The 57,671-nt window shown below is 44.7% G+C and carries 56 protein-coding genes (1 of these 56 running past the window's edge); 33 read left to right on the forward strand and 23 right to left on the reverse strand.

What is annotated here, in order from left to right; genetic code table 11:
- Positions 1-198: 198 nt before the first annotated feature.
- Positions 199-1,395, reverse strand: coding sequence for a pyridoxal-phosphate-dependent aminotransferase family protein (locus GCHA_RS00010; protein ID WP_008306690.1), 1,197 nt, complete (start codon positions 1,393-1,395; stop codon positions 199-201).
- Positions 1,396-1,739: 344 nt separating this feature from the next.
- On the opposite strand from GCHA_RS00010, the gene GCHA_RS00015 reads away from it, so the two are divergent.
- On the forward strand, positions 1,740-2,522 hold the full coding sequence (locus GCHA_RS00015) for a YitT family protein (protein WP_007983771.1): 783 nt from the start codon (positions 1,740-1,742) through the stop codon (positions 2,520-2,522).
- Here the strand turns inward: GCHA_RS00015 and GCHA_RS22825 are convergent.
- The 8 genes from GCHA_RS22825 to GCHA_RS00050 all read right to left on the reverse strand — a co-directional run bounded on the left by GCHA_RS22825 (position 2,405) and on the right by GCHA_RS00050 (position 9,376).
- Positions 2,405-2,824: a VOC family protein gene (locus GCHA_RS22825; RefSeq protein WP_013752543.1), complete on the reverse strand. Its 420-nt coding sequence runs from the start codon at positions 2,822-2,824 to the stop codon at positions 2,405-2,407. The two genes, GCHA_RS00015 and GCHA_RS22825, sit on opposite strands and share 118 nt — an antisense overlap.
- 82 nt (positions 2,825-2,906) lie before the next feature.
- Positions 2,907-4,205: an adenylosuccinate synthase gene (locus tag GCHA_RS00020; protein ID WP_007983776.1), complete on the reverse strand. Its 1,299-nt coding sequence runs from the start codon at positions 4,203-4,205 to the stop codon at positions 2,907-2,909.
- A gap of 81 nt (positions 4,206-4,286) precedes the next feature.
- Complete coding sequence (locus GCHA_RS00025; RefSeq protein ID WP_007983778.1) at positions 4,287-4,472, reverse strand: DUF2065 domain-containing protein; 186 nt, start codon at positions 4,470-4,472, stop codon at positions 4,287-4,289.
- Positions 4,473-4,527: 55 nt separating this feature from the next.
- Positions 4,528-6,027 carry a sensor histidine kinase gene (locus tag GCHA_RS00030; RefSeq protein ID WP_007983780.1) on the reverse strand — a complete coding sequence of 500 codons (1,500 nt, stop codon included), beginning with the start codon at positions 6,025-6,027 and terminating at the stop codon, positions 4,528-4,530.
- A complete protein-coding gene (locus GCHA_RS00035) occupies positions 6,027-6,746 on the reverse strand; it encodes a winged helix-turn-helix domain-containing protein (RefSeq protein WP_007983782.1) in 720 nt (239 codons plus the stop codon). The genes GCHA_RS00030 and GCHA_RS00035 overlap by 1 nt, the downstream gene beginning before the upstream one ends.
- Positions 6,747-6,850: 104 nt before the next feature.
- On the reverse strand, positions 6,851-7,573 hold the full coding sequence (locus GCHA_RS00040) for a spondin domain-containing protein (protein ID WP_007983785.1): 723 nt from the start codon (positions 7,571-7,573) through the stop codon (positions 6,851-6,853).
- A 10-nt stretch (positions 7,574-7,583) separates the two neighbouring features.
- Positions 7,584-8,288 carry a spondin domain-containing protein gene (locus GCHA_RS00045; RefSeq protein ID WP_007983788.1) on the reverse strand — a complete coding sequence of 235 codons (705 nt, stop codon included), beginning with the start codon at positions 8,286-8,288 and terminating at the stop codon, positions 7,584-7,586.
- Between the two features lie 131 nt (positions 8,289-8,419).
- Positions 8,420-9,376: a hypothetical protein gene (locus tag GCHA_RS00050; protein ID WP_007983790.1), complete on the reverse strand. Its 957-nt coding sequence runs from the start codon at positions 9,374-9,376 to the stop codon at positions 8,420-8,422.
- Positions 9,377-9,763: 387 nt separating this feature from the next.
- Between GCHA_RS00050 and GCHA_RS00055 the strand changes: the two genes are divergently transcribed.
- A complete protein-coding gene (locus GCHA_RS00055) occupies positions 9,764-9,982 on the forward strand; it encodes a hypothetical protein (protein ID WP_007983792.1) in 219 nt (72 codons plus the stop codon).
- A gap of 76 nt (positions 9,983-10,058) precedes the next feature.
- Here GCHA_RS00055 and GCHA_RS00060 read toward each other — a convergent pair whose 3' ends face one another.
- Positions 10,059-11,126, reverse strand: a complete 1,068-nt coding sequence (locus GCHA_RS00060) for a hypothetical protein (RefSeq protein WP_007983795.1) — start codon at positions 11,124-11,126, stop codon at positions 10,059-10,061.
- Between the two features lie 83 nt (positions 11,127-11,209).
- Entirely contained in the window at positions 11,210-12,112 is a 903-nt protein-coding gene (locus GCHA_RS00065; RefSeq protein WP_049797709.1) for a phosphoribulokinase, read from the reverse strand.
- Between the two features lie 380 nt (positions 12,113-12,492).
- On the opposite strand from GCHA_RS00065, the gene ompR reads away from it, so the two are divergent.
- Positions 12,493-13,215 (forward strand): osmolarity response regulator transcription factor OmpR, encoded by a 723-nt coding sequence (gene ompR, locus GCHA_RS00070; RefSeq protein WP_007983803.1) that lies wholly within the window; start codon positions 12,493-12,495, stop codon positions 13,213-13,215.
- 24 nt (positions 13,216-13,239) lie between these two features.
- Entirely contained in the window at positions 13,240-14,538 is a 1,299-nt protein-coding gene (gene envZ, locus GCHA_RS00075; protein WP_013752548.1) for a two-component system sensor histidine kinase EnvZ, read from the forward strand.
- A 23-nt stretch (positions 14,539-14,561) separates the two neighbouring features.
- On the opposite strand, the gene hslO is transcribed toward envZ, so the two are convergent.
- Both hslO and hslR read right to left on the reverse strand, forming a co-directional pair.
- Positions 14,562-15,455: an Hsp33 family molecular chaperone HslO gene (gene hslO / locus GCHA_RS00080; RefSeq protein WP_007983806.1), complete on the reverse strand. Its 894-nt coding sequence runs from the start codon at positions 15,453-15,455 to the stop codon at positions 14,562-14,564.
- 32 nt (positions 15,456-15,487) lie between these two features.
- Positions 15,488-15,904 (reverse strand): ribosome-associated heat shock protein Hsp15, encoded by a 417-nt coding sequence (gene hslR, locus GCHA_RS00085; RefSeq protein ID WP_007983808.1) that lies wholly within the window; start codon positions 15,902-15,904, stop codon positions 15,488-15,490.
- Between the two features lie 148 nt (positions 15,905-16,052).
- Between hslR and GCHA_RS00090 the strand changes: the two genes are divergently transcribed.
- The 13 genes from GCHA_RS00090 to GCHA_RS00150 all read left to right on the forward strand — a co-directional run bounded on the left by GCHA_RS00090 (position 16,053) and on the right by GCHA_RS00150 (position 28,276).
- Positions 16,053-16,748 (forward strand): SDR family oxidoreductase, encoded by a 696-nt coding sequence (locus tag GCHA_RS00090; protein ID WP_007983810.1) that lies wholly within the window; start codon positions 16,053-16,055, stop codon positions 16,746-16,748.
- A 105-nt stretch (positions 16,749-16,853) separates the two neighbouring features.
- Complete coding sequence (gene gspC, locus GCHA_RS00095) at positions 16,854-17,747, forward strand: type II secretion system protein GspC (RefSeq protein ID WP_007983812.1); 894 nt, start codon at positions 16,854-16,856, stop codon at positions 17,745-17,747.
- 5 nt (positions 17,748-17,752) lie between these two features.
- Entirely contained in the window at positions 17,753-19,825 is a 2,073-nt protein-coding gene (gspD, locus tag GCHA_RS00100) for a type II secretion system secretin GspD (protein ID WP_007983814.1), read from the forward strand.
- Between the two features lie 2 nt (positions 19,826-19,827).
- On the forward strand, positions 19,828-21,390 hold the full coding sequence (gene gspE, locus GCHA_RS00105) for a type II secretion system ATPase GspE (RefSeq protein WP_007983816.1): 1,563 nt from the start codon (positions 19,828-19,830) through the stop codon (positions 21,388-21,390).
- A 1-nt stretch (position 21,391) separates the two neighbouring features.
- Entirely contained in the window at positions 21,392-22,612 is a 1,221-nt protein-coding gene (gspF, locus tag GCHA_RS00110; RefSeq protein ID WP_007983818.1) for a type II secretion system inner membrane protein GspF, read from the forward strand.
- Complete coding sequence (gene gspG, locus GCHA_RS00115) at positions 22,612-23,052, forward strand: type II secretion system major pseudopilin GspG (protein ID WP_007983820.1); 441 nt, start codon at positions 22,612-22,614, stop codon at positions 23,050-23,052. Before gspF ends, gspG begins: the two co-directional genes overlap by 1 nt.
- Positions 23,053-23,092: 40 nt before the next feature.
- Positions 23,093-23,704, forward strand: coding sequence for a type II secretion system minor pseudopilin GspH (gspH, locus tag GCHA_RS00120; protein WP_039991879.1), 612 nt, complete (start codon positions 23,093-23,095; stop codon positions 23,702-23,704).
- Positions 23,701-24,096 carry a type II secretion system minor pseudopilin GspI gene (gspI, locus tag GCHA_RS00125; protein ID WP_007983825.1) on the forward strand — a complete coding sequence of 132 codons (396 nt, stop codon included), beginning with the start codon at positions 23,701-23,703 and terminating at the stop codon, positions 24,094-24,096. Before gspH ends, gspI begins: the two co-directional genes overlap by 4 nt.
- Positions 24,097-24,157: 61 nt before the next feature.
- Entirely contained in the window at positions 24,158-24,781 is a 624-nt protein-coding gene (gene gspJ / locus GCHA_RS00130; RefSeq protein WP_007983826.1) for a type II secretion system minor pseudopilin GspJ, read from the forward strand.
- Positions 24,778-25,782, forward strand: coding sequence for a type II secretion system minor pseudopilin GspK (gspK, locus tag GCHA_RS00135; protein WP_007983828.1), 1,005 nt, complete (start codon positions 24,778-24,780; stop codon positions 25,780-25,782). The genes gspJ and gspK overlap by 4 nt, the downstream gene beginning before the upstream one ends.
- A gap of 79 nt (positions 25,783-25,861) precedes the next feature.
- Entirely contained in the window at positions 25,862-27,055 is a 1,194-nt protein-coding gene (gene gspL / locus GCHA_RS00140; protein ID WP_007983830.1) for a type II secretion system protein GspL, read from the forward strand.
- A gap of 1 nt (position 27,056) precedes the next feature.
- Positions 27,057-27,536, forward strand: a complete 480-nt coding sequence (locus tag GCHA_RS00145) for a type II secretion system protein M (protein WP_007983832.1) — start codon at positions 27,057-27,059, stop codon at positions 27,534-27,536.
- Positions 27,533-28,276 carry a type II secretion system protein N gene (locus tag GCHA_RS00150; protein WP_007983834.1) on the forward strand — a complete coding sequence of 248 codons (744 nt, stop codon included), beginning with the start codon at positions 27,533-27,535 and terminating at the stop codon, positions 28,274-28,276. The genes GCHA_RS00145 and GCHA_RS00150 overlap by 4 nt, the downstream gene beginning before the upstream one ends.
- A gap of 76 nt (positions 28,277-28,352) precedes the next feature.
- On the opposite strand, the gene GCHA_RS00155 is transcribed toward GCHA_RS00150, so the two are convergent.
- Positions 28,353-29,324, reverse strand: coding sequence for a class 1 fructose-bisphosphatase (locus GCHA_RS00155; RefSeq protein WP_007983835.1), 972 nt, complete (start codon positions 29,322-29,324; stop codon positions 28,353-28,355).
- A gap of 226 nt (positions 29,325-29,550) precedes the next feature.
- Between GCHA_RS00155 and mpl the strand changes: the two genes are divergently transcribed.
- Complete coding sequence (gene mpl, locus GCHA_RS00160; RefSeq protein WP_007983836.1) at positions 29,551-30,897, forward strand: UDP-N-acetylmuramate:L-alanyl-gamma-D-glutamyl-meso-diaminopimelate ligase; 1,347 nt, start codon at positions 29,551-29,553, stop codon at positions 30,895-30,897.
- Positions 30,898-30,961: 64 nt separating this feature from the next.
- Positions 30,962-31,732 carry a S1/P1 nuclease gene (locus GCHA_RS00165; protein ID WP_007983837.1) on the forward strand — a complete coding sequence of 257 codons (771 nt, stop codon included), beginning with the start codon at positions 30,962-30,964 and terminating at the stop codon, positions 31,730-31,732.
- 67 nt (positions 31,733-31,799) lie between these two features.
- On the opposite strand, the gene hemE is transcribed toward GCHA_RS00165, so the two are convergent.
- Both hemE and nudC read right to left on the reverse strand, forming a co-directional pair.
- Complete coding sequence (gene hemE, locus GCHA_RS00170; RefSeq protein WP_007983838.1) at positions 31,800-32,867, reverse strand: uroporphyrinogen decarboxylase; 1,068 nt, start codon at positions 32,865-32,867, stop codon at positions 31,800-31,802.
- A gap of 253 nt (positions 32,868-33,120) precedes the next feature.
- Positions 33,121-33,936: an NAD(+) diphosphatase gene (gene nudC / locus GCHA_RS00175; protein WP_007983839.1), complete on the reverse strand. Its 816-nt coding sequence runs from the start codon at positions 33,934-33,936 to the stop codon at positions 33,121-33,123.
- Positions 33,937-34,267: 331 nt separating this feature from the next.
- Between nudC and GCHA_RS00180 the strand changes: the two genes are divergently transcribed.
- From GCHA_RS00180 to GCHA_RS00195, 4 genes are all read left to right on the forward strand, one after another.
- On the forward strand, positions 34,268-34,699 hold the full coding sequence (locus tag GCHA_RS00180) for a transcriptional repressor (protein ID WP_007983840.1): 432 nt from the start codon (positions 34,268-34,270) through the stop codon (positions 34,697-34,699).
- A 49-nt stretch (positions 34,700-34,748) separates the two neighbouring features.
- Entirely contained in the window at positions 34,749-35,213 is a 465-nt protein-coding gene (locus GCHA_RS00185) for a chemotaxis protein CheX (RefSeq protein ID WP_007983841.1), read from the forward strand.
- Positions 35,203-35,640 carry a secondary thiamine-phosphate synthase enzyme YjbQ gene (locus GCHA_RS00190; RefSeq protein WP_007983842.1) on the forward strand — a complete coding sequence of 146 codons (438 nt, stop codon included), beginning with the start codon at positions 35,203-35,205 and terminating at the stop codon, positions 35,638-35,640. Before GCHA_RS00185 ends, GCHA_RS00190 begins: the two co-directional genes overlap by 11 nt.
- Before the next feature lie 88 nt (positions 35,641-35,728).
- Positions 35,729-36,835, forward strand: a complete 1,107-nt coding sequence (locus GCHA_RS00195) for an OmpA family protein (protein ID WP_007983843.1) — start codon at positions 35,729-35,731, stop codon at positions 36,833-36,835.
- Positions 36,836-36,911: 76 nt separating this feature from the next.
- Here the strand turns inward: GCHA_RS00195 and dnaB are convergent, their stop codons facing one another.
- A complete protein-coding gene (gene dnaB, locus GCHA_RS00200) occupies positions 36,912-38,303 on the reverse strand; it encodes a replicative DNA helicase (protein WP_007983844.1) in 1,392 nt (463 codons plus the stop codon).
- Between the two features lie 147 nt (positions 38,304-38,450).
- Positions 38,451-40,265, reverse strand: coding sequence for a DNA helicase RecQ (gene recQ / locus GCHA_RS00205; RefSeq protein WP_007983845.1), 1,815 nt, complete (start codon positions 40,263-40,265; stop codon positions 38,451-38,453).
- Between the two features lie 119 nt (positions 40,266-40,384).
- Between recQ and GCHA_RS00210 the strand changes: the two genes are divergently transcribed.
- Positions 40,385-40,858: a thioesterase family protein gene (locus GCHA_RS00210; protein ID WP_007983846.1), complete on the forward strand. Its 474-nt coding sequence runs from the start codon at positions 40,385-40,387 to the stop codon at positions 40,856-40,858.
- A gap of 120 nt (positions 40,859-40,978) precedes the next feature.
- On the opposite strand, the gene GCHA_RS00215 is transcribed toward GCHA_RS00210, so the two are convergent.
- From GCHA_RS00215 to GCHA_RS00230, 4 genes are read right to left on the reverse strand one after another with little or no spacing between them, the layout of a single operon-like run.
- Positions 40,979-41,404, reverse strand: coding sequence for a group I truncated hemoglobin (locus GCHA_RS00215; protein ID WP_039991869.1), 426 nt, complete (start codon positions 41,402-41,404; stop codon positions 40,979-40,981).
- Positions 41,405-41,409: 5 nt separating this feature from the next.
- Positions 41,410-42,261: a DUF3034 family protein gene (locus GCHA_RS00220; protein ID WP_007983848.1), complete on the reverse strand. Its 852-nt coding sequence runs from the start codon at positions 42,259-42,261 to the stop codon at positions 41,410-41,412.
- The gene (locus GCHA_RS00225; RefSeq protein ID WP_039991871.1) at positions 42,261-44,588 is read right to left on the reverse strand and encodes an EAL domain-containing protein; all 2,328 of its coding nucleotides are present in this window, start codon (positions 44,586-44,588) and stop codon (positions 42,261-42,263) included. Before GCHA_RS00225 ends, GCHA_RS00220 begins: the two co-directional genes overlap by 1 nt.
- Positions 44,589-45,269, reverse strand: coding sequence for a methylamine utilization protein (locus GCHA_RS00230; RefSeq protein ID WP_007983850.1), 681 nt, complete (start codon positions 45,267-45,269; stop codon positions 44,589-44,591).
- A gap of 310 nt (positions 45,270-45,579) precedes the next feature.
- Between GCHA_RS00230 and GCHA_RS00235 the strand changes: the two genes are divergently transcribed.
- From GCHA_RS00235 to GCHA_RS00270, 9 genes are all read left to right on the forward strand, one after another.
- Complete coding sequence (locus tag GCHA_RS00235) at positions 45,580-46,182, forward strand: mechanosensitive ion channel family protein (protein WP_007983851.1); 603 nt, start codon at positions 45,580-45,582, stop codon at positions 46,180-46,182.
- 165 nt (positions 46,183-46,347) lie between these two features.
- On the forward strand, positions 46,348-47,262 hold the full coding sequence (locus GCHA_RS00240) for a mechanosensitive ion channel family protein (protein WP_007983853.1): 915 nt from the start codon (positions 46,348-46,350) through the stop codon (positions 47,260-47,262).
- 193 nt (positions 47,263-47,455) lie between these two features.
- Entirely contained in the window at positions 47,456-49,114 is a 1,659-nt protein-coding gene (locus tag GCHA_RS00245) for an autotransporter assembly complex protein TamA (RefSeq protein ID WP_318248898.1), read from the forward strand.
- Positions 49,111-52,866 (forward strand): autotransporter assembly complex protein TamB, encoded by a 3,756-nt coding sequence (tamB, locus tag GCHA_RS00250; protein ID WP_193362810.1) that lies wholly within the window; start codon positions 49,111-49,113, stop codon positions 52,864-52,866. The genes GCHA_RS00245 and tamB overlap by 4 nt, the downstream gene beginning before the upstream one ends.
- A 240-nt stretch (positions 52,867-53,106) precedes the next feature.
- Positions 53,107-54,444: a magnesium transporter gene (locus GCHA_RS00255; protein WP_007983859.1), complete on the forward strand. Its 1,338-nt coding sequence runs from the start codon at positions 53,107-53,109 to the stop codon at positions 54,442-54,444.
- Between the two features lie 235 nt (positions 54,445-54,679).
- The gene (locus tag GCHA_RS22335; protein WP_007983861.1) at positions 54,680-54,856 is read left to right on the forward strand and encodes a DUF1328 family protein; all 177 of its coding nucleotides are present in this window, start codon (positions 54,680-54,682) and stop codon (positions 54,854-54,856) included.
- Between the two features lie 176 nt (positions 54,857-55,032).
- The gene (locus GCHA_RS00265) at positions 55,033-55,581 is read left to right on the forward strand and encodes a BON domain-containing protein (protein WP_007983864.1); all 549 of its coding nucleotides are present in this window, start codon (positions 55,033-55,035) and stop codon (positions 55,579-55,581) included.
- An 80-nt stretch (positions 55,582-55,661) separates the two neighbouring features.
- A complete protein-coding gene (locus GCHA_RS22965; protein ID WP_007983866.1) occupies positions 55,662-55,823 on the forward strand; it encodes a hypothetical protein in 162 nt (53 codons plus the stop codon).
- Between the two features lie 89 nt (positions 55,824-55,912).
- Positions 55,913-56,845 (forward strand): GGDEF domain-containing protein, encoded by a 933-nt coding sequence (locus tag GCHA_RS00270; protein ID WP_007983868.1) that lies wholly within the window; start codon positions 55,913-55,915, stop codon positions 56,843-56,845.
- Positions 56,846-56,915: 70 nt separating this feature from the next.
- Here the strand turns inward: GCHA_RS00270 and purD are convergent, their stop codons facing one another.
- Positions 56,916-57,671, reverse strand: the 3' portion of a protein-coding gene (gene purD, locus GCHA_RS00275; protein ID WP_007983870.1) for a phosphoribosylamine--glycine ligase. Its footprint extends 534 nt past the window's final position; 756 of the gene's 1,290 nt are visible here — the last part of the coding sequence; its start codon lies off the right edge, out of view — the gene reads right to left on this strand; the stop codon is at positions 56,916-56,918.

Genomic DNA, 57,671 nt, shown 5'->3' on the forward strand with positions numbered 1-57,671 from the left:
AGACGGTCACTTATTAATGCGGATTGGTATAACACAAGGGAAATACAGCAAAATGACAGCGTGAGTAAGCTATCCCTCTGGCTATTTAAGCATAGAATAATTCGTATAACATGGGTAACAGTAAGAGGATTTTTAAAAGCGTAGGGCAGAAGCAAAGCAATAGAGCATTGCTTTGCATTAATAAGTAAGAATCGGCGCCTAGCGCATATTATCTAAAGTGCTCTCAAGGGCCGCCATACCAGTAGGTAAATCGAGCTTGTGGCCTAAATCGATAAAGGCTGAGCCCAATGCGTGAATAGTGCGAAACAGGTTATGGGTGCGGCACTGCTCTCCCATTTGTCCGATACGTATTATATTGGGGCCGAATGAACCGGATATTTCCACGCGATAGCGGTTCGACATGGTGCGTAGCACCTCTTTACCGATAATATCTTGAGGTAAGCGAATACCGACGACAGAGTTTAGCCGCGCTGGCTGCTCAACGTACAACTCTAACCCCATACCTTCTATCGCTGCTTGCAGCGCTTTTGAGCAGCGTTGATGACGAGCAAAGCGCACAGGTAGTGTTTCTGTACATACCAAGCGTAAGGCTTCGTGAATGGCTAAAATACCAGAGACTGGCGCGGTATAGTGGTAAGATTTTTTATACCAAAATTGATGGCCTAACTTGGCATCAAGACACCAGTGGCGTAGCTGATCTGTGCGTGACTCAATAAAATTCCACGCTTTTTCTGAAAAACCCACCAAAGACACCCCTGGAATACACGACAACCCTTTTTGGCCGCCAGTGATCACGGCATCAATACCCCAGTCGTCCATGGCTAATTCCATCGTGCTTAAGGTGCATACGGCATCTACTATCACCATACAGTTATGTTTTTTGGCGACACGGCAAATTTGTTCGAGCTCAGCATTGTGCACTGTATTAGAGGTTTCCCCTTGCACTATGGTCAGAACGTTAGGTTTAGTACGTATAATATGTTGTTCGACGGCTTCGGCACTGGCAGCCTGACGCTCTTCAATGACCACCTTAGATACGTTGGCTTGTAGACGCTCAGCCATTTCTGCTAGGCGGCTACTAAAAAAGCCGTTACAAATACTCAATACGTTGTCACCCGGGCGCACTAAGTTAGCAACCGCCATTTCCATGGCGGCAGAGCCTGGGCCTGCCACTCCTAAAATCAAGCCATTTTCAGTTTGAAACACATAGCGCGACATCACCTTAACTTGTTCGATAATTTGCGCCATGGTGTCGCCGAGATGATTGATCACTATGCCATTCGCTGCCGCAACTTTAGCCGGAATTGGCACCGGGCCTGCCCCCATCATCAATAAGGGTTCGTCGGGTAAAATGTTATCTAGCGAAATAATTCCTTGTGGCACACAAATCGACACTGGGTCTCCTGAGTCATTAGACGGCTTTAAAAAAGGGTAACTAGCATATCGCCAAGCAGCGGGTAGGCATAGAGCAAAATTGAAACAAATATATTTATTCTGTTGTTTGTTGTGGCTACCAATACCGGGCGCTAAATTGGCAAATTGATTTTTGTAAAACAAACGAAAGTTAAATTAATATTTACATTTAATATCAGTAGTTTACATGGCATTAACCTAGAGGCGAATAAGGCTGGTAAGGGCGCTTTATTACTGTACAATGCCGCCCCTCGAAAGCATAGACTTGCTCAAAATATATCCAGAAACGTACTTACGTGCTGGAAAGTTCTAGGAGAAATTAAGGTATGCATTCCTCTACTCATCGATTTTACGAAGATGTGCTGGCGATATTAAGCGGCACTGTTTTTGTTAGTTTAGGTTTAGCCATCTTTAAAACATTAGGTTTATTAATCGGTGGCACGGCGGGTATCGCACTGTTACTGAGTCACTTTGTACCGGTTAAATTTGGTTTACTGTTCTTTTTAGTGAACTTACCGTTTTATTATATTGCCCTTAAACAGCTGGGTTGGCGTTTTACCCTCAATACGTTTGTGACCATTTCATTGGTCTCTGTGCTGGTGGAAAATATGCATTTGTTTATTTCCCTCAGCGACATTCAACCCGTTTTTGGTGCGGTGGTAGGCGGTATGCTGATTGGCATGGGTATGCTGATTTTATTCAGGCATAAATCCAGTTTAGGCGGGTTGGGGATCCTTGCGTTTTACTTGCAGGGTAGCCGAGGCATTCGTGCTGGTACCTTTCAGCTGGTCGTTGACAGCCTTATCGTGGTTGGCGCGCTATTTATCATGAACCCGATTTTACTGGCTATTTCCCTCGCCGGTATGGTGACTACCAATGTCATACTAGCGGTGAATCATAAACCAGGGCGTTACCATAGTAACTATGCTGAAACCATGGCAGAGCTGACGTGTGAAACTGCACAAGAAGTTAAAGCGGCAAACGACACCGATCAGTCAGCAAACAATTGGCCGATATCGTTAAACGCTTTGAATTCTAGTGCGTTACCGCAAGGGTCGAGTAAGAATAAAGTAGCTTGCTCTCCCGGTTCATTTTTAAAACGCACGTAAGGCTCTATAACAAAATTGACGTTGGCGGCTTGCAACCGAGCCGCTAGATCATGCCAATCCTGCATTGTTAGTACCACTCCAAAGTGAGGCACAGGTACGGCTTTATCATCTACCTTATTTGCAGCGGGCCGGTTCGGCATTTCTGCTACCAAATGGGTAACCAACTGATGGCCGAAAAAGTTCCAGTCTATCCAATGTTCTGAAGACCGTCCTTGGGCGCAGCCCAATAACTCGCCATAAAATGCTCTGCTTACGACTAAATCTGTCACCGGAATGGCTAGATGAAAGGGCATAATGGTCATGATGATTCCTTTAATATGGGTATAAATAGCGGGCATAAAAAAAGCCGCTTAAAAGCGGCTTTTAGAATACAGCAATTGGCTATTACACCTCAAATGGGTGACGCAAAACGATGGTTTCGTTACGGTCAGGGCCTGTCGAGATAATATCAATTGGAACGCCAGTTAATTCTTCTAGGCGTTTGATGTAGTTTTTAGCCGCTTGAGGCAAGTTATCATACTCGGTCACACCGAATGAGTTTTCGCTCCAACCTGGCATTTCTTCATACACGGGGGTGATAAGTTCATAATCATCAGCAGCCATAGGGGGCACATCTTTTACTGTGCCATCAGCATGCTTATAACCCGTACAAATGCTTAAGGTTTCTAGGCCATCCAATACATCTAGCTTGGTTAAGCAAAAACCAGTAATTGAGTTAATTTGCACAGCACGCTTCATGGCAACTGCATCAAACCAACCTGTACGGCGTTTACGCCCCGTGGTTGCGCCAAACTCATGTCCTTTAACACCTAAATGCTGGCCTACATCACAACCTAATTCAGTAGGAAAGGGGCCAGAACCAACGCGAGTTGTGTATGCTTTAACAATACCCAACACGTAATCTAAGTGAAGTGGACCAAAACCAGCGCCTGTTGCCACGCCACCTACAGTGGTGTTGCTTGAGGTTACATACGGATATGTACCGTGGTCGATATCAAGCAAGGTGCCTTGAGCGCCTTCAAACATGATCTCATCGCCACGTTTACGGGCACGATCTAAAACGTCAGTTACATCAACAACCATCGCTTTTAAGGTATCAGCTACAGCTAATGCATCTGCCAATGTTTTCTCATAGCTTACTGGTTCAACGTTATAGTAGTTGGTCAGCATAAAGTTATGGTACTCGAGTACTTCTTTAAGCTTGACGGCGAAATCTTCAGGGTTGAACAAATCACCAACGCGTAAACCACGACGAGAAACTTTGTCTTCGTATGCTGGCCCAATACCACGACCAGTCGTACCGATTGGCTTATCGCCACGGGCTTTTTCGCGTGCTAAATCAAGTTCAACATGAAACGGAAGAATAAGTGGACAAGCCTCACTGATGCGTAAGCGCTCTTTCACCGGCACGCCGCGCTCTTCTAGCATTGCGCTTTCTTTAAGCAATGCTTCAGGGCTTAGTACAACACCGTTGCCAATAACGCAGGTGACGTTTTCACGTAAAATACCAGAAGGGATGAGGTGCAAAACGGTTTTTTCACCGTCAATAACCAGTGTGTGCCCTGCGTTGTGTCCACCTTGATAACGAACAACATAAGTTGCTTTATCAGTTAAAAGATCTACAACCTTACCTTTACCCTCGTCACCCCATTGGGTTCCGAGTACCACTACATTTTTAGCCATGGATTAGAGAAGTGTCAGAAAATTAGGCGGGGATCCTATCAAATTTCCGGCAGCATCTGAATACAAAAATGTGCTTAATTTTTATATCAGGAAAAACAGGCTCACTAACCCGATGGTGACAAGTGTGCCGCCAATGCTACGTAATTGATTTACAGGCTGTTCTACCATTTGTTGCAGGTAATTACGCCATTTGTTTGGGAATAACATGGGACCGATGCCTTCGATTATTAACACTAAGGCAAAGGCGATAAGCAGTGTATTTAGCATAAAACGCTCTAAAATGAACCAAGCGCTATATGATATAGCAAATTGATCCCACGCCCTAGTGGGCTAAAGGACCGCCATTAACCAAGGTTAGTTCGAAACTAAAACAGGTGCCCTTACCTAATTTGCTTTCTACTTTTAGGTCAGAATTGAGCAGCGCCATCAATTTCTGACAGATAGCTAATCCTAAACCTGCATGACTACATGTGTCTTTTTCTGTGTTACTTGCTTGATAGCGGGCATCAAAAATAAAGGCGATTTCTTTATCACTGATACCAACGCCTGTATCGCGAATATCTACCCTTAGCTTGTCATTGTGAATCGCCACGACTAAGTCGACCTTGCCATTTGCTGGGGTATGGCGAATCGCGTTGGCGATAAGGTTCGTCAGTACCCGCTCTAGCTTACCGATGTCAGCGAATACGTGATATTCAAAATGGTTCGGAATAACCCGAATCTCAATGCCTTTATTTTGAGCATCTAACGCGAATTTTGCCGCTACATCGTGAAGTAGTTCACCTAAGGGGAAGGGCTCTTGATGCAGGGTAACTTGCCCGCCTTCTAAGTAGGCCAATTCGAAAATTTGGTCGATAAGATGCTTGAGGTTTTTAGCGTTCTTCAGAGAAACATCAACAAAATGTTTGCGGTCTTTTGCCGACAAGGTATCTTCGTTTAGTGCCAACGTTTCAATATAGCCCTGTAAACTGGCAAGCGGCGTGCGCAGATCATGTGATAAATCTGCCAGTAACACTCTGCGCTGGGTGTCGATTTTACTCAGCTTCTCAAATTGGTGGTCAATGTGACTCAACATGTCAGTAAAGGCGCAGCCAAGACGGTCAACTTCATTGTGACTGTTTCTATTCCAAACGGCTAAATCTCGAGGAACGTGCTCTCGATGAAAGTCCGCCTCACGGACTTTTTCCATGTCGTCGCTTAAGCGTCTAAGCGGGGTCGTGAAGTACTTAAACATCACAAGTAAGGCAATTAACAACAGCGTTAAACCGACCACCATAAACAGGGCGATTTCACGCATACTTTGGCTATTTTGTAAGTTGGCAAGTATGGAGTCATAACGCTCACCTCCGATAATGACGTACAGGTAACCTTGCAGCTTGTTGTCATTGTATACGGGGGCAGCGGAAAATATTTTGTGCCTGCCAAGCTGTCTTGGGTCGTCGCCTTCGATCGGAAAGCTTTTACCATCACCTATTAAGTGTTTAATCGGTGCGATATCGACTTTTTTCGCTTTGACCTTGCCCGGCTCTGCAGAGTAAGTGAGAATTTTGCCTTGCGGGTCGAGGTAATAAAATTCAAAGTTTGGGCCTAAAATCATTAAGGTATGGAATAGGTTTCCTAGCGCGTCGTAGTCGTAAACGCCCTCTTTTAATAGTGGGTTGTCCTGCACTAGGTGTTCAGCTAAACCGAGATGTAATTTTTGTTCTGCTTCTTGTTGCGTTAGTTTTTGTAGCTCATTAGTGGAATAAAAACAGGCGATCATGACCAGCATAAAGACCGCAACCAGCGAAATGGCTAAACGTTGATAGAAGCAGATTTTCATTAGTCGGATACCCCTTGAGGATTAAATTTGTAGCCCACACCCCAGACTGTTTGAACAATTTTGGGAGACGTGGCGTTTTTTTCGAGCTTGGCTCGTAAACGGTTAATATGCGAATTGACCGTATGCTCGTAGCCGCTGTGGTGATAGCCCCACACGGATTCCAGTAGTTGGCTGCGGCTAAAGACTTGTCCAGGGTGGTTAGCAAGGTGATGTAGCAGCTCAAACTCTGTGGCCGTTAGTACCAGCTCCTGTTCGGCTAAAAACACCTGATGATTTTTTTGTTCGATACGTAAAGTACCTATACACAACGCTTCGCTTTCTTGAGGGGAGGGCACATGGGATTGTTGTAGTACATGCACTTTGCGTAATTGAGAGCGTACTCTTGCTTGCAATTCGCGAACGCTGAAAGGCTTGGTCATATAATCATCTGCGCCTAGTTCTAGCCCCAGAACACGGTCGGTCTCTGAGTTTTTCGACGTCAGCATAATAATAATTTGCATTGGACGCTTATCACGAATTTGCCGACAAATATCTAGCCCGTTCATATTCGGTAGCATCACATCCAGTAAGATCACCGAATAGTCGTTTTCGAGTGCTTGAGTGAGCGCGAGTTGACCGTCTGTTTGATGGTCTATTTCAACGCCAAGCTCAAGTAAGTTGACTCGCATTAGATTGGCGATATCAAGGTCGTCTTCAACGATGAGAATTCTGTCAGTCATAGGAAACACCACAAATGTAAAAACATATAGAGCGATAAAAAAGCGCTAATCTTTCACAAGAAAAGCGCTTTTTGCTTATATGTGCGTTTGTTTTGTGCTTTTTATTATTCGGTACGAGTGATCTGTATTCGAATAACAGGGTTGTCGAACTTATGTTCTACGGTTAAAGCTGACGTGCTCAGGCCATCATCAAAGCTCACTACACCTGGGTGCATTGAGATAAACCCGCTATCGTCACGGGTAGGGTTGAACCCTTCTCCGCTTGCAGCAGGCCCTGGCACTGTGGCTGCGCTTTCGGTGTTTTTCTCTGTACCTGCATCATACGCAGGGCGCGTTGTTGTCCAGCTGTCTCCAACGGCTAATTGAGATAAATCCCACGCATTAATCCCAGTAAAAGCATCATTGGTATTGCCTAACATAGCGGCAATGGTGAGCTTAGCATCGGTAATGTCTTCAATGGTGACGCTGATAGTTTGCTGGTCGCCCGGTGTAATGGGGCCGTCACCACCGGCACTGGCCAAACCTAAGGTTAGAAACGATTCTGAGCTGCCCTCTTCAGCAATCCGCTCTAGTTCAACAGAAGGTACTTGGCCAACCGCCCACAAGTTCCCATCAGCATGTAAGACAATGGCGGGCGGGGATACAGGTTGTCCGTTGGTTAAGTTAACAACGGTCACCTCGTAACTTACGTCCACGGGAGTAGGTTCTGGCGCAGGTACTTCAACTTCAACGATCACTTCTCTGGTGTCATCGTCATCACAGGCGCTTAATGCGAGAGGCAGTGCCAGTAAAAGCACTTTTTTATAATGTTTGATTAAATTTGGCATAACAGTCTCCTTATCTGACGGTTACTGTTACTTTCGCGACTGGGTTCAACCAGCGATGAACGGCGTTGTTTACATCGCTTGTGCCATCAGTCATTGAATCATCTCCAATGTTGCCGCGGTGAATGTGCACTGTCGCATTGGTGTCAGCACCGGCTACGCCGCTACCGCCAGTGCCTAGCAAAGGGTCTAGTGGTGGTGGAACAGGCATACCTGGCATACCCGGTTCGCCGCTACCACGTAACTCATCATTGGCTTCGGTGCCGGCATCGTAAGCATTGAGCAATACGGTATAGGTACCCGCCTCAGTTGGAATTTCCCAATTGTCTAAACCGACAAAACCATCGTTTGACGGTAAAATCATCGCTACCACTGATAGCATTAGGTTACCGTCGGTGGTCATGACGTCACCTGATGCGCTCATGGTCGGGGCAAGTAATCCACCTGCTGGGTTGGCGATCATATCTGCACCGGCCGCAGTGGCAAGGGTAGTGATGCCATCGATACTGCCACCCTCGGCCATCATTTGTAGTTCTGTGCTTGCCGCTTCTCCTACTTCAAACAAGCTTGCATCTGGGGTATGTACTACCGCAGCAATAGGCGTGAAATAAAGGCCGTGGGTTAAATTTTGAATTTCTACGCTGATATCAGCAGCTAAACTTTGTTGACTTGATAATGCCAGCATGGCTGCTGCAGATAAGATATTAATGCGCTTCATGATCGTTCCTCAGTAGTGAATTAGTGTTAATGCACTATCCATACTGAGAGGAAACTATCCCGAAAGTATCACAGAAAAAAAACGAATTTGTTCTCGTGCCATCACAAGTCTAAACAAGCGTAGTTGACGCCCTATTCTGATGTTGTTTTCGCTTTGCTGAGCCTTTTGATCTGCTTTCTGACTGGAATTTTCTTCGCTTTGTCCAACTGAATGCTGTAACCATTTCCACCTATGCCATTAAACACTTCGTCGGTAAATATAATGGTGTTGTTGTCAGCAGCGAAGGTAACCGCTTCTTTTTGCGTGACGATCCCTAAGTCAATTTGATAAGCGTCGCCTGAAAAGAAGTCGTCACCTTTCCAGTTTTCAAACAACCAAAGTCGCTCTGAATCAAGTAATACTAGCTTGGTGCGATCCGGGCTCAGTGCCGCAGAGGTAACCCAACATAGTTCTTTAATAATGGTACAGGTCGAGAACTCGTTGATGTATTCAGCATCAAAATTTGCAGCGTGATCGCCTATTTTATACAGGCGTGTTTTGCCATCAAACGGGCTAGAACGGTTTTTGGTAAACAGATAGAGTTTGCGCTTAAAATAAATAAAGGCTTCAACGTCATAATGAACATTCTTACGTGGCTTCTCACCCTTGATGGCTTTAAATTTGGGGTAGGTGAACTTTATGATTTCAGCTGTGGTAGTTTCGCCTTTAATGTCGATAGGGTTTTCAATTTTATAGATAGTTAACCATTCACGATCGTTGTCATTATTGCCAAAATCACCAATAAAAAAATGACCAAAGTAGTCTTGGGTCATGTCTTCCCAATCTGAGTTTTTGGCATTCGTGATCTTGATGCTGCGCACAATGTCGCCCGTATCATCCAACTGATATAAGCGTGGCTCGTCGCCACCGTCATTTATTGCCCACAGACGCTGTCTTTTATCATACTCGATACCTGATATTTCTTTCAGGCGACTATCAAAGCTGATGAATTTAACGCTGTTGAGCAACCACACGCGGTAGCCTTGCACCGCAACGAACACGACTGCTGTTGCTAGAACGAGATATGTGATGGATTTTTTGGTCAGCATGGAAAGTCATAGATTTGCTACGTTGAGGTAAGTATACCGTTATCGGATAATAAAATGTGCCAATATTGCTAGGCAAAATACAAAAAAGTGCAAAAAAGTGTAACGGTAAACGCTTGGTGTGAAATCGGGCTGAATTTGGCGTTCATATGTCGCCAAATAGAGACTGATTTTACATCGTTAATAGTATGAATTTATAAATTCAACTGATTGATATTGCTGAATAAAATTTCATTCTTAGCGGGGCGTAAATAAATATTTAAAATGACGTTAAATTTATCTTGACCAGATGTGAAATTGGGCGTAAAAATCTGCCGATTGCAGGCATTTGTCGCTGCAAGAATATGCTCTAATATCGCCGCAAGGCATCCTTATTTTGGTGAGGAATATATGAAATTTTTACTAGGATTGATGTTTTCACTAACATTGTTCGCTGCGGTTGCTGAAGAAGACGTTGCTGATGCAGCACTTATTGCCGAGTTAAAGCAGTATTGTAATGATATTGCTGAAGAAGACGGAACTGATGGTCAAGACCTGAATACGTTTTTACTTGAGTGCGTAAACAACGAGCTAACCAACGAAGGTTATCAAAAAGTAGAAAAAATCTAAGCCAGTTCTTGGCATAAAACGCTAAGCCACGCCAATGTGCGTGGCTTTTTTAATTATATCCACCTTTTTGGGTCGACTAAGACTTCGCTAAACGACTCAGCATATGCAAAAACGCCACAACAGAAGACACAGGCGCCGACTCTTGCATGGTGTGATACCCCGATGAAGGAACTTGCAGCGTGGTGCCATCTACCAAGCCATTTGAGGCTGAGATAATTCGCCCTAATTCTGTCGCTCCCAGTGAATGGGGAGCATCACCGTTAGCTATTAGCTTGGCATTTATCGCTTCAACATAGGTATCTTTAAATTGGTAGCTCAGGCCAAGGGCTTGACACTCAGCCACTAAACGCTCGGTTAGGCGAGGGTTAAATACAGCGTTGGCGTCTTTATGCCGTAAAATGAGGTTATTTTGGGCTGCGCTTGGTAGGTCTGGGTAGGGGCTTGTATCTACCACGATCAACTGATTGGTAGAGCCACCGAAGCGCCTAAACCATTCCAACAAATAGCGCCAACTCTTGCCAGCTTCTTCTTGGGCGGTGAAAAACGCAGTACCTTGAAAACCTTCTTCAAATAGATGGACTAACGCGGCGGTGGTTAAGATATTATCAAGTTGGCCAACTAATGCGTGCTCGGTGATATTTAGCTTATCGGTGAATGCCACCGGTGTACCTGCTACCACATGTTCTAAGCCGTCAACCTCGAAAATTAAATTGTTTCTGTTTTCGCAAATATAGGCGCCTTTTATTTCGCCTCGTCCTCGATACGCACCAGACCAAGGCTCATAGGCGTATACTGATTCACCGTCGAAGCGATCAACGATTTTGCGCATTAAGCTTTCACTGACTGAGTTGCCCAATAAATCTGAGCGCGCACCCGCGACAAAAGCGGCATATTGAAATTCGTTTGGCCCCGTACAGACCAAACCGTGTCGGTCTATGTGAGCAGAAAACATTAGGCTGTCAGGTTCACTCCCTTGGGCGACCAATAAGCCTTCATACCAAGTGACTCTTGCTCCGCGCTCTTCTAGTTCACGTTGCAGCACACGAAAAAATGAATGTTCAGCACCAACAACGCTTGGACTGCGCATTAGGCTGCTAAGCAACTCTATAAAACTGGATGGCAAATCGGCATGAGAATGGGGCATGGCATAATACCTAAATTTATTTGGCCCGTTGGGCAACTTAAATGATTAAGGCAGGGTTATACCATGTTGTTTGTTAATTGAAATTATTTATCTGAGACCCAGTCCATTTGAAACCCAGCACGGCGCTTTTTATCAAGAATCTCTTCTAACAAAGGCGTAAGAATAAGTTCCATTGCTAATCCCATTTTGCCGCCAGGCACCACCAAGGTATTGATGCGAGACATAAATGCGCCGTCGATCATTTGTAGCAGGTACGGGTAATTAACCGTTTTCATTTCACGGCGAAAACGCACCACAACAAAGCTTTCGTCTTGGCTGGGGATTTCCCTCGCGCTAAATGGATTTGAGGTATCTACTGTGGGAACACGCTGAAAATTGACGTGGGTACGAGAAAATTGCGGTGTAATGTACTGAAAGTAATCATCTAGACTACGCACAATGCTGCTCATAACGGCTTCGCGTGAATGTCCACGCTCTGCGGTATCACGGACTATTTTCTGGATCCACTCTAAGTTTACAATGGGCACCATGCCTACGAGTAGGTCTACATGGGTAGCAACATCGGCTTCTTCGGTTACCACGCCGCCGTGTAGCCCTTCATAAAAAAGCACATCTGTATTGGTTGGCAATTCTTGCCAAGGCGTGAAGGTACCTGGCATTTGATTAAAAGGAACCGCTTCATCGAAAGAGTGCAGATAGTGGCGATGTTTACCACGGCCTGTTTCTGCGTATTCACTGAACAGCTGTTCTAACATCACAAAGTCGTTGGCTTTTGGCCCGAAATAACTGATATGCCGCCCTTGTTCTTGGGCTTTACGGATTTCTACTTCCATCTCTGGGCGGGTAAAACGGTGAAAACTATCGCCTGCGACTACCGCGGCATTAACCGACAAATTGCGAAAAATATGACGGATCGCATTTGTGGTTGATGTAGTGCCGGCCCCAGAAGAACCAGTGATTGCAATAATCGGGTGTTTTACTGACATGTAAGTTTCTTGATGGAAAAATTGAATACCATTTAAATGCAAGGCGCTGCTTTGGGTCAAGTGCTATTCGTATTTAGTTGGGTCGCCAAGTGAAAAGCTAAGCCGGCTAATGCGCCAACAATAGCCTTGTTAGAGGCGGCAGGGCAGGTTTACATGATAGTGGGTACCTGACATAGATTGTTTTGCTTGGACATGCAGTCGAAATCGACTAACGGTTTGTATTTGGGCTTCAAATGTAACAACTCATCTTCTGCAGCTTTGATGTGGCGTGTCCTAGGGACAAACTTTGTAACAAACCAAAGAAGGCTAAACACAGAGGATGCTTTGGAATTTCAGCGGTTTACCTTATAGTGGCGTTACTGTGATAAAGGGATCCGATAATGGGACAAGAAACCACAAAAATTTTAGTCGTAGATGATGATATGCGTTTACGTAGCTTGCTTGAGCGTTATTTGGTCGAGCAAGGTTATCAAGTACGTGCTGCTGCGAATGCAGAACAAATGGATCGCATGCTTGAGCGTGAAAACTTCCATTTAATGGTACTTGATTTGATGCTACCAGGAGAAGACGGCTTGTCTATTTGTCGTCGCCTGCGTCAGAAAGAGAATGAAATCCCCATCGTGATGCTAACCGCTAAAGGCGACGAAGTTGACCGTATCATTGGCCTTGAAATGGGCGCTGATGATTATTTACCTAAGCCGTTTAACCCAAGAGAGTTATTGGCGCGAGTAAAAGCGGTATTGCGACGCAAGGTTGTTGAAGCGCCGGGAGCACCGTCGCATGCAGAACAAATAGTTGAGTTTGGCAAGTTTAAGTTGAATTTGGGCACCCGGGAAATGTCTAGCGAAGGTACGCCAATGACACTAACCAGTGGTGAGTTCGCCGTGCTTAAATCGCTGGTAACGCATCCGCGTGAGCCGCTTTCACGGGACAAGTTGATGAACTTAGCACGTGGCCGTGACTACAGTGCGCTTGAACGTAGTATCGATGTGCAAGTATCACGTTTGCGCCGTATGCTAGAAGAAGACCCGGCAAATCCGCGATACATTCAAACGGTGTGGGGCTTGGGTTATGTGTTCGTACCTGATGGTGGCGGAGCCTAGTTAACCCTAGCGTATTTATTGAACGTGAGATTCCTTCCTAAAAGTGCGTTTGGACAAACGGTACTGCTGATTGGCATGTTGTTACTGATCAATCAAGTGGTATCGTATTTGTCAGTGACCTATTATTTTATTCGCCCCAGTTACCAGCAAATCAATAACTTGTTGGCCACGCAAATCAATTTAGTGTTTATTGAAGAGATTGATCACAAAGATCCTGAGCTGCATAAACGCTTTTTTGCCGCAACTGGTATGCGATTACTAAGCAATGAGCAAGCACAAGCAGAAGGCGTCGAACAAGCGATTTACTACCCATATTTGTCTCGTCAAATGAGCTTAAAACTGGGGGGAGAATCAGAAGTACGCATCACTCAAGGTAATCCTTATTTAGTCTGGGTTAAACCGCCTCAAGACCCCAGTGTATGGGTGACCATTCCCATGTTAAGCCATGGCGAATCTGATATTTCCCCGTTAACCATCTATTTGCTAGTGATTGGTATTTTAAGTGTGGCAGGTGGTTGGATATTCGTGCGCAGATTAAATAAACCACTACAAGCGTTGCAGCACGCTGCGATTGACGTTGGCCGCGGAAATATTCCGCCTCCGTTAGAAGCCCAAGGTTCAACAGAGCTTATGGCAGTGACACAAGCATTTAACCAGATGGCCAAAGGCATCAAACAACTGGAAGATGACAGAGCGCTGTTAACCGCAGGTATATCTCACGATTTACGTACGCCATTAACGCGTATTCGCTTGGCGACTGAAATGCTACCTGAAGCACAGGATTGGTTGAAAGAAGGCATAGTGAACGATATTGAAGATATGAATGAGATTATCGATCAGTTCATTAACTATGTGCGCCAAGATCAGCAAGAAAGTATGGTCAGTGTGGATGTGAATGAGCTTATCCGCGATGCAGTGCAAGTACGTAACATTGAAGAACACCATAATATTCACCTGCACCTAAAGCCTATTCCAACAGCGTGCATGCGCCGAGTAGCGCTAAAACGGGTACTGGATAATCTGATTGAAAATGCTTTTCGCTATGGTAGCGAAGATATCGAAATTCATTCCGGTTATGACAAGGCGCGTAACTTACTGTTTTTCTCGATCCGTGACTTTGGTCCTGGCATCCCCGATACGCAAATTGAAGGCTTATTTAAACCCTTCACCCAAGGCGACAAAGCTCGGGGTAGTTTGGGATCTGGCTTAGGGTTGGCGATCATTAAGCGGATTGTCGATATGCACAGTGGCGAAGTGACATTAAAAAACCACCCTGAAGGTGGTTTGATAGCGAGTATCTTTATTCCTCATACTTGCCCTTAACGCATAAGAGCAAGTAGGAAATACTACTGGTCGCTTTGTGTGTCCATGGCGAAAGTGCCTGCATGGATCGCATGCACATCGATTTCATCAAAGCGGTATTCTGTATGACAGTACTGACAGTTCATTTTAATTGCCCCTTCCGTGGCAACGATATTCAATAGCTCGCTCTTCTCCACCGCTGCCAATGCATTTGCACTGCGTTCTCGGCTACAACTGCACTTAAATATAATCTCTGCAGGGGCATACACTTCAACATCTTCTTGATGGTATAGGCGATACAAAATATCTTCTGCAGGCAAGGTGAATAGCTCTTCGTCTTTAATCGTTTCGGTCAATTTAGACAAATGGTCAAAACCAGTATCTTCTGTGATGGTGGCTTGGCTGCTGGTGGGCAAAATCTGCAAAAACATGCCGCAGGCTTTGGCGCTGGTGTCGGTTTGCTGAGTACGCAGGATCACCTTGGTGGCTAATTGCTCTGATTGTTGAAAATAACCTTCGATACATTCAGCCAATGTAGGTTTGTCTAGCGCAACCATACCTTGATAACGCTCCCCATCTGTAGGGGTGATGGTAATAACCAACACACCTTTTTGAAACAGCTGGCTAAAATCAGTGGGAAGTTCTGACAATGACTCGTCCCAGCGAGCAACACCGCGTAACTTTTGATCATGCGTACCATTGATAACTGCATAGTTAACAGGCCCATCACTTTGCAACTGCAGCGCAATATCCCCTTCGAATTTTAATGTCGCCGTTAACAGTGATGTTGCGGCCATCAATTCGCCGAGCAGTTTTTGGATAACGGGCGGGTAAGCATAAGAATCTAAAATGGATTGGTAGCTATTTTCGAGTCGAACGAGTTCGCCTCGTACATGGGCTTGATTAAACAAATAACGGTGAAGTTGGTCAAATGACATAGTAATTTCTCAATGGATCAGCGACGCGCTGATTACTGGTGTTTAAGTTGGATAATTTGTCTACGTTGCTTTTTGTCTGGGCGCTGATCAGGTTTTGGGCTATGAAAGGCACTTAACTTACGCATTTCGCTGTTTTTTTCGCGCTGCGCTAAGCTTTCTGGCGTTTCTTCAAACATCAGCTGCGCTAAAGGGGCTGAACGTCGATGTTGCGCTAATTCTAACACGATGATCTCTTTTACATCGTATCCTTGAGGAACTTTTATCGTAACGCCGAGCTCTACCGTTTTACTCGGTTTGCAGCGTTGCCCGTTGTAACTGATTTTGCCAGACATAACTGCGTCTCTGGCTAGCGCACGAGTTTTAAAAAAACGCGCAGCCCATAGCCATTTATCTAAGCGAACGCTTTGTTCTGTAAGCGTATTTTTATTGTCTTGTACTTTGTTTGGCATAAAGAATGGCCGATATGTAATATTTTCGTAACGAATGCTTAATAGAGTTGTGACCCCGTTGTCGACTCGCTATCATTGCAAAAAAATAAATAATAATAATGACTAGATGTATGTTACTCCCACAGCCCTTAAAAGGAAAATCTAACCCATGAAAACGGTGCTGGTCACAGGTGCTAATCGTGGATTAGGTCTAGGGTTTTGCCAACAGTACTTTGCGCAAGGTGATTTAGTGATTGCCGTTTGCCGTCCAAATGCTTGTCAGAAGGCGTTGTTAGCCCTTAAAGCGTTAGACGACAAGAGAATAAGGATTTTATGTGCAGATCTGCATTCGCAAGCGTCAATTTCACAATTAGCTGCTAATGTGTCGGGAAGTTACACACTAGACGTGCTAATTAGCAACGCTGGTGTTAGCGCTAATGAACCTTTTGGCCAATGGACGCAAGATGCATTTGTTGATAATTTTATGGTTAACAGTATTGCGCCTAGCTTGCTGTGTCAGGCATTAATTGACTCATTAGCTTCGAGAGCGAAAGTGATTCAATTGTCGTCAGGTGTTGCGTCGATTAGTCATTCAAATCAGTTTACTCAAGCTCCCCTTGACGCTTATGCCATGAGTAAGGCGGCGCTAAATATGTTTACTCGGCGTTTGGCATTGCAGTTAAACGATACAGAGAAAGTCATTTGTGCCATTAGTCCTGGATGGGTGCAAACAGACATGGGTGGACAAGACGCAACGAGTACAGTACAAGAGGCTGTAGGACAAATTATTGGTCTTATCAGTAGCTTAAATAAAGCAGATAATGGCACGTTTATGGATGAAAAAGGCACGCAACTTCCTTGGTAAATAATTGGAATGATAGGCGTTTTGAGTACGCATCACCTTTTTCTAGTATGGTTCAACCGCGAGACAAGAATTATCACTAATTATAATTTCAATCACTTTTGGTTATTGCTACTTAAATATCAAGGGCAGATTAATCGCCTTGTTGTCGCTTTACTGGTGATATTTTTGCTGGCTTATTTAGCCGAGTTAACGTGGCGTATATGGCCTCAGGGGGAATTAGCACACAGCACATTGCCTTCAACGAGCGTCACACCTATCGCATCAGGCGGTAACAGCAACCTTGATTTGCTACCGGTAAAGCGACTGAATTTATTCGGTGATTTTCAAGCAGCCCCAGTGACAGAGCAAACGGTTACTGATGCGCCTGAAACCAAACTGAATCTGACGTTAACGGGCGTAGTGGCTAGTTCTGTAGAAGCCGAAGGGGCAGCGATTATTGAAAACCGCGGAAGCCAAGAAACCTATGGTTTAGGGGATAAAATAATTGGTACCAATGCGACCCTACGCGAAGTATTCCGAGACCGAGTGATTATTCGTAACGGCGTGATCAACGAAACACTGATGCTAGATGGCATTGATTTTGATGAAGCAAATAAAAAACGAGCTCGCGCTCCTCGTCGCCCAGCCCCTGAAATGGCTCCCAGTCCTAGCCAAAATGACGTGATTACCTTGTCTGACGATGTGATAGATGCCACCCGTATGCTTCAGCAGCAGCCTGCTAATTTTACTGATTTTATCTCGGTTGCGCCTCACAGCGCGAATGGCGAACTACAAGGTTATCGCGTAAGCCCTGGCAAAAAGCCTGAACTTTTCAAGGCGGCAGGCTTACAAAGCGGTGACGTGATAACAGATATTAATGGTTTAAATTTAACCGACCCTCAGCAAGCAGTTGAGGCGATGGGCGAGTTGCGCGCAGCGCAATCATTACAAATTACGGTCAGCCGAGACGACGAGCTGCTGACCTTGTTTTTAGATTTACCCGATGCGGAACAGGAATAACTAGCATGAATTTTATCCAGCGAACAAGCCGTAATATTTTACCCAGCTTGTGCCTTATTATTGGAGCCGCATTTTTCTCTGCGTCAACCTATGTAGCAGCAAATGAATATTCCCCGAACTTTAAAAACACTGATATCGGTGAATTTATTAATATAGTGGGCAAGAATTTAAAGAGAACCATCATAGTGGACCCCAACGTGCGGGGTAAAATTTCTGTGCGTAGTTACGACTTATTAAATGAAGAGCAATACTACCAATTCTTCTTAAATGTGTTGCAAGTATACGGTTATGCTGTGGTTGAAATGCCGACCGGTATCGTCAAGGTAGTGCGTTCAAAAGACGCTAAGACCTCTAACTTACCCGTCGTAGAAGGAACCCCTTTTGACGGCGATGAGATGATCACTCGGGTGATGCCTGTCTATAACGTGCCTGTGCGTGAACTTGCTCCTATTCTAAGACAATTAAACGATCAAGCTGGTGGTGGAAACGTGGTGAGCCACGACGCATCAAATGTAATGATGCTGACAGGCCGCGCGGCTGTGGTAAACCGTTTAGTCGAAATCATTGAGCGCGTTGACAAAGCGGGTGATGAAGAAGTTGATATCGTTAAGTTAAAATTTGCCTCGGCATCAGAGCTAGTGCGCATTATTGATAGCATCAACAAGTCCACAGGAAAAACGAACGCCAGTGGCAAAGATGCACCGCGGGTTGTGGCTGATGATAGAACGAACAGTATTATGGTCAGTGGTGATATTAAAGCGCGCCAACGTATCGTTAATTTAATTGAACGCATGGACCAAGAGTTAGAAACCAACGGTAATACGCGGGTTATTTTTCTTAAATACTCAAAAGCAGAAGAACTAGTCAAAGTTTTACAAGGGGTAAGTGCCAGTATTCAAGCTGAAGAGCAAGGCGCTGCTAAATCATCTAGCAATTCTAATCGTGGTGATATCAGTATCGAGGCGCACGAGGACTCTAACGCATTGGTAATTACTGCACAGCCAGATATGATGCGCTCATTAGAGGATGTGATCCGTCAATTAGATATTCGTCGTGCGCAGGTTCAGGTTGAAGCGATTATTGTTGAAGTGTTTGAAGGTGACGGCACTACAGTCGGTGTGCAGTGGGCCAGTGAAGATTATGGCGCGCAGCAATTCAGCAATGGTAATGTGGTCGGTATAGGCTCGCTAGCGGTAGCTGCAGAGCAAGCATCTGACACAACCACAACCACAGTCGGCTTTGATGATGATGGCAACCCCTATTCGTTTGATGAGACCACAGAGGGGGATTACACCGCGCTTGCGTCATTGCTAGGCGGCGTTAATGGTTTCTTGGTCGGCGCGGTTAAAGACGGCTGGGGCGCAGTACTGCAAGCGGTGAGTACAGATACCAACTCGAATGTTCTATCAACACCTCATTTAACAACACTTGATAACGAAGAAGCGTTTTTCATCGTGGGTCAAGAAGTGCCGATTATTACAGGCTCAACAACTGGTTCAAATAATACCAACCCGTTCCAATCGGTTGAACGCCAAGAGATTGGTATAAAACTTAAAGTCACGCCTCAAATCAACGAAGGCAACGCGGTGCAACTGCTGATAGAGCAAGAAGTATCAAGTATTAGCGGTGCAACTTCGGTAGATATTTTAATCAACAAACGTGAGATTAAAACCAACGTTATCGTCGACGATGGTGGCACAATTGTATTGGGCGGTTTAATCGATGATGACGTACAAGAGAGTGTGTCTAAGGTACCAATTTTGGGCGATATTCCGTTTATTGGTAATCTGTTTAAATCTACCACGACCAGTAAATCTAAGCGTAACCTGATGGTATTTATTCGCCCTACTATTATTCGCGATGGAGTAACTGCGAATGATATAAGCCGTAAAAAGTATAACTACATTCGTGCTGAGCAACTTAAACGTCAGTCCGAAGGGATCCCATTAATGCCGTTCTCTGAAAATCCAGCGTTACCAGAGTGGGATGATGGGCTAGCATTGCCGCCTTCATATGGCGAATACATGGAAAAAAGAGCCGAAGCTGAAAAGGCCGCTGAGAAAGAGGGTGATGAGTAGCAATGAGCTCAGAATCAATCAGTACCATGGAAGCTGAGGAGCAAGCTCTCGTTGCTGCAGGCACCGATGTAGATGCACCGATAGAAGATGCTGAACACAAACAGCTGGCTTTTAGTTTTGCTAAGCGCCATAAGGTGCTGCTGGAAACCGCCGAAAGCCCAGCTTTGCTGTATCATACGAATGAGACCGACTTTACTATTTTTGCTGAGGTGAGGCGCTTTTTAGGTGCGCCTTTTCAATTACGTGAAATAGAAAGTAGTCAGTTTGAAAAGTTACTGACCAGTGCATTTCAGCGTGACTCTTCCGCAGCCAAGCAGTTAATGGAAGATATTGGCAACGAAAGTGATTTATTTGCTCTTGCCGAAGAGTTGCCAGACACAGAAGATTTGTTAGAAAGTGAAGATGATGCCCCGATCATTAAATTGATCAACGCCATGTTAGGCGAAGCCATTAAAGAAGGCGCATCTGACATCCATATTGAAACCTTTGAATCGCAGCTATTGGTGCGTTTCAGGGTGGATGGAGTATTAAGAGAGATTCTTCGTCCGAATCGTAAAATGGCCTCTATGTTAGTTTCACGTATTAAGGTAATGTCAAAAATGGACATCGCCGAGAAGCGCGTACCACAAGATGGACGTATTACGCTGCGTATCGCTGGTCGTGCGGTTGATGTCAGGGTATCAACCATGCCATCCAGTCACGGTGAGCGAGTGGTGCTGCGTTTACTCGATAAAAATAATGTACGTTTAAATCTTGAAGATTTAGGCATGACCAAAGTTAATCGCGGACATTTTTCAGGATTAATTCGAAAACCTCACGGCATTATCTTGGTAACGGGCCCCACGGGGTCGGGTAAGTCCACCACTTTGTACGCTGGTTTGAGTGAAATTAACTCCAAAGATCGCAATATCCTGACGGTTGAAGACCCGATAGAATTTGACTTACAAGGCATTGGTCAAACACAAGTTAACGCCAAAGTGGACATGACGTTTGCCCGAGGGTTGAGGGCGATTTTACGTCAGGATCCCGATGTGGTCATGGTGGGTGAAATACGTGATTTAGAAACGGCGCAAATAGGTGTTCAAGCCAGTTTAACCGGCCACTTGGTAATGTCTACATTGCACACCAATACCGCCGCTGGCGCGATTACTCGTTTAGAAGACATGGGCATTGAGCCCTTCTTGCTGTCATCTAGTTTGCTTGCTGTTTTATCACAGCGTTTGGTGCGTACCCTATGCCCTGAATGCAAAACCACTTATGAACCAAGTGCGCAAGAATGCAATATTTTGGGAGTGACAGTTGGCAGTGAAGCCAGCCAGCAGCTGTGTCGTCCCAAAGGCTGTGCAGCATGTAATCACACTGGATACCGCGGAAGAACCGGAATTCACGAATTACTGATTGTGGATGAAGGTATTCGCGAGCTAATTCACAATGGCCACGGCGAGCAAGCGATTGAAAAGTACATTCGCCAAACTACGCCAAGTATTCGTGATGATGGTTGCCGTAAGGTATTAAGCGGTGACACTTCCCTCGAAGAAGTATTGCGCGTAACGCGAGAAGATTAGAATGGCAGCGTTTGCTTACAAAGCGATCAACAAAAGCGGCAAGAGTAAAAGCGGCGTACTCGAGGGCGATAACGCTCGCCAGATACGCCAGCAGTTGCGTGAACAGCAACTTATTCCGCTGGAAGTAGAACAAGTCGCAGAGAAAGAGCGTCGCTCGGCCAAGCAGTTCTCCTTGTTTAAACCGAAAATTTCTGCCTCTGATTTAGCCATACTTACACGTCAGTTAGCGACCTTAGTTGAATCTTCTTTGCCTATCGAAGAGGCCTTGATGGCTGTAGCGCAACAATCTGAAAAGCCGCGCCAGAAAAACATGATGATGGCGGTGCGCAGTAAGGTGGTAGAGGGCTATAACCTAGCCGATGCCATGGCAGAATTTCCACATGTATTTGACGAGTTATTTCGCGCCATGGTTGCAGCAGGCGAAAAGTCCGGGCACTTAGACACAGTACTTAATCGCTTAGCGGATTACACCGAGAAGCGCCAACAAACCCGCAGTCAAATTACCCAGGCGATGGTGTACCCAACGCTGATGATGTTCTTTGCAATGGGGATAGTCATCTTATTACTGACAGTGGTAGTGCCAAAAATTGTTGGTCAATTTGATCACATGGGCCAAGACTTACCCACGATCACCAAGGTACTGATCAGTGTCAGCGAGTGGATGCAAAATTACGGCTTAGCCTTGATTGCGCTTTTGGCCGTGGTGGCGGTTATCGTGAGCCGGGTGTTACAACAACCGGTGATGAAAAAGCGTTACCACCACTTTATTCTTGGCTTACCTTTGTTGGGTAAAGTGTCAAAAGGGCTGAACACTGCGCGCTTTGCTCGTACATTAAGTATTTTGACCTCCAGTTCAGTGCCTTTATTAGAGAGCATGAAAATTTCCAGTGATGTGTTGGCGAACTTGTACATTCGTGACGAGGTCAAAGGCGCATCAGTCAATGTAAAAGAGGGCTCAAGCCTTCGAGCGGCGTTAGAGCGAACCAAAATGTTTCCACCTATGATGATGCATATGATTGCCTCCGGTGAGCGAAGTGGTGAACTAACGCAAATGCTTGGGCGCGCTGCTGATAATCAAGACCGAGAATTTGAATCCTTGGTTGGCGTGTCTTTAAAAGTGTTTGAACCGCTTTTGATTGTTTCTATGGCAGGGATTGTGCTCTTTATCGTAATGGCCATCCTGCAACCTATTTTAGCTTTAAACAACATGGTGAATCTTTAATGAAAACGTTACAACGTAAACAGCGCGGCTTTAGCTTGATTGAGGTCATGGTGGTGCTATTGATAATCGGTATTATGGCATCGATGATCGCACCGTCTATTTTAGGTAATCAAGAGCAAGCGCAGTTGAAAAAAGCAGCTGTGGATATTCAGCAGCTTGAAAGTGCACTGGAAATGTACAAACTGCGTAATAATGTTTTTCCTACCAGCGAGCAGGGGCTCGACGCATTGGTAACCATTCCTACTATTGATCCGATTCCACGTAATTATCAAGAGGGCGGATTTATTAAGCGCTTACCTGAAGACCCTTGGGGCAATCCTTATCAGCTTATCAGCCCTGGAGAAGTTGGGGTTATCGACATTTTTTCAAATGGGCCAGATGGCGAAGCCGGCACTGATGATGACATTGGTAACTGGAATCTAAACGATTATTTAGGCTAACAGGCTGGTGCTACACGCTGCCTCTTGCAAATCGAATGAAATAAGGCCAAAACACCAACGCGGCTTCACATTGCTGGAAGTCATGTTGGTGTTAGTGATTATGGGGCTGTTGGCGGGCACTGTGGTGTTCAATATTAGCGGCCAAAGCGGGCAAGACAGACTCAAGCAGCAAGTACAACGCTTTCAAGTGGTGTTTAGTATGGCCTCGGATTATGCCGTACTCAATCAGCAGCAACTTGGGGTGTATATCGATCAAGATAAAAACCAATATAGTTTTGTTGTCCTTAATGAGGAACAAAACTGGCAACTGATCTCTGGGGAAAAAACATTCGAGGCTCATACCCTACCTGACGAATTCACGTTCGAACTCGCACTAAACGATTTGCCCTGGGACACAGACGACAGCTTGTTTAACGAGTCTTCTATTGATGCTGAACTATCATTTAGTGATGATGATATCAGCATAGGCGAAGAGGAAGAAAAGAAGCTCCCGCCTCCTCAAATTCTCTTATTGTCTAGTGGTGATATCACGCCTTTCTCTTTAGGTTTTGCTTATGAACCGGGTTTTTCATCTGAACCTGCCAGTTATTTCCGTCTCAATGTACAAGACTCACTGCCTGTTACCCTTGAAGGGCCTCTAGAAACGTTATGAAGCTACCCTCTATTGCTCGTCAACACAAAGGAATGACCTTACTGGAAGTGATGGTCGCTTTGGTGATATTTGCCATGACAGCGACCGCCATTATGAAAGCGGCCAGTGACCATTTAAGCAGTATTGGGCAGATAGAAGAAATTACCTTCGCGACTTGGGTAGCGAATAATCGCTTAACCCAGCTGCAGCTCTCAACAACATGGCCACCAAAGAACAACGCTAAGGGTGAACAAGAAATGTCTGAGCGTACGTGGTTTTGGCGTCAAACTGTGAGCAAAACCAATGATAGTGAATTGATGTCAGTGGAAGTCAGTGTGGCATTAGACGCTGCGTTTTCTGCGCCAATCACCTCTGTGACGACGTTTGTGGCTAAACGAGATTCAGATGTCTAATCTCATCCGAATACCAAAAAAGTTGAGTCGTAGACCAGTTCGTTCATGCAAAATTGGCCCTTTGCGCAGTGACGCACGCGGTTTTACCTTGCTGGAAATTCTTATTGCCATGGCGATTTTCACCTTAATTGGTATCGCTAGCACTGGTGTACTGACAAGCGTTATAGACAGTGATGAACTTTCAACAGAACGTTTTGAAAAGCTGCAAACTTTGCAACGGGCTATGTTGATCATTGAGCGGGATATACTGCAGGGAGTTGCTCGTCCCGTCAGAGTGGAAGGCGAAATGAGCGAGCGCGTTATGCTGGGCGGAGATGGCATATTAGATAGTAACCATGATGGGCTTATTTTTGTGCACGGTGGCTGGCACAATCCGCAATTGCGTTTACCACGCAGTACTTTGCAAGGCGTAGGGTATCGAGTACAGGAGCGCCAACTACAGCGCTTATACGGCAATTATGTGGATAATGTGATTGGCTACGAGCCTAAAGTGAAGGTGCTACTTGAGAATATAGATGACTTTAAGGTGTACTTTATTCCGGTTGACGAAGACCAAGAGGACGACTCAGCTTGGCAAGATGATTACAGCGATGTGGTTTTACCTAAAGCAGTGGCGATAGAAATTACCAGTCAAGATTTTGGGTTAATTCGACGTGAATTTCTGCTTGCAGGGGCTAGCTCATGAGCAACATAAAACATGAGCTGCAACAACAAAGAGGCGTAGCACTTATTATCGTGTTGCTGATCGTTGCTTTAGTCAGTGTACTGGCCACACAGATGGGCTCGCGTTTACAGTTGCAAGTTAAGCGTGCATCGAATATTAAAGATAATAACCAAGCCTATTGGTACGCCATGGGTGCTGAACAATATGCACAAAAGTCGATTAAATTTCTGCTTGAAAACAGTGACGGTGTTATTAACCTGAACCAACAATGGTCAGAGCCTTTTGTTTACCCGTTGGAAGGCGGCGGAATTCAAGCACAATTATTGGATATGCAAAGTTGTTTTAATATCAACAGCTTGCAAGGCGGAGACCAAAGTAGTACTGGCGCAGGAACCCGATCTGGGCCAAGCGAACGCCAGTTGGCATTTAAACGCTTAATGACAAATATTAACCCCGACATCAGTACCTATGATATTGATACCTTTAGTGACTCTTTAGTCGATTGGCTCGATGCAGACAGTAATATGTTGCCGCAAGGCGCAGAAGACAGTGAATATGAATCTCGTCAATTTCCGTATCTTGCTGCGAACAATTTGATGGCACACAAATCAGAGCTACGTTTGGTCAATGGCGCGAGCATTGAGTGGCTGGCTGATGTGCTTGACCAGGTGTGTGTAATACCCAGTGATGATCAATTGAAAATCAATGTGAATACCATTGATGAAGAAAGTATTGCCGTATTGGCCGCGTTGACTGGGCTTGATGAGTCTGGTGCGCAAGATATCATTTCAAATCGGCCGGATGATGGATATCAGACCAAAGATGAGTTCTTAGCGGTCAATACTATTTCAGCGCTTAATATGCCCAGTGAACGCGAGGATTGGTTTGATGTCACCACGCAACACTTCATATTGAAGGTAAAGACTTCATATAATAATGCCACGTTTTCTATGCTCAGCGTATTTAAGGTAGATGACAACCAGAACGTGACTGTATTGCGCAGAGAGTTCGCCTTACAATGAACAAGGCTAGAAATCACAATCCACAGCCAGTCAATAGTGGAAACAACAGAATGGTTAATGACCAAAGTAGGCCAGCATAATGGAACAGTTAATAGTTAGATTAGGCTCGAATGAGAACGATGTGATCCATTGGATTGTATGTTCACCTAATGAAGATGACGTGATAGCAAGTGGCGAGCTTGCTGGAGTTGAGGATTTGTCATCCCTTAAGGACAGAGCCGGACAACGGCCGATTGTTGCCTTGGTACCTACTAGCGACGTATTACTCAAATGGGTAACGCTACCGAGCAAGGCTGGACGCAAAGCGTTAACCGCGATCCCGTTTATGCTCGAAGATGAAATAAGCAGTGATATCGCCAGTCAATTTTTCGCTTTAGGTGGCCGCAAAGATAATCAACAAGCAGTTGCTGTTATCGGCAAAGCTCGCCTACAGGCCTGGCAAAAGCAATTGGCTGATGCTGGGTTATATTGTGAGCGTATCGTGCCTGATATTTTAGCGGTACCTGAACCAACTGGTGGTTGGGCTGCGCTTGAATTAGGTGAGCAATTGCTGATCCGTCAAGATCAATGGGCGGGTATTCAAGGTGAAAAAAACTGGTTAGTACAAGCGATTAATCATCACGCGAAGCAGCTCCCTGAGCCATTGTTGTTAGATAATTACAGTAGTTTATCTGAACAAGAACTGAGCAATGTGCTGTTACAAGAGCAGCGTGTTGATATGCCTATGAAGATATTGGCGCGTGGGTTACAAGCTACCCAATTTAATTTGCTACAAGGTGAATTTAAATCACGCAAAAAACAAGGTGGTGAGTTTAGAAAATGGCGTTTAGCAGCGGTACTCGCCATTGTGGCCTTATGCACGACTTTGATTGATAAAGTTGCTTTGCAGCAGCAATTAAGTCACGAGAAAGCCCAGTTGTCTGCACAGGTAAAGTCAGAATTCAAACGCGCATTTCCAAATGCTGGGGCATATCGAGATGTACGTGCGACCATGCGCAGCAAAATGGCGGCGCTTGAGCAAGGCTCTGGTGGTTCGTCGATGCTGGTGATGATGAGCCAGTTATCAGAAGCGTTTGCCAAAAGTCAGGTAAAACCATCGAGTGTAAAATTTGATTCTGCGCGCCGGGAATTACGTATGCAAGCCATGGCGGCAAACTTTGAGTCACTAGAGCAGTTCAAGCGTTTAGCAGAAGCGCAAGGCTTTGAAGTGGAACAAGGTGCCATTAATAACCGCAATGATTTGGTGTTTGGTTCGTTGTTGGTAAGGAGCTAAGATGAATGCCTTAAAGGAAAAATTTAACCAACTGACTGAGCGAGAGCAACGCTTAGTGATAATCTCAGCCGTTGTGGTTGTGGTCGGTATGTTTTATTGGTTGGTTTGGTCACCTTTGAATCAAGCGATAGAGCGAGATCAAAAAGCCGTTGAATCACAAAAATCGTTACTGAGCTGGGTGCAAAAAAATGCTAACCGAGCAATACAGTTGCGCGCCGCCAATGGGGTGAGTACAGGGTTTAATGGTTCGCTTGCTCAGGCAGCGAATCAGACCGCAGCGAACGTGAATATTCCGATTGCACGAATGCAGCCTCAGGGCGAGGAGCTTCAAGTGTGGGTTGATCAGGCGCCGTTTAATGGCGTGTTAGATTGGCTACAATCATTGGAAGATATGGGGATCAGTATTTTAGATTTAGACATAGCCGAAGCTGATGCCCCAGGGCAAGTTAAAATCCGTCGTTTGAAATTAGGTAAATCATGAAGTCAGTTTTAAAGTGGGGCTTTATTTGCCTTATTGTTTTCGTTGTATTTCTTATTGTTAAGCTACCGGCAGCACAGGTTATTTCTCGTGTTCAACTGCCATCAGAGGTTACCGTTCACGGCGTATCTGGCACTATTTGGAATGGTCATGCAGCGTCCGTATCGGTACAAGGGTTGCCGATTCACGATGTGAATTGGCAATTAGCATTTTTACCCCTACTGACGGGTACGGCCAGCTTAGATGTGAAAGCGGGTAATATTCGAGAAGTAGAAGATATTTCTTTTGATGGCCACATCGCTATTTCAAACGGGCGATTACAGGGTGAAGATGTTCAGGTGTTTTTACCCACCAGTTTAGTCATCACCAGCTTACCTTTGCCTATCCCTGTGAATGCCAGTGGGCGTTTTAAAATTGCGTTAAAGGAAGTGGATTACACGGAACATTGTCAAGTGCTTGAAGGGCAGGGCCTTTGGTTAAAAGCGAAAGTGCAGGGGACTCAGCAGGAGATTGATTTAGGGAATTTTGAATCTTCGTTGAAATGCGAGAACGAAGAAGTGGTTATGACAATTAATGAACCTAATAGCTTTGGGTTAAGCGCGGTTGCACATATTCCAAGTTCTTTGGCATTTCGGATTAACGGCCGTTTTAAACCAAACGAAGATTTGCCGAGCGAAGTACATCAGGCCGCACAGTTTTTTGGTAAAAAAGATGCTCAAGGATACTATCCTGTCAAATTCTAGTACGGTGACAATATTAAGAAAGCGAAAAAGGCGCTTCAATGAAGCGCCTTTTTCGTTTGTTCGGATATGCTAACCGTTAAGCGTTGTAGTAGCTCAAGCAGGTTTCTACTTCTTCTTTGGAACCTAAGATAACCGGAACGCGCTGATGAATTTCAGTGGGCATGACTTCCAAAATTCTGCCATGACCTGTTGAGGCTAGCCCGCCAGCTTGTTCCATTAAAAAAGCCATTGGATTTGCTTCATATAGTAAACGCAGTTTGCCCGGCATTTCAGGGTTACGTTTATCAAATGGATACAAGAAAATCCCCCCACGACTGAGTACTCTGTGTATGTCACCTACCATGGCCGCGACCCAGCGCATATTGTAGTCTTTATCACGAGGCCCATCGTTACCCGCAATCAAGTCACCAATGTAGTTTTGCACCGGATCTTCCCAGTGGCGTTGATTTGAGGTGTTAATCGCAAACTCAGACGTTTGTGTGGGCACCTGAATATTTTTTTGCGTTAACAAAAAGCCGCCGTGGGTTTTATCTAAGGTATATAGATGGGTACCGCGACCTGTGCTTAATGCGAGCATGGCGCTTGGGCCATATAACACATAGCCTGCGGCAACAATTTGCGTACCTGGTTGTAAAAACGCAGAGGGGTCGTCTGCATCCATCCATTGTGGCGCGTGGGTAATCGAGAATATAGTTCCGATTAAGCTGTTAATGTCGGTATTTGATGACCCATCCAATGGATCAAAACTGACTAAGTAGTTTCCGTTCGGATTACAGGCCACAACATCATCTTCTTCTTCAGATGAAATGGCTTTCACATAACCAGATTCACTGAGTATGTCTTTTAGAATTTGATTAGAAATAACATCAAGTTTCTTTTGTGTCTCGCCTTGTACATTCTCACTTAAGGTTGACCCTAAAACACCAGCTAATGCGCCCTGACTGACCCTGAATGATATTTCCTTACATCCCGCTAATAATGTTCTTAATAGCAGGATAAGCTCCATTGGAGCGCCGTCTTCTTGAAGTTGCGAGTTGAGTCTTTTCATGTGTTATTTTGACCTTTTATCATGGTTGTAGGGACAGAAAATAGCAGCGAATATTGTTGTTTTTAGGCTCGCTGTGTACGGTATGACCAGTGTAACCGGATTTTTTCTAAAACTCAGCTCCGATTACTGCACTTTCAGGCCTAGATAATGAATTTGTCATCTTGTCAGTGCGTTCTGGTATCGGTATCTGGTAATCTAGACGGATATTTATTCCAGAAAAATTGCTATGCATTTACATATTTTAGGTATCTGCGGAACGTTTATGGGTGGCATCGCTGCTATTGCAAAGGCGATGGGCCATAAAGTAACCGGTTCTGACAACAACGTTTATCCTCCGATGAGCACACAACTTGAATCTTTAGGTATTGAGTTAACCCAAGGTTTTGATGAAGACCAATTCGACCCCCAACCTGATATGGTGGTGATAGGGAACGCCCTTTCGCGGGGCAATCTTGCCGTTGAATATGTACTTAATCGAGGCCTTCCTTATACCAGTGGCCCGCAATGGTTATTGGAAAACGTACTTAATGATCGTTGGGTTCTTGCGGTTTCAGGTACTCACGGCAAAACCAGTACCTCGAGTATGTTAGCTTGGATATTAGAGAGCGCAGGGATGTCTCCGGGCTTTTTGATTGGGGGTATACCACAGAACTTTGGCATTTCAGCCCGCTTAGGAGAGACCCCGTTTTTCGTTATTGAAGCCGATGAATACGACAGTGCTTTTTTTGATAAACGTTCAAAATTCGTTCATTACCGACCTCGAACACTGGTGATCAATAACCTCGAATTTGATCACGCGGACATTTTTGACAGCATTGCAGATATCCAAAAACAGTTTCACCATCTTATTCGTATGATACCCGGTAACGGCCTCGTCATTGCGCCTAAAGCGGATACGCATATTACCCAAGTGCTCGATAAAGGCTGCTGGTCTCCAGTGCAGTTTGTTGGAAGTGATTGGAAAGTGGCAGAGTGTGCAGCCGACGGCAGTGAGTTTGATGTGGTGTATAAAGGAACATCCTTTGGCCGGGTTAAATGGTCGCTGTTAGGTCAGCACAACGTACAAAATGCCATGATGGCGATAATTGCTGCTCGTCACGCAGGCGTGTTGCCTGAAGTGGCTATCGAAGCGTTGACCAATTTCGTTAATGCGAAGCGCCGTATGGAAGTACTCGGTACGGTCAACGGTATAACTGTTTATGACGATTTTGCCCACCATCCCACAGCGATATCGACAACCTTAGAAGGGCTGCGAGCAAAAGTAGGGAAAGCGAGGATTCTAGCGGTTCTTGAACCACGCTCAAATACAATGAAAATGGGGGTCCACAAACAAACACTCGCTCAGTCTTGGTCTGCTGCCGACCAAGTTTTTATTTATCAACCGAGCCATTTGAGCTGGTCAATGGATGCATTACTGGCGCAGAGCGAGGTGACTACCTCATTACATGATGATCTGGAAATACTAGAAAAATCTATATTGTCTTATGCTAAACCGGGCGACCATATATTAATTATGAGTAACGGCGGATTTGGTGGTATTCATCAGCACTTGCTACAAAAACTGTCACAGTAAACCGACATAATTATTCGTTAATTCTCAGGCTTGATATAGCCATGCAAATAGGAATTTTTAATACATGTACAAATTTATGATTGGCGTCCTTGCACTTTCTTTTAGTGTCAACGTGTTAGCTTGGGGGCAAATTGGACATAGGGTAACGGGCGCTATTGCTCAGCAACATTTGACCGCACAGGCACAAGCAGCCATTAGCGCTTTATTGCCTAATGAAGACTTGGCCGAGGCATCAACTTATCCAGATGAAATGCGTTCTAACCCAGATGAGTTTTGGCAAAAGAAGGCCGGTCCATTTCATTACGTGACAATCCCTAGAGGCAAAACATATCCACAAATCGGCGCGCCCGAAGAAGGGGACGGGGTCACTGCATTGAGCAAGTTTACTGAGACGTTAAAAAGTAGTGAAGCTAGCAAAGAAGATAAGCAGCTAGCACTGCGTTTTATCGTGCATATTATCGGTGATTTGCATCAGCCGTTGCACGCAGGTGACGGGACTGACCGAGGAGGTAACGATTTTAAAGTGAACTTCTTTTGGCAAGACACCAACTTGCATCGAGTATGGGATAGCGAGTTAATAGAGCAACGTAAACTGTCGTACACAGAATGGACAGAGAAACTTAGTCGCAAAATAAGCGAGCAAAATGTTGAGCGCTGGAAAACCACTGATCCAAAAGTATGGATAGCGGAAAGTATTAAAATTCGCAACGAAATTTATCCCGAAGAAAAAAGCATTTCTTGGGATTATTTATATAATCACTTACCTCAAGCGCAAGAGCGCTTAAAAATGGCAGGCATACGCATTGCCACTTATTTGAACGAGATTTATAAATAAATCTTGGTCAATAGCAGGCAGTAAAAAGGCAGCGAATTTGCTGCCTTTTTATTGCCACAACGCAAGACTAGCTTTTGTGATATTGGGCGCTGTATTTGTGAACTGCATCAACAAAGACTTTGGCGTTTTCAGGCGGCACATCTAAATGAATACCATGGCCCAAATTGAATACATGGCCTGAGCCTTCTCCAAATCCCGCCAGTATTGTTTGTACTTCCTGTTCAATACGCTCTGGTGACGCATAAAGCATTGAAGGGTCCATATTCCCTTGTAGCGCTACTTTATCGCCTATTCGTGCTTTAGCATTGTCTATATCGATGGTCCAATCTAGCCCAACACCGTCACAGCCAGTAGCTGCTATCGATTCTAACCACATACCCGCATTTTTGGTAAATAGGGTCACAGGGACTTTGCGCCCATCGTTTTCCCGGGTTAGTCCATCGACGATTTTATGCATGTATTGCAATGAAAAATCTTGATAGTCGCGAGGAGACAAGACCCCGCCCCAAGTATCAAACACCATGACAGACTGAGCGCCGGCTGCGATCTGAGCATTGAGGTATAAAATGACCGAATCGGCCAGTTTATCTAACAACAAATGCAGGGCTTTGGGATCACTAAAAGCCATCTTTTTGATTTTGGTGAAGGCTTTACTTGAACCGCCTTCAATCATGTAAGTCGCTAGCGTCCACGGGCTACCGGAGAAACCAATAAGAGGGACTTCACCTTGTAAGTTTTTACGAATGGTACGCACCGCATTCATGACGTACTGTAACTCTTGTTCAGGATCAGGAGCAGGTAGATTTTGGATATCAGCCATACATGTTAAAGGTCGTGCAAACTTAGGACCTTCACCTTGTTCAAAGTACAAGCCTAAGCCCATGGCATCTGGAATAGTGAGTATGTCTGAAAACAAAATGGCGGCATCTAGGTCGAAGCGACGTAGTGGCTGCAATGTGACTTCACAGGCTAATTCTGCATTTTTACATAATGACATAAAGTCACCGGCTTGGGCGCGAGTCGCTTTGTACTCAGGTAGATAACGGCCAGCCTGACGCATCATCCACACGGGCGTGACATCAACGGGTTGGCGGAGTAAAGCGCGAAGATAGCGGTCGTTTTTTAACGAAGTCATGAATTTCCTCTGTAAAATCTGTAAAAGTGGTGCGCCAGTCCTAGGCCAAAAAGGCGACATTGTACTCTTTTAGGCATGATGAAGAAGCGAATATCAACCTAAATATTGTAAATACTTGCAACAAGCCCCGAAACTCTGTTATAACAATGTTGCGCAAGCAAACTAACAACAAGAAGCTCGAAAAAACGAGACTTAGACGCTAAAATATTCGAACCCCACTTAAAGTGGGGTTTTTTATGTTAGTTGGTTTTAGTTACTCTGCGCAAATTTCTTCTATCGTGCGTTCAATTAGCTGCCCTGCAATAGAAAACTTTGGCGGAATATTAGGAAGTTCATCATATTTAAACCAATGAGCTTCGATTATTTCATGACCATCGACTTTGATATCGCCACTGTCAAAATCAGCGAGAAAACCTACCATTAACGAATGAGGAAATGGCCAAGGTTGACTCGACATATATCTTAGGTTTTTGATTGCGACGCCGACCTCTTCAAATACTTCCCGATGAACCGCGTTTTCTAGGGTTTCACCGCTTTCCACAAACCCAGCCAGCGTAGAGAACATATTTCGGTCTTTTTGTGGCTTGCCTTGCGCTAACAGGATTTTATCTTCGTGGCGAATAGCGACAATGATGCAAGGTGATATTCTTGGGTAGCATCTATGATGACAGCGATGGCATTGCATCGCCATTTCCCAATCGATTTTTTGCATGGTTGAGCCACACTGACCACAAAATCTGTGCGTTCTTAAAAAAAGTGCTACTTGCCATGCGCGTGCAGCCACAGAGAAGAGTTCTAGGTCATCGTGAAGTAATAAACTTCTAAGATGAGCCAATTGTGCACCGCTATGCTCAATAACCTCATTTCCCATATCAATGAGGTAGCACATCTGCTCGTTGTGTTCACCTACTTGAACTATTTGTTCTTTATAAGCGTGGGCAAAGCCAAGGTTGTTCCAGCTTTCGATCAAGGGGCCTTGTGCTTCATGGGGAACGAGAAGTTTTTCGGCGCTAAAGATAAACCAAATACTGGGGGTGTCGGCGTTAACGTTTACGTTTTGTTTAATCATAATATGTATATCACCACTTTTAGCTATGCCTAATTAACATAGCCATTTGCATTGTCTTAACTGCAAATTATGCTCGAAATGCCTCTTAACAATATTAGCTTCGTAACCAACAAATTATCGATTCAGCTTTGGTTAAGAAATACTTGCTCACAATGATACGCAATATGTGCATTAAATCCTCAACTTTATGAAGTAAATCAAGCTACTATTCGTACAAAGCCCTTTAGATGAGTGATATACTTCGCTAAAATGACTAGATATTGAAAATCACGTTGCGGGGCTTTAATCTTAAGAGTGTAACGGGATTAACGCGAAGGCCAACGGTATAAAGATGAGCAATGAATCACAAGTAGAGAAAGCACGTCAATACTGTGAACAGGAAGGCGCACGTTTCACCCATTTGAGGGAAACGGTTTATGCCTTACTGTTGGACAAAAAAGGCGCTGTGGGCGCATATGACTTGTTGGACACATTAAAAGAAACGGAAAGCAATGCTAAGCCTGCAACTGTTTATCGAACGTTGGATTTCTTACTTGAATTGGGCTTGATCCATAGGGTCGAGTCGACCAACGCGTTTGTTGCGTGCCATCACTTTGGTTGCAGCCATCCCGTTCAGTTTTTGATCTGTGACAACTGCGGTTTGGTGAAAGAAATCCAATCCGAGGGGCTACAAGATACTTTGGTAAAACAAGCCCAGACCCATGGCTTTCAGGTATCAAAGCAAACCATTGAAGCTCATGGTTTATGCACGTCATGCCAGTAGAGTTACAGGGTATGCAAACTTGCGATAGACGGCAGGAATTGTAGTCAATATGAATGCAGAGTTTATTAATCCGTTTATTGCCGCTTTACGTAATGTGCTTAGTACTATGGCACAAATTGAGTTGGTATCCGGTAAGCCGCAGAGAAAAACAGCAGCGACAGCTCAGGGCGATGTATCAGGTTTAATCGGCATGGTGGGTGATGATGTGAAGGGCTCGCTATCTATTACCTTTGAAACCAGTATTGCGCTAAAAGTGATGCAGAATATGCTTGGGGAGCAGCCTGAAGCAATAAACGACGATGTTGCTGATATGGTGGGCGAAATTACCAATATGATTTGTGGCGGGGCCAAAAACGAGCTAGCTAAACTTGGTTACAATTTTGGTATGGCGACGCCAGTTGTAGTTTTCGGTAAAGATCATACACTAAGTCATACTGCGTCTGGTCAAAAAATGATCATGCCGTTTGCGAGCGAGCACGGCAAAGTCTTTTTAGAGATGTGTTTTGACAAGTAGTCAGCCTAATTGGTATCAAGAACAGTTGCGTTTGCGCGCAAAACCAAGAGGGTTTCATCTTGTAACAGATGAGATAGTGGGGCAGTTAGATGCGCTCACTAAGATAAATATTGGTATCTTGAATCTGTTTATTCAGCATACGAGTGCCAGTTTGACGATTAATGAAAATGCAGACCCTACGGTCAGAGCAGACCTAGAGAGTCACATTAATCAAGCTGTCCCCGAGAATGCGGCATATTATCTGCATAATTACGAGGGATCGGATGATATGCCTGCACATATTAAAGCCAGTGTATTTGGGAGTAATCTGACAATTCCTATACAAAACGGAAGGTTAGCACTAGGTACCTGGCAAGGAATATATTTGGGTGAGCATAGAAATCATGGCGGTGAGCGTTGCGTGATTGCAACAATTACTGGCCTATAACTATTTTACACACTAAATCAGATTATATACCGATGCTTAGGCGGCGGTGATATCAAATGATTAACACAATACATTAAGGACGTTTATTATGAAAAAAACCATGACAGCCATGGGTATCTTACTTGCTTTTACCAGTGGAGCATTCGCTCAATCTGCGCCAGTAGGCGACAAATGGGTAGGTGGTTTCGGTGAATATTATAAAACTGACGGTGAGCTAGACGGCGCACCTACTTTTTATGATGACGGTGTTGGCTTCGGTGCTGAACTAGGTTTTCGTTTTAAGCCTCAGTGGGCAGCACGTTTAGAGTGGTCTCACTTGAACATCGATCAAACAGGTGGTTTAGGTGATGAATCTGGCAACCGTCTTGGTGTTGATGCTATGTACTTCTTGCCTGACGACTTAATGTATGTTTTCGCAGGTGTTAAACATCTTGATTTAACTGATAGCTCTCGTTTAGCTAACGTTGGTTTGGGTAAGCATTGGAACATTAACGACAAATGGCGTGTGATTACTGAAATCGCTGCATACCATGACTTCGGCGAAGCGTACAATGATGTAAGCGCTAAAATCGGTCTAGCGTACAGCTTTGGTGCTACGTCAGCTCCTGTTACTCGTGATTCTGACAATGACGGCGTAAACAACAGCATAGACAAGTGTCCTGGCACTGCTCCAGGCGTTCAGGTAGATGCTATGGGTTGTGCATTGGCTGCTACTGCTGTTGAAGTTGATTCTGACAATGATGGTGTTGTAGATAGCCAAGACAAATGTGCTAACACGCCTTCTTCAGACAAAGTAGATGCAACTGGTTGTAGTATTTTCACTGAAGTTGAAGTTGAAGAAACCTTACGTATCTTGTTCGCAAACAACAGTTCAGAAATTGCTAATCGTGCCAACAGCGATATCCGTGACTTTGCTGCATTCATGAAGCGTTTCCCTTCTACAGATACTGTAATCGAAGGTTACGCATCTGCACCAGGTGAGAGCGAGTACAACCAATGGTTGTCTGAAGAGCGTGCTAAAGCGGTACGTATGGTATTGATTGAAGATTACGACATCAAACCTGCTCGCATCACTGCAGTTGGTTATGGCGAAAGCAAATTGCTTGACGCTCCTACTGCTAAAGAAGCTAACAAAATTAACCGTCGCATCGTAGCGCGCGTTAGTGCTTCTAAGCGTGAGAAAGTAACTAAGTAATGAGTTAGTTATACGCACAAAAAAAGAGGTGATTATCACCTCTTTTTTTATGTCTGCGATTCAGTTGAAAGGCAGACTAATAATCGTCGTCTCTGGCGGGGCCTGCATAATTATCAAATCGAGAAAACTGGCCTTGGAAGGTGAGTCTTGATGTACCGATAGGGCCGTTACGCTGCTTACCGATAATAATTTCTGCCACGCCTTTGTCTTCACTGCCCTCGTTATACACTTCATCTCTATATATAAACATAATCAAATCGGCATCTTGCTCGATTGAACCCGATTCCCTCAGATCCGAGTTAATCGGGCGTTTATCTGAACGCTGCTCTAGTCCCCGGTTTAGCTGTGAAAGGGCCACTACAGGCACTTCGAGTTCTTTGGCTAGGGATTTAAGCGAGCGGGAAATCTCTGCAATTTCCAAGGTACGGTTGTCACTCAAGCCTGGTACTTGCATTAATTGCAAATAATCGATCATGATGAGGCTAATTCCACCACGATCTCTAGCTAGCTTTCGCGCTCGGGTTCTAACTTCCATTGGCGTTAGGCCAGATGAATCATCAACGTACAAATTGTCTTTGTCTTTGAGCATCGCCATGGTGTTTGACATGCGCGCCCAATCTTCGTCATCTAATTGAGCGGTTCGAATTTTGGTTTGATCCACCCGACTAAGGGATGCCAACATCCGCATCATAATCTGTTCGGCGGGCATTTCAAGACTGAACACTAACACCGGCTTCTCTTCTAGCAACATCGCGTTTTCGCACAAGTTCATGGCGAAGGTCGTTTTACCCATAGAAGGACGCGCAGCAACGATGATTAAATCTGAGGGTTGTAGCCCACTGGTTTTTTTATCTAAATCTGTATAACCAGTAGAAACACCAGTGACTTCTTTATTGTTTTTAACCAGTTCTTCAAGACGGTCGATGGTCTTAGTCAGTACCGACTCAATGCCTCGAGGCCCTTCATTTTTGGCGGTTCGTTTCTCGGCTATTTCGAAAACTTTACTTTCCGCCATGTCGAGCAATTCACCACTGTTTCGCCCTTCAGGGTTGTAGCCAACATCAGCAATATCGTGCGCAACACCTATTAACTCACGAACAACAGCTCGCTCCTTGATGATATTGGCATATGCTGAGACGTTTGCTGCGCTCGGAGTATTTTTGGCCAGTTCACCTAAATAGGCAAAGCCACCTGCTTCTTCAAGTTCATCTAAGTTTTCAAGATCTTCTGAAACCGTGATCAAATCAATCGGTTGATTATTTTTCAGTAGGCGTAAAATTGCGCCATAAATGACTTGATGAGAACGGTTATAAAAATCTTCTTCGGTGACCAACTCTGCGACTTTGTCCCAAGAATCAGGGGCAATCAACATACTGCCCAGCACCGATTGCTCCGCCTCAATGGAGTGAGGAGGGACTTTAAGCTTTTCGACTTTTTGATCTTTATTTTTTGCTGAGACGGCTTTCACAGAAGGTACATTTATCCTCGAAAATAGGTGACTAGTATGCGCCAAATCACCCTAGTTAGTAAAGGTGTGATAACGCCGTAAGCGATTAATCAGGCGCTTTGAAAATAGCTTAGGTGCCTATGAGTATTCGCGGCACATTAACATTGTTTAGGACAGTGAATAAGCAGCTATCGCCGCTAAAAACTCACTTCCGTAACGGTCTAGTTTGGTTTGGCCTACGCCGTTGACCTCCAAAAACTCCACTTTTGATTGGGGCAGTTTGTCAGCCATATCGGCAAGGGTCGCATCACTAAATACCACAAACGGCGGTACGTCCTCGCGTTGTGCAATGGACTTACGCAAGTGTTTTAATTTAGCGAATAGTTTACGGTCATAGTTCATCTCTTTCAGTTTAGACTTTTTACCTGAATCAATGGTTAATCTAGGTACGGCTAAAGCAAGTTCTAATTTACCAGCAAGAAGGCCTCGGGCTTCTTCGGTTAATTTTAAAACAGCGCTTTGGGTGATGTCGATGCGCAAAAAACCTTTGTGTATCAGCTGATAAATAATGTTGTGCCAGTGGGCATCCGATTTATCTTTCCCTATTCCGAACGTACTTAGAGCGTCATGTCCTTGCTCGAAAATACGTTTCAATTTTTTGCCCCGTAGCACGTCGATAACATACTGGCTGGCCACATTTTGACCCAAGCGATAAATACACGACAAGACCATTTGCGCCGAGACTTTGCCATCAAAACGTTTAGGTGGGTCTAAGCAAATATCACAGTTTCCGCAGTCTTCAGCGGAATATTCAGAAAAATAGTTAAGTAACACTTGGCGGCGACAGGTTTGCGCTTCTGCGAAGGCTTCCATGGCGGCAAACTTTTGTAGTTCGATGTCAAGACGCGCTGGGTTATCTCCCATACCGATCCATTGTCGAATACGAGCAGCGTCTTTTTCATCAAATAACAATAACGCTTCAGCAGGCATGCCATCACGCCCTGCACGGCCTGTTTCTTGATAATAGGCTTCAACACTGCGAGGTAAATCAAAATGCACAACAAAGCGTACATTAGACTTATTGATCCCCATGCCAAAAGCGACTGTGGCGACAATGATATCTACGTTATCTTGAATGAAGTCGCGCTGTATTTTATCGCGTATAGGACCCTCAAGACCCGCGTGATAACCCGCGCAATTAATACCTTGTTTCGCTAGAGCAATACTTAAGTCGTCGACTTTTTTACGGCTGTTACAGTAAATAATCCCGCTGCCGTCTTGTTGTTTTACATATTGAATGACCTGATCCGTGGCTTTGTATTTGAACAGCTGGTTGTAACGAATATTCGGCCTATCGAAGCTGCCTTTAAAAACAAAAGGCTGCTCTAAAGCGAGCTGCTGTAATATGTCGCTGCGCGTTGTGATATCAGCTGTTGCCGTCAGCCCCACCACAGGAACCCCAGGAAATTGCTGTTTTATTTGACCAAGCTGGCGGTATTCTTTGCGAAAGTCATGTCCCCAATGGGAGACGCAGTGAGCTTCATCGACCGCAAAAAGCGCCACATTTAAACTGTGAAGCCGTTGAATAAAGTCAAATTGCATGAGTCTTTCAGGTGCGACATAAATCAGTTTATAGCGCCCATCTTGCATACCACGGTAAACGTTAAGCATCTCTTCATTGCTTAAATTTGAATTGATATAAGCGGCGCTTACACCTGAGGCAACAAGGGCGTCGACTTGGTCTTTCATCAGTGCAATAAGAGGCGAGATAACGATGGTCAATCCATCGAGCACTAGCGCGGGTATTTGGTAACACAAGGATTTTCCGCCACCAGTGGGCATAAGAACCAGTACATCTTTTCCCTGCAATATTTGCTCGATCACTTCGCGCTGACCGTCACGAAACGCGTCGTAGCCGAATACATTTTTAAGTACATTCTGCGCGGCGTTTATATCAGTACTTGGGATGGCTTCTGGGAACAAAAAATAGACTCTAATACAAAAATTCTGCGCGCATTTTACGTGTTTTTAGTCCATACATCACTTGCCAATAGACAAAAAGTTAGTCACATTGAGTACTTCTCTGAGAAAAGGACAATAATATGAGCGATAACAAAAGCTTAACCCCAGAGCAATTGGCCGGTTTCGTGATTGAATTTTTCCAAAACAGTATGCCATTCAATCGAGCGTTAGGGTTTCAGATAGAATCCTTAGAAGATCACCAAGTGCAGATTCGTATGCCCTGGAACAATATGCTGATGGGTAATCCAGTGCACAAAATTCTACATGGCGGCGCAACTGCAGCCATACTTGATACAGTGGGCAGCGTAGTGGCACTGATGTATGGTATTAAACAGCTCAAGCCTGAAGAAGTTGAAGATTTCAAAAACACTTTAGCCAATAATGGCACCATAGACATGCGGGTCGACTATCTGCGACCGGGTAAAGGTGAAGAATTTATTGCCACTGCAAGCGTCATCCGCAGGGGACGTAGAGTGGCGGTATGCAGAATGGAGCTGCACAACGAGCAAGGCCAACACATTGCTTCTGGTACTGGAACCTACTTGGTTGGTTAATTACTTTTAGGCAGCTAGGCAGCTAGGCAGCGAAAGAAGACAAGATACGAAGATATCAAAGCCTAGCAATAAAAAGGTCGCACTGGGCGACCTTGACTGGTTTACAGCGTGGTTAGCCTGTTAAATATATAGCATCTGTTTGCGTGTTTTGGCTAAAATCGCCAAGACCTTGTTTTGCGTAGGGTGAGGTATGTTCGCCTTGTCCATTGCATTGATAAATAAGTCTACCCCGCGATTGAAATCTGCTTCGGTAATGTTCATTCCTCCGTGCACGCGTTCCATGGTATCACCTGTATACTCACAGGGCCCTCCCGTTAAGTGGCATACATGCTCAATCAACTTCTCTCTAAAACGGCCAATGTCAGAATCTTTAAAGTATTCAAAAATAACCGGATCAAATTCAATCTCGGTAATGAAGTTATCTACGACTTCTTCCACTTTTTGCTGACCACCCATCTGGGTATAAACAGACTGATTTGACGTTGACGAACAGGCACTGAGCCCAAAAAATAGAGATACAAATAGGATTATAAGTGTGTGTTTCATGAGACTCACCAAAGTTGTCCGTTAAGAGAAAGGTATAAACCGTCTTGGTCATCCACTGCGGCAATGGTGCCTAAGTCAGCCCAAGCGAGGGTTATGCTGAAGTCTTTGCTAGGAATATAGGTAACAAAAAAGTCTTTCCAGTCATCTTCACCTAGACCGAGATTGTCTGGTTTTTGCCTGTACTCAACGCCAATTGCAAAATGACGCGAAAATAAAATACCTGCGGATGCTTCAAGCATAATTTCATAGGAATCATTATTGACGCCACCGTAACCGAGCAATCCCATCTCATTTGCTTTGGTGGCCCTAGCGGTGACATTCCATACCGCGTTGTAACCGGCAATAGCTCCAAGATGGACCTTGGTCGCCGCCACGTAAAAATCGGTGCCGCTGCTGGTTTTATCAGCACCTACCGCACTAGCAATCGCTTCATCGTCTAACACTTTATGTTGGGCACCCACACTAATTTGGGGCCAATCAGAATAGACAACGTCACCATAGAGACGATATTTAACACCATAGATGTTTTGTTTAATATCGACCCCTGCGCCTTTGAGGTCAAAGCGATGTTGAGCAACACTGACCTCAACATGATCATAGAATGACGCGCTAAGGCCTAATACATTGAGGCGGTAATCATCTACGTCTACCTGCGTGGCGACCGCGCTAACAGAGACTTGATCTTGACTGTCGTAACCGGACAAGGTTGCCCAAGGAACAATACCACCCCCGCCGCTGCCTTCTAATTGCACCAGCCCGGCAGTGCCGATTAGTTTACCGTCTTGTGCTGACGCTAGGGTTGTGCACAAGGCGAACGTTATACCTGTGATGTACGCAATACTTACTTTTTTATGCATCATTTCTCTAACCAGTTAGTTGATTGATGTTTGTTATGCCACTGTATAAAGTCGGCAAAAGGTAAGGGTTTACACATATAATATCCCTGTGCTAATTCGCATCCCCAATTTTGGAGCAGTTGCAGTGTTGCTTGGCTTTCGATTCCTTCGGCGACAACATTCAAGCCGAAGCTATGAGCCAAATCGATCACTGTTCGAACAATTTTCTGATCTCCTTGTTGAGAGTCGAGTTTTAGCACAAAACTCTTATCCACTTTCAATGTGGTCACCGGCAAGCTTTTTAGGTATGACATGGATGAATAGCCCGTACCAAAGTCGTCAATAGCCAGTTCAAACCCCCGCTCGCGAAACGCACGTAGCTGCTGTATCGCTTTTTCGGGTTCGCGAACTAGGTCGCTTTCTGTCATTTCAAAGCTCAGCGCTTTGCTATCTAGCTCGCTAGCACTCATTAGCGACGTTATGTGCGGCAATAAGGCATTATCCATAACATCTTTCGCAGACAAATTAATCGCGATACTCACATCCATACCAGCATTTTTGAGCGTCACGGCATCTTTAATAGCTTGGTTAATAACCCAGTCTGTAATTTTACCAATGAAGCCTGCTTGCTCAGCTACGCTAATAAAGTCGTCAGGGGATACAAAACCTAGTATGGCGTTGTTCCAACGAATTAGCGCTTCTACTTTAGTCACCTTACCGCTAACTAAGTCTAGTTTTGGTTGATAAAATAGACTGAGCTCATCTTGCTGGTCATCTAATGCAGTTTTCAGTTCAGCAATGATTGATAAACGACGCAGATAACGTTGTTCAAACTCGGGCTTATAATTAAGTAAGAGTTGTTCAGATAGCTGTGTTTCATCCAGCACGATATTCATCCGCCTGAAAAGCTCTTCTACATTGCTCGCATCTGTAGGACAATTCAACATACCGATGGAGACTTTGGTGATAATTGACGCATCTCCGGTTTCAATGGGCTGCTCTAACTCGTTTCTGAATTCTAATAACTGTTCGTGAGTCACATGCTCATCAGGGACCCAAAGTAGTTCCCCGCCTGCTAATCGGGCACCAAGTCCGCCATGAGCTAATAAACGCTTAGCGAGCACTTGAAGACAAGTATCACCATTGTGATAGCCAAACACATCATTGATACTGCGAAAGCCGAATACGTTTATACCTAAGACCTGAAACGGTTTATTCAGCTCAAACTTAGCGTTAAGCAGACTTTCCATGTTGTAACGATTATTCAACCCAGTCAGTATGTCGTGTTGTGCTTGGTAGCTGATTTTTTCTTCACGCTGACGAATATTTGATTGCATCGATTCAAGAGCGATAGCGAGGTTTGATACTTCCGTTGAGCTAGATTCAGTATTTATCGCTTTGTTGTAGTCTCCGGCTGAAATACGCTGGGCAATATCTGCAAGAGCGACCAGTGGTTTAGCTACCTTGCGCGAGAACAAAGCCGCGAAACACAGGGCTAAAATGATCGCCAAAACGGCAATCAAAGAGATATTCATTTGTAGTGCACTAAAGTCTGAAAACAAGCGTTTAACGTCGTTAGATAAGGTAATAACAACGTTAAAATTCCCTTCTTCTGCCAGCAAAAATTGTCTTGAAACATAAGGCACATCGTTAAATAGAGTCAAAGAAAGCCAAGATAAAGCCTGTCCTTGCTCAGATAACGCCAAGCTAACCATTTCATCTGGTAAGGTGCTGATAGTAAGATTCTTTTTGCCGTTGGCCTGTACTTCAATGGTGGTTTCAAGTTGGGTGATATTTTTTAACTGTTGCCCCCACTCCTGATTGATTTCGAAGCCTATAACAGCGACTGCGATTGGCGTCGGCGCATCTATGGTTAGCATCATCACTTGATACAAGCGCCGTTCAATGAGCAGCAATGAGGAAGCACCGCCATCGACGACAGCGTTATGCACGATACGAGGATAAGGGAAGTCTTCCCCAGCTTCTAAAATTTGTGGGACGCTGGTGATATTGCTGCCGTCCAATGACACCAAGGCCATCAAATCAGCGCTAATGCGCCCGCCATGATTATACAGAGCACTGTCGATAGTCGGCACATCACCCGTAGCCACGGCTTGCTTAAAGCCAAAATCGGCAGTTAATACATTTGCCGAGTTATAAAGCACATTTTCTCGATTTTCTAGTACCTGCTCAAACACATTTTGAGCAACTTTGAGGTTGCCATTTAGCTGGTTTTGAGCGTGTTTGCTCGTCGAGGTCCAGACATTAATCAGTATCATCAATGCGGTTAGCATCACCAGACCAACGACAAGACGGAAAATACTCTGGTTTAGTTTCCTAGTGGCCAATTAACGGCCTCCAGGTGAAAATTTCCGGGAAAACTTACGACGTTTTACTTCCGGCTTCTTTTCTTCAAGTAGGCTTAGTGAGACCAGTTGAGCTCCTGAGGCTGTTGTATCTCGCGAAACCGTTACGCGCTCAGAATTACTGGTGGATAGCTTTGCATGCCAAATGTTGAATTCATTTGCTTGGGTAGAGAGTGTCGCGACACCGTTTTCGTCAGTGAGAGCGGTTATTTCATGTTCGGCAATGTAAATATAGCCGAGCATTTGGTCATGAATATTACAGCCCAATACCACAACGCCAGGTTTCTCAAAGGTGACAGGATTCGACCCTTCGCCTTTGTATAAGCGGATTTCAAATGGTTTTGGCTGAGAGAAACTATAAATATGATGGCGAATATCGTCACTGTTGGGAAAGCGCACTGACTGGTTTTTTTGAACGACTAACACATGGGGGGCAAATTGAGAGTTTATTTGGTCCATCACTGCCATTTGAGCAGTCTGGTCCTTAGGTTCACCTTTAGCGCTGACAACTGCATTTGCGACCGGATTGCCCTTTTGGTCGACAACTTTAAATTGAACGCTTTCTTCGCCGTAGGCACTGAAAATGACCATTGAGACGAATATGTAAGCTAATTTTATTGCCCATTGTTTTGCTAAAGCGTAAAAAGTCAGATCTTGTTTCATGTGTACTTCAATCCTGTTAACCCACTTATTCCAAAGGGAGGCGCTTCTTTACCTATTTTTTTAACAATTTAATCTTACACGAGCATTGTGAAATTGCACGATAGGATCGAAAAAACACGACTAATTATTTAGCTATCATCTTATTTTTACAGACAAAAGTATGATATTGCTTAGTGCATTGTAGGTTAAAAAGGTAATCTCGCACCTCGGTCAATCTTTTATCGACAGTGGTAGCCACTTACATTAAATTCTCGGTAAATTAGACTATCGCATTAGCGAATAACGATTTTTACTAGTTGGATCACAATAAATGGAAAAAGCACAGTGGCTTAACGGTTTTGTCAATTGGGCAATTCAGTATACGGGGAGCTTAATCTGGACCGCAGCAATGCTCGTGGTTTATGTCGTTGTTACTAAGTGGACGCTTCCCAAAATAGAAAAGAAAATCGATGAGAGCAATTTAAAATCTCCTGAGGTTTTGCGAGCGTACCATATCATTCGCTTAGTGATTGGAATACTCACCTTCGCCGTGATTTTGATAGCGTGGGGGATTGATTTTAGTGGTTTGCTGGTGATTTCTACCTCCCTTATTACACTGACAGGCGTGGCGTTTTTTGCTAGTTGGTCTTTGCTTAGCAATATTACAGCCTATTTTTTGCTGCTGTTTCAAACATCTTTCCGGCGCGGGAACTTTATAAGAGTGCTAGATGCGGATAATTACGTAGAGGGGTTTATTACCGAAATTAACCTGTTCAATACCAAGCTAATTACCGAAGAACGGGAAATTATTGTTTATCCCAATAACTTGATCTTGACGCGCCCCAGTATTATTAACCCTCGAGCAAAATGGAAAACTATCGGCAAATTTACCGATAGACCCGAACGTAAATCAGCTGTGACTCGTAAAAAATAATCTGTATCTGCCTCTATCGGCCATGTTAAGCATGCTAAAATAACGCAAAGTTCAACACGTGCGTTGGCATAGGCATGCTGTAGCAGATTTGCCAGCTTTTGGCCCTTAGCGTAAGTTGATACTTGGTCAGCCTATTCTAATCGTCAAACAAGTATGAAGCCGTAAATGAGTATAGATTTTCCACATGTTTTAGAGCACTTCTCCCTTTTCCTTAGCGCCTTATTTAATAACAAGGTGGTGCTGACGATCTTAGTCACTTTTCTGACATTGGGCGTCAAATACGCACTGGTTAAAACGGTGCGCAATCGCGCTATCAGTAAAGGCAAAGACAAGCGCGACTTGGTTAATAACATTAAGAACTTTTTAAACTTCGTCATGTTGTTTTTGCTGTTGAGTTTGTGGGCAGGGGAGTTACAAACCTTCGCACTTTCTATTGCCGCCTTTGCGGTGGCTATTGTGCTGGCAACACGAGAGTTTATCCAATGCATGATCGGGTTTTTCTATTTGGCTTCTACGCGTCCATTTCGCATCGGTGACTGGGTGCAAGTGGGTGATATCGTTGGTGAAGTATCCGAAACAGATTGGATGAAAAGCACCTTATTGGAAGTGGATATTCACAAATACGAATACACGGGTAAAACCTTATTTATTCCCAATAACGCGATGATCACCAATACCATTAAAAATTTAAACTTTTTAAAGCGTTATGCCACCCATCATTTCAATATTACCCGTGACCAAAGCGTCAATCCTTATTTATTCATTGATCAGTTACAACAAAAAGCAGAATTGTACTGTGAAGACTTTAAAGATGTTGCTCACCGATATAGTCAAACAATTGAGCGTCGTCTGGATGTAAAAATTGCAGGGCCAGATCCGCATATTAACGTTTCTACGTCAGAGGTTGGTGACTCGGTGGTCACGGTGGCTATCTTTTGCCCTACCGAACGAGCGATAGAGATAGAACAAAAATTGATCAAAGATTTCATGACTATGTGGTTTGCTGCTAAGCGCTCTGGCAATATAGAACCAAGAGAAGGTACTGAATTATCTCCTGACGATCGCCAGCCAATAAGTTAAACCCGAAGCGATTAATTCCATCACTATTCGAGTTCTGTCATATATCTTGCTTGAATACTTTGTGTTTTCCATTTGATAGTGAAATACGAAAGCGGCTAACGCTGCTTACTATCACATTACTGAGGTGACAGTGTTCATTCTGCGGATTTCTTTTTTTGTGATTTTAGCGCTTATTTCTTCTCACGCGCTAGGAATGTCAGTTGATATTGAAGGGGTGGATGATAGCCGCCTTGAAGATAATATCGAAACACATATTGGGATTATCGGCGCACCTGTTGGCTGTGAAATGACAGCTAACTATCGTCAAACCATACAAGAAGCTGTCACTAAAGCGGCTCAGGCAATTGGCTACTATCAGTTAGAAACTTTGAAAATTCGTCTCTCAAAAGACGAAGAGTGCAGTGAACTATATCTTACTGTAAACCCTGGTTCCCGGGTTAAAATTAGCCAACGTCAGATCAAGTTAGTTGGGTCACAAACACCTGACCCAGTGTTGCAAACTATTATCGACAATGCACAACTTAAAGAGGGAGCGTACCTTGAACAGGGCCAATATGAAGGTTTAAAAAGCCAACTGTTATCCAAAGCACAAGTTCGTGGTTATTTCGATGCCAAATTTACTGTGCAGGAAATTCGCATCGATTTAAAGTCCTACTCAGCGAGTATTGATCTGCAATTTTCTGCGGGCCAGCGTTACGCCTTCGGAGAGTTACAAATTCCCGATGATGACAAAGCAAAAGTCTTAATTGAAGAGGTCATGACCTTTAAAAAAGGCGAGCCCTATCACGCCGACAAGCTAGCAGAGTTTAATCAAAACTTGAAGCTCACTGGATATTTTCAGCAAGTCGTTGCGCGGCCCTTGGTGAGTCAGGCAAACGAGGCAAATGTGCCTATTCAACTTATTGTCAGTGCGAAACCGCGAGACACTTTTAACATTGGTGGTGGCATTTCTACCGACACTGGCCCAAGCGGGCGTTTTAAGTGGCAGCGGCCTTGGGTCAACAGTAAAGGGCATAGTTTGTCCGCTGAAGCGTTTATTTCAGACCCAGAGCAAAACGTGAGTGTGAAGTATAAAGTACCGCTAGAAGATCCCCTCAACAACTATTTAAGTTATCAAGCAGGCTTGAAAGCAGAAAACGATAATGACACACAAAGTGAGTCAATTACCCTAGCAGTTCAGCGCCATTGGGGGGAGGCAGACAATGACTGGAAGCGCATTGGCTTTTTACGTTTAGAACAAGAGAAGTTTACCCAAGGGACAGACGATGAACAAACCACGACCTTGCTTATTCCTGGCGTGACCCTGAGTCGACGTAGAGCGCGTGGCGGCCTTGATATCAGCTGGGGAGATAAGCAGCAATATACCTTGGAAGGGGCGACTCAAGAAGTGGTGTCTGACATAGATTTAGTACGTATTGGTTTGCAATCTAAATGGTTGCGCTCTTACGGCAAGCATCGCGTCTTTGTGCGTGCCGAACTCGGCGCAATCGCGACCAACGATTTTTCTCAGGTACCCTCAAGCTTACGTTACTTTGCTGGTGGCGATCAAAGCGTGCGAGGCTTCGCTCTTAATACGCTCTCTCCGGTAGAAGATGACGAACTCACAGGCGGCCAATATTTAAACGTAGCGAGCATCGAATACTCATATCCTGTGGTTCAAGATTGGCGAATAGCAGTGTTTACCGATATTGGTAACGCCAGCGATAAACCGTTTAAAGATCTCGCGACCGGTGTGGGGCTAGGTGCGAGCTGGTCATCCCCCGTGGGCCCGATTCGTTTTTACTTTGCGCGAGGCAATAGCGTGGACGAAACCACATGGCGCTTTCACTTTTCCATGGGGCCTGCACTATGAAGATATTAAAATACTGCGCAATTTTTATTGGCAGTTTGCTTGTGTTACTTGCCCTGACTGCATCGCCGTGGGGAACAAGAGGTGTACTATTATTGGCCGATAGTAGCCTCGATGAATTGGACATCGACTATGGCTCAGGGAGCTTACTATCCCAGCTGACGTTGAATCGTGTGGCCTATGTGACTCCAGATATGAGTTTAAAAGTCAGTAAACTCGCTGTTGATGTCAATTGGTCGTGCGTGGCGACGATGCACGCATGTTTAACTGCACTAAGTGCGCAAAGTGTTGCTGTGCAACTGTCTTCGAGTGAAGAGCAATCTGCGCCAAGTAACGAGCCACTAGAACGTATTACTTTACCTATTCCTGTTAGCGTGGATGCACTGGATATTCGCAACATTCGGGTTGATGTCGCCAACACGCTTGAGATGAAAATTAACTCAGTATCGAGTGAACTTAGCATGTTCCGCACATTGAATATCGAGCATCTCACCTTGAGCGGTACCCGTATTGTATTGCCAAATGAACCTACAGAGGCACCTGATAAGGACGGCTCAGCGCTCGACATTCAGGCCATTGCGAATTGGCATTACACGCCAATTAAACTAGCGCCTATTGTGTTCCCGATCGTGATGCGAGCTAACAACGTGGCCGTGGATGATCTGTTAATCTCTCGAGGCAAAGAACCCGTATTCGACATTAGTGCACTGCGGGCAGCCATTGATATTACCCCTAAGTTACTCACAGTAAAAAAACTGCAGGTGAGCTCAAGTTTGGGTGAGGCTGAGTTAACCGCTAGTGTGAATAAACAATGGCGGCACCAGTTAAAAATGCAGCTAAAAAGTGCACAGGACAGTACATACCCTATTGATGCTCAGTTGAATTTAAAAGGAAACTTACAGCGCAGTGAACTTAACCTCACCACCAGCGGAGTCCTTGATCTAGCCGCTAATGCCAGCGTTGATTTACAGTCGGCACAATTGCCTCTTTCGCTAGAGGTTAATTGGCAGCCTGTGGATTGGCCCCCAGAACAAGCAAATATTCAGCTCGAGAAAGGTCAGCTGTCTGTTAGTGGCAACTTAAATCAGTATCAGCTAGCACTCGATACTGCATTAAAAGGCCAGTCTGTTCCGCACACATTAGTGGCGATGCGAGCAGAAGGGAACAACCGTCAAGCCAATATAAAACACATCACTTTAGACACGCTAGGTGGTCGAGTTCAAGCAACCGCTAAAGTGACGATAGATACATTGCTGAAATGGCAAAGTCATATTGAGTTTAATAACATTCAGCCTCAGCAATTTTGGCTCGAACTAGAAGCTAATGTAGAAGGTAATGTGGATATTGATGGTCAGTATGATGGCCAAATTGTGCGTGCCCACATGCGTGAGCTTTCCGCGTCAGGCGACTGGTTAGATTATCAATTAAGCGCATCAGGAGAGGCTAAGTTCAATTCACAAGAGGGGATTGAAGTACCCGAACTGCTGGTGAAAACCGGGGATAATCAAGTCACGATGACCGGCACATTGGAAGCTTTTGACGATGTTCAAGCGCAATTATCGCTAGACGCTCAAGATCTATCTCAGTTGTACCCCACTTTTGCTGGTAAAGCCCAGCTTAACGCACAGATTGATGGCACGTTGACCGCGCCTGAAATCGACTTTGATGGCTCAGCGGACAAACTTACTTTGCCTGATATGCGTATTTCTCAGCTAGCAACCAAAGGACAGGTTATTTGGGATGAAGATAAGCAAGCTAAGGTCGAACTACAACTTAGCAATGCGATGATCGCTCAGCAAAATATTGCCAACCTAAATGTCGCACTTAATGGTGACGCCCAAGAACACCAAATAAGCTTATCCCTCAACAGCGATGTAGCCAATGTCGTGACTAAACTTCATGGCAGCCTAGCACAAAGCCAGTGGGATGGGGTGTTAGACGTAGCGACCATCGCGTTAGACGCAGGGCAATTCAGTTTAGAGCAGCAAGAGCCATCCATACATGCAAATTGGGCGAAAAATGAGTATCGCTTATCCCCATTTTGTTTGTCCGATGATGAGGCCAGTGTGTGTATCAAACAAGCTGAATATCTAGCCAGCACGGCGCAATTTGATATTGCGATAAACGAGTTACCTTTATCACCTGTACTCAGTGCTAATCTACCTCAGCTACAAGGGGTAGATACGGATGCTAAATTAAACCTGTTGGCAAAAGGGCAATGGAATACTAAAGAACTACCAATAGTTGAGGCAGATATTAGCCTGACGCCATCTGTATGGACGGTCGAAGGGGCGGCTACTCCCCTTGAGCTTGATGCACTGAATGTTAAAGTCAATACGATCACCCAGAAGAACACTTCATCTCAACGTATTACCAGCAAACTTACCTTAGAAAGTAAACAATTGGGTGCTATCCGCTCTGATGTGAGTTTGCAAGTCAATGGTGATGAAAAACCCATTTCAGGGCAACTTACTTTAGACACAATTACCTTAGGCGCGGCAGCGCAATTTGTACCTCAGTTAACTGAATTAGCAGGCATTGTTGATGGCACGGTTGATATCAGCGGTAGTTTAACCACACCGCTAATCAAGGGTGAAGTGAAATTACATGACGGTGCTGTTGCAGGTTCAATGCTCCCTTCGCGGGTTAATCAGGTGGAACAACGAATCAACTTTACAGGCCAGGCAGCTACGCTTACTGGTTCGTTTCAATTAGGCAACGGCAAAGGACAAGTGGATGGCGAGTTTGATTGGCAAGATACCCCAAGCGCGGTGGTGAATGTTAAAGGTAGCGAAATGGAAATCGACTATCAAAATATGGTGCGGGCTAAGTTATCACCTGACGTCAACGTTGAATTCGGTGCCACGGGATTGTCGGTAAAAGGTGAAGTAACCCTGCCTTATGCGCGGATCAGAGTGCGAGAATTACCGCCTAGTGCTATATCGCCTTCTAGTGATGTGGTGTTGGTCAATGATCAACAGGCAGTAGTGGAAGATGAAATGCCGTTGAAGCTATCGTTGCAGGTGAATATTGACCCGAAAAAGAATAATGACGTTAAAGTGGATGCGTTTGGATTAACGTCAGATTTGCAAGGCTCTTTGTTATTAACACAAGATGGCGAAGTGCTTAACGCCAATGGTGAGCTGAATTTAGTCAACGGTCGCTATAAAGCGTACGGCCAGGATTTGGTAATACGTGAAGGAGAAATCCAATTTAGCGGTCCTATCGATAGCCCGTACCTTGTGGTTGAAGCCGTTCGAGATCCAGATAAAACGGCAGACGATGTTATAGCAGGTTTGCGAATACAAGGCAGTGCCTCGCAACCACAAGTGAGTGTGTTTTCTGACCCAAGTATGGACCAGCCAGAAGCCTTGTCTTATCTGTTGCGTGGTACCGCTATCAACAGTGAAGATGAAACCTCAAGTGATGCGGCACTCGCCAGTGCCTTAATTGGCTTCGGTTTAGGCAAAAGTGAAAACAAGGTGACCAACATTGGGCGCAAAATAGGTGTTGAAGATTTAGCACTAAACACCAGTGGTGCGGGTGATGAAACTAAGCTTTCTGTCTCAGGCTATATCGCGCCCGGTGTACAGATTCGTTATGGTGTAGGGGTATTTGATTCAGTTTCTGAGGTTGCTTTACGCTATCAGTTAATACCTAAACTGTATCTTGAAGCGGTCAGCAGTTTAAATAGTGAGCTAAACTTATATTATCAATTCTCCTTAGATGACGAGGAAGATACCAAGCCTGAGTAGTAAGGTGTTTGCCAATAATAGCTCATGCGCGGCGCTCGCTGCGCCATAATCAAAAACCGCTGGCGCATTGAGGGGGCTCTTGTTAATACGGATTGGTATTAAGTTCTTGTCATAAATCTTGTGACTTTTAGCGCTAGCATTACGTCTATTGTCGTTCATCACGCTGGTAGCGTACTTTTATAAATCCATTTTATTATTATCGCATCATCATTACCTTGCCCATATTGAATAGGAGTCATCATGGCTGAATTACTACCCGAGTTGATTGAAGAAGTCGTATCGGCTCCAGAACGTGGTGAGCAGGATAATGTAATGGCGCTCGTGGCGGCACAAGACACAGATGATGTGGCGTTATTACTTGAGTCATTACCTTTAGATCAAAGGCTTAATGTATGGGACAGCATTCCTAAGCGTCGTCGCTTAGACGTGTTAGTGGCTATGCGTGGCGACCCCCGTGAAACGCTCATTGCCGCCACCGATGTAAGTGAATGGGAAGCCATTTTTTTTGAAGTCGATGCCGAGCAACTGCTGGAATTATCAGATTCATTGCCCAATACCTTGGTGGATAAAGCACTGGACGCGATGGACAAGCAGCAGCGTCAGTACTTCACAGATGCTAGTCAGTTTACCGATGAACAGGTAGGCCATTGGTTAAGCCAAGACCCCCTCGTACTGCCATTGAATGCGAAAGTGCGTGATGCATTGCGCCTAATACGTCGTGACGTACCCACGCATGCTGACACCATATTTTTGGTCAATCGCGCTGGGCAGTTTTCAGAAGCTGTGAAGCTAACGAATGTAATGGGATTACCGGAACATGTTCCATTAGTCGATTTATCCGAAGACGTATTCGACACGATTAATGCCACAGATGAGTTAACCATGGCATCGCTGGCAGTGCAGCGTTCAGGCTTTGCTTCTTTACCGGTAGTGGATGAGCAAAACAAAGTCTTAGGCCGGTTAGATATCACGACCGCTAGCGAATTATTAAACGAGTTTTATGAACGCCAAGTGATGGCGACTGCAGGTATGGATGAAGACGAAGATTTATTCTCGTCGGTACCTAAGAGCGCTAAAAACCGTGCTGTATGGCTCGGTATCAACTTGCTTACGGCTTTTTTGGCGTCTGCCTTTATCGGCATATTCGAAGGGACTTTGCAGCAAGTGGTCGCGCTTGCGGTATTGATGCCGATTGTGGCCAGCATGGGCGGAATAGCGGGTAGCCAAACACTAACGCTCATGATTCGCGGATTAGCGTTAGGGCAGGTGACTAGTTCAAACTTCAAGGCATTACTTAAAAAAGAGCTCAGTGTAGGCGGCTTAAACGGGGTGGTTTGGGCTTTGGTTATAGGGTGTATCGCATATTTTTGGTTTGCTGATCCTATGCTGGGTTTAGTGATTTGCTTAGCGATTTTATTGAACATAATAGCGGCCGCAGCAGCGGGGGTAGTGGTACCGATGATATTGCACAAGCTCGATATTGACCCTGCGCTTTCAGGCTCAGTCATTTTAACCACGGTGACTGATATAGTTGGCTTTGTTGCATTCTTAGGGTTAGGCACTTTGTTTTTATTGTAATTGGTCTAAGAGGATTCTGTGATTCGCATTGTGCCCTGGCTTTTAAGTCCTAACGAGCGTGTAATTATTTCCTACAAATATGCAAAAGCTACAAGCATACACGCTAGTAAATACCGGCTAATCAGTATTGAACGGTGATTATTAATCAATTCTTATGTTGGCACACATGTCGCTTAAGTGGATAGGCTGAAGAGGCATTTACCTCTTTGCTTATTTGGTTTTGAAGGAAGTGTGTATGTTAACTTGGGCCCTAACTTTTTTTGTGCTAGGCGTAATAGCGGCCGTTTTCGGATTTGGTGGTGTGGTAGGCGTTGCAGCCAGCATTGCTAAATTGATTTTCATTATATGTTTGGTGCTGGTGGTTATTTTCAGTGCTTTAGCGTTTAGACAGTACAAGAAGCAAACTAACTAGTTCATCGCGTTTTTATCTCCTTTTAGGACGACGCAGTTCTTACATCAAATAGCGTAATTTTTGCGTTTAGTTACGCAGTCTTCATCTTTTTTGGTAAATAAATCAGTGAGTTATTCTTGGCATTATTCTCGCATTTACCCCGTTGAGAGAATGTGCTGGTTTTCCTGGAGGCAAAGATGAACAAGATATTGCGCAGTTTTACCCTATTTACCGCCTTAAGTGCCGCGAGTATTGGCGTGCACGCCGGAAACTATTGGACGGCAAGCGCTCAAGATGGCTGGATAGACGGCTACGTAGAAGCCACCTTGTTGCTAAGTGGCAACTTAGACGCATCTGGTATTGATACGGATGTGGACGACGGAACAGTAACCCTCAGAGGCAAAGTAGAAACGGATGTTGATAAGGCCTTAGCGCAAGAGCTCGCGCTCGGTGTAGAAGGCGTTATAGGTGTAGAAAATATGCTGACTGTTTTTTCCCCTGGCGACAATGACGATGCTGCGAAGCAACGAAAATTGACAGACGAAAAGGTCGCCACTGTGGTTAAAACGCGTCTGTTGGTGGCGCCTAATGTGACCAGCGCTGATATTGATGTCAATAGCACAAAAGGTGTGGTTGTGCTGCAAGGCAAGGTTAAGAATGACGCTGAAAAGCAACGGGCTACAGAGATAGCCACTAAGGCAAGTGACGTGGAAAAAGTCATCAACAAATTATCGGTAAGTGAGTGATCTCGATTTCAGTTAATCCACTATTAGACTGGCCGAGCAATGCTATAAAAACAATAACCAATGCAGTAAGAGGTAGTATTATGAATAATCAAAATAAGAACGCATATTTCAATTGGTTTGACAAAGTGAACCACCCGCAACCTGAAGATACAGCGCTTGTTGAGCGCTTAGAGCAGGAAAATGCATTATTGAAAAAAATACTCATGCAAAAACAGCAAGAAGGTATTGAAACCGCTGTGTGATTATTGAACAATGAGGTTTCGTTAATGCTGTCTGTTCGTTTCTTCTGTGTCTCAGCGAAATGTAACGGCAAATAACCTAAAGAGCCTCTATGCACAGCCCAGCGACATCCAACGTATTAAAACAAACACTATTAGTGATTGAAGACGATGGTGAGCAACTGGATATGCTGACTGAGCATTTCGCTGATTCGTTTCATCTCCTAGTCAGTGTCAACAATGAAGATGCCCTCAAGTTAACTGTTAATGCGCCAATCGACTTGCTGATGATCAATGCATCATCTAGCACAATCGATTGGCTGTTACTGTGCTCTCGTCTGAAAGAACACCCTCTGACGCTAGATATACCTTTGCTTTTATACGGTAAAAATGTCACGCAAGCGATGATTTTACCTGGCTTAAAAGCAGGCGCCCTGGATTTCATTTCTCTGCCCATCGATTTTGCTATTTTGGATGCAAAAATTCACAACCATATGCAGCTGTCAGCGAAGCTTCGCACTCTGGCGCTTATATCTTGCACTGACGGCTTAACGGGTGTGCCGAATCGCATGCAACTTGATACTACCTTCAGTCGGTTTTGGTACGCAGCTATTCGCGGGCAACATGAGCTGTCAGTGTTAATGATCGACATCGATTTTTTCAAAGGTTTTAATGACAACTATGGGCATGTAGCTGGGGATGAATGCCTTAAGAAAGTGGCTAACGCCATCTATGATAGCTTGCAACGAGAAAGTGACGCCATGGGGCGTTATGGCGGTGAAGAATTTTTAGTGCTGCTACCGTTTACCGATAAAATGGGCGCTGAACTGATTGGCCGCTCGATTTTAACCGCCATTGAAAACCTCGGCATTGATAACAAAGCGTCAACGGTAAACGAGAAGGTCACTGTCAGTGTGGGGGTCGCCACGCTAAATCATAAAGATATTAATGATGACACTTTTAATCACCCAGAGTACCTGATTGAGCAAGCGGATAAACGCTTGTACGAGGCCAAGCATCAAGGGCGTAATCGACTCGTCAGTTAGAAAGACGAAACAAGACATGAAAAAAGCGCCTGTTGGCGCTTTTTTGGGTTTGGCTATGTTCTAGCGTAGCTTATTGCTCACGTGCAATAGCGCGGTAAGCTATGTCGTTGCGATAGAACATGCCTTCCCAGCTAATGGTGTTTGCCAGCTCATAGGCGCGCTGTTGGGCCTGTGTTACTGTTTCACCTAATGCTGTGGCACATAACACGCGGCCGCCATTGGTAGTGACTTGCCCATCAACCTCTTTGGTGCCTGCATGAAACACTTTGGCGCTTACATCTGCGCTATCACTCAAGCTTAGACCAGAGATGACATCACCCTTATTATAGGCTTGGGGGTAACCGCCAGCCGCAAGCACAACACCGACTGCTGCCCTAGGGTCAAATTGAGCAGTAGCTTGGTCAAGTTTGCCTGCAACGGCAAGTTGAATCAGTTCCACTAAATCAGATTGTAAGCGCAGCATAATGGGCTGTGTTTCAGGGTCGCCAAAACGGCAGTTGTACTCAATCACCTTGGGTGTGCCATCAGCCATAATCATCAAACCGGCGTATAAAAAGCCATGATAATCATTACCTTCGCTTGCCATACCTTCTACTGTTGGGTAGATCACTTCATTCATTACGCGCTGGTGAATTTCATCGGTTACCACTGGAGCTGGCGAATATGCGCCCATGCCGCCTGTGTTTGGCCCAGTGTCACCATTTCCAACACGTTTGTGGTCTTGGCTGGTGGCAAAAGGGAGTACATTCTTACCATCAACCATGACAATAAAACTGGCTTCTTCACCGTCTAAGAATTCTTCGATCACCACACGGCTACCTGCATC

Source organism: Paraglaciecola chathamensis S18K6 (assembly GCA_000314955.1).
GTDB lineage: Bacteria > Pseudomonadota > Gammaproteobacteria > Enterobacterales > Alteromonadaceae > Paraglaciecola > Paraglaciecola chathamensis.

Bases quoted from the DNA above. Each gene is read 5' to 3' on its own strand.
- GCHA_RS00015 (WP_007983771.1), top strand. From the start codon at position 1,740: ATGCATTCCTCTACTCATCGATTTTACGAAGATGTGCTGGCGATATTA.
- GCHA_RS00195 (WP_007983843.1), top strand. From the start codon at position 35,729: ATGAAAAAAACCATGACAGCCATGGGTATCTTACTTGCTTTTACCAGT.
- ompR (WP_007983803.1), top strand. From the start codon at position 12,493: ATGGGACAAGAAACCACAAAAATTTTAGTCGTAGATGATGATATGCGT.
- GCHA_RS00185 (WP_007983841.1), top strand. From the start codon at position 34,749: ATGAATGCAGAGTTTATTAATCCGTTTATTGCCGCTTTACGTAATGTG.
- GCHA_RS00035 (WP_007983782.1), bottom strand. From the start codon at position 6,746: ATGACTGACAGAATTCTCATCGTTGAAGACGACCTTGATATCGCCAAT.
- gspF (WP_007983818.1), top strand. From the start codon at position 21,392: ATGGCAGCGTTTGCTTACAAAGCGATCAACAAAAGCGGCAAGAGTAAA.
- gspL (WP_007983830.1), top strand. From the start codon at position 25,862: ATGGAACAGTTAATAGTTAGATTAGGCTCGAATGAGAACGATGTGATC.
- tamB (WP_193362810.1), top strand. From the start codon at position 49,111: ATGAAGATATTAAAATACTGCGCAATTTTTATTGGCAGTTTGCTTGTG.
- hslR (WP_007983808.1), bottom strand. From the start codon at position 15,904: ATGCCAAACAAAGTACAAGACAATAAAAATACGCTTACAGAACAAAGC.
- GCHA_RS00240 (WP_007983853.1), top strand. From the start codon at position 46,348: ATGAGTATAGATTTTCCACATGTTTTAGAGCACTTCTCCCTTTTCCTT.
- GCHA_RS00150 (WP_007983834.1), top strand. From the start codon at position 27,533: ATGAAGTCAGTTTTAAAGTGGGGCTTTATTTGCCTTATTGTTTTCGTT.
- GCHA_RS22335 (WP_007983861.1), top strand. From the start codon at position 54,680: ATGTTAACTTGGGCCCTAACTTTTTTTGTGCTAGGCGTAATAGCGGCC.
- gspD (WP_007983814.1), top strand. From the start codon at position 17,753: ATGAATTTTATCCAGCGAACAAGCCGTAATATTTTACCCAGCTTGTGC.
- GCHA_RS00065 (WP_049797709.1), bottom strand. From the start codon at position 12,112: ATGTCAGTAAAACACCCGATTATTGCAATCACTGGTTCTTCTGGGGCC.
- nudC (WP_007983839.1), bottom strand. From the start codon at position 33,936: ATGATTAAACAAAACGTAAACGTTAACGCCGACACCCCCAGTATTTGG.
- GCHA_RS00255 (WP_007983859.1), top strand. From the start codon at position 53,107: ATGGCTGAATTACTACCCGAGTTGATTGAAGAAGTCGTATCGGCTCCA.
- GCHA_RS22965 (WP_007983866.1), top strand. From the start codon at position 55,662: ATGAATAATCAAAATAAGAACGCATATTTCAATTGGTTTGACAAAGTG.
- hemE (WP_007983838.1), bottom strand. From the start codon at position 32,867: ATGACTTCGTTAAAAAACGACCGCTATCTTCGCGCTTTACTCCGCCAA.
- GCHA_RS00215 (WP_039991869.1), bottom strand. From the start codon at position 41,404: ATGAAACACACACTTATAATCCTATTTGTATCTCTATTTTTTGGGCTC.
- GCHA_RS00025 (WP_007983778.1), bottom strand. From the start codon at position 4,472: ATGCTAAATACACTGCTTATCGCCTTTGCCTTAGTGTTAATAATCGAA.
- GCHA_RS00180 (WP_007983840.1), top strand. From the start codon at position 34,268: ATGAGCAATGAATCACAAGTAGAGAAAGCACGTCAATACTGTGAACAG.
- GCHA_RS00230 (WP_007983850.1), bottom strand. From the start codon at position 45,269: ATGAAACAAGATCTGACTTTTTACGCTTTAGCAAAACAATGGGCAATA.
- GCHA_RS00040 (WP_007983785.1), bottom strand. From the start codon at position 7,573: ATGCCAAATTTAATCAAACATTATAAAAAAGTGCTTTTACTGGCACTG.
- GCHA_RS00030 (WP_007983780.1), bottom strand. From the start codon at position 6,027: ATGAAAATCTGCTTCTATCAACGTTTAGCCATTTCGCTGGTTGCGGTC.
- GCHA_RS00050 (WP_007983790.1), bottom strand. From the start codon at position 9,376: ATGCTGACCAAAAAATCCATCACATATCTCGTTCTAGCAACAGCAGTC.
- GCHA_RS00145 (WP_007983832.1), top strand. From the start codon at position 27,057: ATGAATGCCTTAAAGGAAAAATTTAACCAACTGACTGAGCGAGAGCAA.
- GCHA_RS00045 (WP_007983788.1), bottom strand. From the start codon at position 8,288: ATGAAGCGCATTAATATCTTATCTGCAGCAGCCATGCTGGCATTATCA.
- GCHA_RS00270 (WP_007983868.1), top strand. From the start codon at position 55,913: ATGCACAGCCCAGCGACATCCAACGTATTAAAACAAACACTATTAGTG.
- gspE (WP_007983816.1), top strand. From the start codon at position 19,828: ATGAGCTCAGAATCAATCAGTACCATGGAAGCTGAGGAGCAAGCTCTC.
- GCHA_RS00055 (WP_007983792.1), top strand. From the start codon at position 9,764: ATGAAATTTTTACTAGGATTGATGTTTTCACTAACATTGTTCGCTGCG.
- GCHA_RS00265 (WP_007983864.1), top strand. From the start codon at position 55,033: ATGAACAAGATATTGCGCAGTTTTACCCTATTTACCGCCTTAAGTGCC.
- GCHA_RS22825 (WP_013752543.1), bottom strand. From the start codon at position 2,824: ATGACCATTATGCCCTTTCATCTAGCCATTCCGGTGACAGATTTAGTC.
- mpl (WP_007983836.1), top strand. From the start codon at position 29,551: ATGCATTTACATATTTTAGGTATCTGCGGAACGTTTATGGGTGGCATC.
- GCHA_RS00220 (WP_007983848.1), bottom strand. From the start codon at position 42,261: ATGCATAAAAAAGTAAGTATTGCGTACATCACAGGTATAACGTTCGCC.
- GCHA_RS00090 (WP_007983810.1), top strand. From the start codon at position 16,053: ATGAAAACGGTGCTGGTCACAGGTGCTAATCGTGGATTAGGTCTAGGG.
- GCHA_RS00155 (WP_007983835.1), bottom strand. From the start codon at position 29,324: ATGAAAAGACTCAACTCGCAACTTCAAGAAGACGGCGCTCCAATGGAG.
- GCHA_RS00210 (WP_007983846.1), top strand. From the start codon at position 40,385: ATGAGCGATAACAAAAGCTTAACCCCAGAGCAATTGGCCGGTTTCGTG.
- GCHA_RS00235 (WP_007983851.1), top strand. From the start codon at position 45,580: ATGGAAAAAGCACAGTGGCTTAACGGTTTTGTCAATTGGGCAATTCAG.
- GCHA_RS00165 (WP_007983837.1), top strand. From the start codon at position 30,962: ATGTACAAATTTATGATTGGCGTCCTTGCACTTTCTTTTAGTGTCAAC.
- GCHA_RS00020 (WP_007983776.1), bottom strand. From the start codon at position 4,205: ATGGCTAAAAATGTAGTGGTACTCGGAACCCAATGGGGTGACGAGGGT.
- hslO (WP_007983806.1), bottom strand. From the start codon at position 15,455: ATGTCATTTGACCAACTTCACCGTTATTTGTTTAATCAAGCCCATGTA.
- GCHA_RS00245 (WP_318248898.1), top strand. From the start codon at position 47,456: ATGTCAGTTGATATTGAAGGGGTGGATGATAGCCGCCTTGAAGATAAT.
- gspG (WP_007983820.1), top strand. From the start codon at position 22,612: ATGAAAACGTTACAACGTAAACAGCGCGGCTTTAGCTTGATTGAGGTC.
- GCHA_RS00060 (WP_007983795.1), bottom strand. From the start codon at position 11,126: ATGCCCCATTCTCATGCCGATTTGCCATCCAGTTTTATAGAGTTGCTT.
- gspK (WP_007983828.1), top strand. From the start codon at position 24,778: ATGAGCAACATAAAACATGAGCTGCAACAACAAAGAGGCGTAGCACTT.
- gspI (WP_007983825.1), top strand. From the start codon at position 23,701: ATGAAGCTACCCTCTATTGCTCGTCAACACAAAGGAATGACCTTACTG.